The 57,671-nt window shown below is 40.0% G+C and carries 60 protein-coding genes (2 of these 60 cut by a window edge); 45 read left to right on the top strand and 15 right to left on the bottom strand.

Annotated elements, in window-relative coordinates; genetic code table 11:
• Positions 1-115: the 3' portion of an amino acid permease gene (locus tag LQ203_RS15910; protein ID WP_230159350.1), read on the top strand. Its footprint begins 1,259 nt before the window's first position; only the last 115 of its 1,374 coding nucleotides appear in the window; the start codon falls outside the window, past its left edge; it ends in the stop codon at positions 113-115.
• Positions 116-393: 278 nt separating this feature from the next.
• The gene (locus LQ203_RS15905; RefSeq protein ID WP_230159349.1) at positions 394-1,743 is read left to right on the top strand and encodes an FAD-binding oxidoreductase; all 1,350 of its coding nucleotides are present in this window, start codon (positions 394-396) and stop codon (positions 1,741-1,743) included.
• A gap of 111 nt (positions 1,744-1,854) precedes the next feature.
• On the opposite strand, the gene LQ203_RS15900 is transcribed toward LQ203_RS15905, so the two are convergent.
• The gene (locus LQ203_RS15900; RefSeq protein ID WP_230159348.1) at positions 1,855-2,067 is read right to left on the bottom strand and encodes a hypothetical protein; all 213 of its coding nucleotides are present in this window, start codon (positions 2,065-2,067) and stop codon (positions 1,855-1,857) included.
• A 385-nt stretch (positions 2,068-2,452) separates the two neighbouring features.
• Here LQ203_RS15900 and LQ203_RS15895 point away from each other — a divergent pair, with 385 nt between their 5' ends.
• The 16 genes from LQ203_RS15895 (at position 2,453) to LQ203_RS15820 (ending at position 17,483) form a co-directional block, all read left to right on the top strand.
• Positions 2,453-3,364 carry a LysR family transcriptional regulator gene (locus LQ203_RS15895; RefSeq protein ID WP_230159347.1) on the top strand — a complete coding sequence of 304 codons (912 nt, stop codon included), beginning with the start codon at positions 2,453-2,455 and terminating at the stop codon, positions 3,362-3,364.
• Positions 3,365-3,496: 132 nt separating this feature from the next.
• Positions 3,497-4,519, top strand: coding sequence for an LLM class flavin-dependent oxidoreductase (locus tag LQ203_RS15890; protein ID WP_230159346.1), 1,023 nt, complete (start codon positions 3,497-3,499; stop codon positions 4,517-4,519).
• 59 nt (positions 4,520-4,578) lie between these two features.
• Positions 4,579-5,913, top strand: coding sequence for an LLM class flavin-dependent oxidoreductase (locus LQ203_RS15885; RefSeq protein WP_230159345.1), 1,335 nt, complete (start codon positions 4,579-4,581; stop codon positions 5,911-5,913).
• Between the two features lie 37 nt (positions 5,914-5,950).
• The gene (locus LQ203_RS15880; protein ID WP_230159344.1) at positions 5,951-6,211 is read left to right on the top strand and encodes a glutaredoxin; all 261 of its coding nucleotides are present in this window, start codon (positions 5,951-5,953) and stop codon (positions 6,209-6,211) included.
• Positions 6,212-6,350: 139 nt separating this feature from the next.
• On the top strand, positions 6,351-6,884 hold the full coding sequence (locus tag LQ203_RS15875) for a GNAT family N-acetyltransferase (protein WP_230159343.1): 534 nt from the start codon (positions 6,351-6,353) through the stop codon (positions 6,882-6,884).
• A 20-nt stretch (positions 6,885-6,904) separates the two neighbouring features.
• Positions 6,905-7,729: an amino acid ABC transporter substrate-binding protein gene (locus LQ203_RS15870; protein ID WP_230159342.1), complete on the top strand. Its 825-nt coding sequence runs from the start codon at positions 6,905-6,907 to the stop codon at positions 7,727-7,729.
• Between the two features lie 32 nt (positions 7,730-7,761).
• On the top strand, positions 7,762-8,469 hold the full coding sequence (locus LQ203_RS15865; protein WP_230159341.1) for an amino acid ABC transporter permease: 708 nt from the start codon (positions 7,762-7,764) through the stop codon (positions 8,467-8,469).
• A 20-nt stretch (positions 8,470-8,489) separates the two neighbouring features.
• Positions 8,490-9,200 carry an amino acid ABC transporter permease gene (locus LQ203_RS15860; RefSeq protein WP_230159340.1) on the top strand — a complete coding sequence of 237 codons (711 nt, stop codon included), beginning with the start codon at positions 8,490-8,492 and terminating at the stop codon, positions 9,198-9,200.
• Entirely contained in the window at positions 9,197-9,967 is a 771-nt protein-coding gene (locus LQ203_RS15855) for an amino acid ABC transporter ATP-binding protein (RefSeq protein WP_148358890.1), read from the top strand. The genes LQ203_RS15860 and LQ203_RS15855 overlap by 4 nt, the downstream gene beginning before the upstream one ends.
• Before the next feature lie 23 nt (positions 9,968-9,990).
• Positions 9,991-10,500 (top strand): GNAT family N-acetyltransferase, encoded by a 510-nt coding sequence (locus LQ203_RS15850; RefSeq protein ID WP_230159339.1) that lies wholly within the window; start codon positions 9,991-9,993, stop codon positions 10,498-10,500.
• A 14-nt stretch (positions 10,501-10,514) separates the two neighbouring features.
• Complete coding sequence (locus tag LQ203_RS15845) at positions 10,515-11,657, top strand: amidohydrolase (RefSeq protein ID WP_230159338.1); 1,143 nt, start codon at positions 10,515-10,517, stop codon at positions 11,655-11,657.
• 316 nt (positions 11,658-11,973) lie between these two features.
• Complete coding sequence (locus LQ203_RS15840) at positions 11,974-12,177, top strand: hypothetical protein (protein ID WP_230159337.1); 204 nt, start codon at positions 11,974-11,976, stop codon at positions 12,175-12,177.
• Positions 12,178-12,300: 123 nt separating this feature from the next.
• A complete protein-coding gene (locus LQ203_RS15835) occupies positions 12,301-12,861 on the top strand; it encodes a thioredoxin family protein (RefSeq protein WP_230159336.1) in 561 nt (186 codons plus the stop codon).
• A 714-nt stretch (positions 12,862-13,575) separates the two neighbouring features.
• Positions 13,576-14,766, top strand: a complete 1,191-nt coding sequence (locus tag LQ203_RS15830) for a glycine C-acetyltransferase (RefSeq protein WP_230159335.1) — start codon at positions 13,576-13,578, stop codon at positions 14,764-14,766.
• A gap of 42 nt (positions 14,767-14,808) precedes the next feature.
• The gene (locus LQ203_RS15825; protein ID WP_230159334.1) at positions 14,809-15,768 is read left to right on the top strand and encodes an L-threonine 3-dehydrogenase; all 960 of its coding nucleotides are present in this window, start codon (positions 14,809-14,811) and stop codon (positions 15,766-15,768) included.
• A gap of 317 nt (positions 15,769-16,085) precedes the next feature.
• Positions 16,086-17,483 (top strand): amino acid permease, encoded by a 1,398-nt coding sequence (locus tag LQ203_RS15820; protein ID WP_230159333.1) that lies wholly within the window; start codon positions 16,086-16,088, stop codon positions 17,481-17,483.
• Positions 17,484-17,793: 310 nt separating this feature from the next.
• Here LQ203_RS15820 and LQ203_RS15815 read toward each other — a convergent pair whose 3' ends face one another.
• Positions 17,794-17,895, bottom strand: coding sequence for a substrate-binding domain-containing protein (locus tag LQ203_RS15815; protein ID WP_290370597.1), 102 nt, complete (start codon positions 17,893-17,895; stop codon positions 17,794-17,796).
• A gap of 200 nt (positions 17,896-18,095) precedes the next feature.
• Complete coding sequence (locus tag LQ203_RS15810; RefSeq protein ID WP_230159332.1) at positions 18,096-19,487, bottom strand: hypothetical protein; 1,392 nt, start codon at positions 19,485-19,487, stop codon at positions 18,096-18,098.
• Positions 19,488-19,642: 155 nt separating this feature from the next.
• Between LQ203_RS15810 and LQ203_RS15805 the strand changes: the two genes are divergently transcribed.
• The 10 genes from LQ203_RS15805 (at position 19,643) to LQ203_RS15760 (ending at position 30,309) form a co-directional block, all read left to right on the top strand.
• On the top strand, positions 19,643-20,707 hold the full coding sequence (locus LQ203_RS15805) for a C45 family peptidase (RefSeq protein ID WP_230159331.1): 1,065 nt from the start codon (positions 19,643-19,645) through the stop codon (positions 20,705-20,707).
• Between the two features lie 135 nt (positions 20,708-20,842).
• On the top strand, positions 20,843-21,607 hold the full coding sequence (locus LQ203_RS15800; protein ID WP_230159330.1) for an IclR family transcriptional regulator: 765 nt from the start codon (positions 20,843-20,845) through the stop codon (positions 21,605-21,607).
• Between the two features lie 251 nt (positions 21,608-21,858).
• Positions 21,859-23,067: a CoA transferase gene (locus LQ203_RS15795; RefSeq protein ID WP_230159329.1), complete on the top strand. Its 1,209-nt coding sequence runs from the start codon at positions 21,859-21,861 to the stop codon at positions 23,065-23,067.
• Between the two features lies 1 nt (position 23,068).
• The gene (locus tag LQ203_RS15790) at positions 23,069-24,022 is read left to right on the top strand and encodes a hydroxymethylglutaryl-CoA lyase (protein WP_230159328.1); all 954 of its coding nucleotides are present in this window, start codon (positions 23,069-23,071) and stop codon (positions 24,020-24,022) included.
• 127 nt (positions 24,023-24,149) lie between these two features.
• Positions 24,150-25,451, top strand: a complete 1,302-nt coding sequence (locus tag LQ203_RS15785) for a CitMHS family transporter (protein WP_230159327.1) — start codon at positions 24,150-24,152, stop codon at positions 25,449-25,451.
• Between the two features lie 66 nt (positions 25,452-25,517).
• Entirely contained in the window at positions 25,518-26,210 is a 693-nt protein-coding gene (locus tag LQ203_RS15780) for an RraA family protein (protein WP_230159326.1), read from the top strand.
• A 241-nt stretch (positions 26,211-26,451) separates the two neighbouring features.
• Positions 26,452-26,742: a DUF3817 domain-containing protein gene (locus LQ203_RS15775; RefSeq protein ID WP_230159325.1), complete on the top strand. Its 291-nt coding sequence runs from the start codon at positions 26,452-26,454 to the stop codon at positions 26,740-26,742.
• Between the two features lie 528 nt (positions 26,743-27,270).
• Positions 27,271-28,038, top strand: coding sequence for an ABC transporter ATP-binding protein (locus tag LQ203_RS15770; RefSeq protein ID WP_230159324.1), 768 nt, complete (start codon positions 27,271-27,273; stop codon positions 28,036-28,038).
• The gene (locus tag LQ203_RS15765; RefSeq protein ID WP_230159323.1) at positions 28,025-29,944 is read left to right on the top strand and encodes an ABC transporter permease; all 1,920 of its coding nucleotides are present in this window, start codon (positions 28,025-28,027) and stop codon (positions 29,942-29,944) included. The genes LQ203_RS15770 and LQ203_RS15765 overlap by 14 nt, the downstream gene beginning before the upstream one ends.
• A 5-nt stretch (positions 29,945-29,949) precedes the next feature.
• A complete protein-coding gene (locus LQ203_RS15760; RefSeq protein WP_230159322.1) occupies positions 29,950-30,309 on the top strand; it encodes a YxeA family protein in 360 nt (119 codons plus the stop codon).
• Between the two features lie 70 nt (positions 30,310-30,379).
• Here LQ203_RS15760 and LQ203_RS15755 read toward each other — a convergent pair whose 3' ends face one another.
• Both LQ203_RS15755 and LQ203_RS15750 read right to left on the bottom strand, forming a co-directional pair.
• Complete coding sequence (locus LQ203_RS15755) at positions 30,380-31,819, bottom strand: HAMP domain-containing sensor histidine kinase (RefSeq protein WP_230159321.1); 1,440 nt, start codon at positions 31,817-31,819, stop codon at positions 30,380-30,382.
• Positions 31,816-32,526 (bottom strand): response regulator transcription factor, encoded by a 711-nt coding sequence (locus tag LQ203_RS15750; RefSeq protein ID WP_230159320.1) that lies wholly within the window; start codon positions 32,524-32,526, stop codon positions 31,816-31,818. The genes LQ203_RS15755 and LQ203_RS15750 overlap by 4 nt, the downstream gene beginning before the upstream one ends.
• 250 nt (positions 32,527-32,776) lie before the next feature.
• Here LQ203_RS15750 and LQ203_RS15745 point away from each other — a divergent pair, with 250 nt between their 5' ends.
• Positions 32,777-33,949: an MFS transporter gene (locus LQ203_RS15745; RefSeq protein ID WP_230159319.1), complete on the top strand. Its 1,173-nt coding sequence runs from the start codon at positions 32,777-32,779 to the stop codon at positions 33,947-33,949.
• A 76-nt stretch (positions 33,950-34,025) separates the two neighbouring features.
• On the opposite strand, the gene LQ203_RS15740 is transcribed toward LQ203_RS15745, so the two are convergent.
• The 5 genes from LQ203_RS15740 to LQ203_RS15720 form a co-directional block, all read right to left on the bottom strand.
• The gene (locus LQ203_RS15740; RefSeq protein ID WP_230159318.1) at positions 34,026-34,763 is read right to left on the bottom strand and encodes an amino acid ABC transporter ATP-binding protein; all 738 of its coding nucleotides are present in this window, start codon (positions 34,761-34,763) and stop codon (positions 34,026-34,028) included.
• A gap of 29 nt (positions 34,764-34,792) precedes the next feature.
• Positions 34,793-35,497: an amino acid ABC transporter permease gene (locus LQ203_RS15735; protein ID WP_230159317.1), complete on the bottom strand. Its 705-nt coding sequence runs from the start codon at positions 35,495-35,497 to the stop codon at positions 34,793-34,795.
• Complete coding sequence (locus LQ203_RS15730) at positions 35,481-36,305, bottom strand: amino acid ABC transporter substrate-binding protein (protein ID WP_230159316.1); 825 nt, start codon at positions 36,303-36,305, stop codon at positions 35,481-35,483. Before LQ203_RS15730 ends, LQ203_RS15735 begins: the two co-directional genes overlap by 17 nt.
• A 298-nt stretch (positions 36,306-36,603) precedes the next feature.
• A complete protein-coding gene (locus LQ203_RS15725; protein WP_230159315.1) occupies positions 36,604-38,190 on the bottom strand; it encodes an S-layer protein in 1,587 nt (528 codons plus the stop codon).
• Between the two features lie 239 nt (positions 38,191-38,429).
• Entirely contained in the window at positions 38,430-39,014 is a 585-nt protein-coding gene (locus tag LQ203_RS15720; RefSeq protein ID WP_230159314.1) for a YjgB family protein, read from the bottom strand.
• A gap of 347 nt (positions 39,015-39,361) precedes the next feature.
• Here LQ203_RS15720 and LQ203_RS15715 point away from each other — a divergent pair, with 347 nt between their 5' ends.
• From LQ203_RS15715 to LQ203_RS15695, 5 genes are all read left to right on the top strand, one after another.
• Complete coding sequence (locus LQ203_RS15715) at positions 39,362-41,074, top strand: ABC transporter substrate-binding protein (RefSeq protein ID WP_230159313.1); 1,713 nt, start codon at positions 39,362-39,364, stop codon at positions 41,072-41,074.
• Positions 41,075-41,136: 62 nt separating this feature from the next.
• Positions 41,137-42,093: an ABC transporter permease gene (locus LQ203_RS15710; protein ID WP_230159312.1), complete on the top strand. Its 957-nt coding sequence runs from the start codon at positions 41,137-41,139 to the stop codon at positions 42,091-42,093.
• Positions 42,094-42,103: 10 nt separating this feature from the next.
• Positions 42,104-43,027, top strand: coding sequence for an oligopeptide ABC transporter permease (gene opp4C / locus LQ203_RS15705; protein ID WP_230159311.1), 924 nt, complete (start codon positions 42,104-42,106; stop codon positions 43,025-43,027).
• A gap of 9 nt (positions 43,028-43,036) precedes the next feature.
• Positions 43,037-44,017: an ABC transporter ATP-binding protein gene (locus tag LQ203_RS15700; protein WP_230159378.1), complete on the top strand. Its 981-nt coding sequence runs from the start codon at positions 43,037-43,039 to the stop codon at positions 44,015-44,017.
• On the top strand, positions 44,014-44,979 hold the full coding sequence (locus tag LQ203_RS15695) for an oligopeptide/dipeptide ABC transporter ATP-binding protein (protein WP_230159310.1): 966 nt from the start codon (positions 44,014-44,016) through the stop codon (positions 44,977-44,979). The genes LQ203_RS15700 and LQ203_RS15695 overlap by 4 nt, the downstream gene beginning before the upstream one ends.
• A 195-nt stretch (positions 44,980-45,174) precedes the next feature.
• Here the strand turns inward: LQ203_RS15695 and LQ203_RS15690 are convergent, their stop codons facing one another.
• From LQ203_RS15690 to LQ203_RS15680, 3 genes are all read right to left on the bottom strand, one after another.
• Entirely contained in the window at positions 45,175-45,645 is a 471-nt protein-coding gene (locus LQ203_RS15690; protein WP_230159309.1) for a DinB family protein, read from the bottom strand.
• 316 nt (positions 45,646-45,961) lie between these two features.
• Complete coding sequence (locus tag LQ203_RS15685) at positions 45,962-46,372, bottom strand: GNAT family N-acetyltransferase (protein ID WP_230159308.1); 411 nt, start codon at positions 46,370-46,372, stop codon at positions 45,962-45,964.
• A 120-nt stretch (positions 46,373-46,492) separates the two neighbouring features.
• Complete coding sequence (locus tag LQ203_RS15680; protein ID WP_230159307.1) at positions 46,493-46,681, bottom strand: hypothetical protein; 189 nt, start codon at positions 46,679-46,681, stop codon at positions 46,493-46,495.
• A gap of 218 nt (positions 46,682-46,899) precedes the next feature.
• Here LQ203_RS15680 and LQ203_RS15675 point away from each other — a divergent pair, with 218 nt between their 5' ends.
• From LQ203_RS15675 to LQ203_RS15655, 5 genes are all read left to right on the top strand, one after another.
• Positions 46,900-47,802 carry a TIGR01777 family oxidoreductase gene (locus tag LQ203_RS15675; protein ID WP_230159306.1) on the top strand — a complete coding sequence of 301 codons (903 nt, stop codon included), beginning with the start codon at positions 46,900-46,902 and terminating at the stop codon, positions 47,800-47,802.
• A 61-nt stretch (positions 47,803-47,863) separates the two neighbouring features.
• Positions 47,864-49,042, top strand: a complete 1,179-nt coding sequence (locus LQ203_RS15670; protein WP_230159305.1) for an LL-diaminopimelate aminotransferase — start codon at positions 47,864-47,866, stop codon at positions 49,040-49,042.
• A gap of 156 nt (positions 49,043-49,198) precedes the next feature.
• Positions 49,199-49,477: a hypothetical protein gene (locus tag LQ203_RS15665; protein ID WP_230159304.1), complete on the top strand. Its 279-nt coding sequence runs from the start codon at positions 49,199-49,201 to the stop codon at positions 49,475-49,477.
• Positions 49,478-49,681: 204 nt separating this feature from the next.
• The gene (locus LQ203_RS15660) at positions 49,682-49,954 is read left to right on the top strand and encodes a phage holin (RefSeq protein ID WP_230159303.1); all 273 of its coding nucleotides are present in this window, start codon (positions 49,682-49,684) and stop codon (positions 49,952-49,954) included.
• 200 nt (positions 49,955-50,154) lie between these two features.
• On the top strand, positions 50,155-50,634 hold the full coding sequence (locus tag LQ203_RS15655) for a C40 family peptidase (RefSeq protein WP_230159302.1): 480 nt from the start codon (positions 50,155-50,157) through the stop codon (positions 50,632-50,634).
• Positions 50,635-50,712: 78 nt separating this feature from the next.
• Here LQ203_RS15655 and LQ203_RS15650 read toward each other — a convergent pair whose 3' ends face one another.
• Complete coding sequence (locus LQ203_RS15650; RefSeq protein ID WP_230159301.1) at positions 50,713-51,249, bottom strand: GDYXXLXY domain-containing protein; 537 nt, start codon at positions 51,247-51,249, stop codon at positions 50,713-50,715.
• Positions 51,242-52,300, bottom strand: coding sequence for a DUF2157 domain-containing protein (locus tag LQ203_RS15645; protein WP_230159300.1), 1,059 nt, complete (start codon positions 52,298-52,300; stop codon positions 51,242-51,244). Before LQ203_RS15645 ends, LQ203_RS15650 begins: the two co-directional genes overlap by 8 nt.
• A gap of 236 nt (positions 52,301-52,536) precedes the next feature.
• Here LQ203_RS15645 and LQ203_RS15640 point away from each other — a divergent pair, with 236 nt between their 5' ends.
• From LQ203_RS15640 to LQ203_RS15615, 6 genes are all read left to right on the top strand, one after another.
• Positions 52,537-52,857 (top strand): PadR family transcriptional regulator, encoded by a 321-nt coding sequence (locus tag LQ203_RS15640; RefSeq protein WP_230159299.1) that lies wholly within the window; start codon positions 52,537-52,539, stop codon positions 52,855-52,857.
• Positions 52,854-53,408, top strand: a complete 555-nt coding sequence (locus LQ203_RS15635) for a DUF1700 domain-containing protein (RefSeq protein WP_230159298.1) — start codon at positions 52,854-52,856, stop codon at positions 53,406-53,408. Before LQ203_RS15640 ends, LQ203_RS15635 begins: the two co-directional genes overlap by 4 nt.
• Positions 53,401-54,195 carry a DUF4097 family beta strand repeat-containing protein gene (locus LQ203_RS15630; RefSeq protein WP_230159297.1) on the top strand — a complete coding sequence of 265 codons (795 nt, stop codon included), beginning with the start codon at positions 53,401-53,403 and terminating at the stop codon, positions 54,193-54,195. The genes LQ203_RS15635 and LQ203_RS15630 overlap by 8 nt, the downstream gene beginning before the upstream one ends.
• A 666-nt stretch (positions 54,196-54,861) precedes the next feature.
• Positions 54,862-55,824 (top strand): sensor domain-containing diguanylate cyclase, encoded by a 963-nt coding sequence (locus LQ203_RS15625; protein ID WP_230159296.1) that lies wholly within the window; start codon positions 54,862-54,864, stop codon positions 55,822-55,824.
• Positions 55,825-56,199: 375 nt separating this feature from the next.
• Positions 56,200-57,396, top strand: a complete 1,197-nt coding sequence (locus LQ203_RS15620; protein ID WP_230159295.1) for an MFS transporter — start codon at positions 56,200-56,202, stop codon at positions 57,394-57,396.
• 182 nt (positions 57,397-57,578) lie between these two features.
• Positions 57,579-57,671 carry the 5' end (the start) of a hypothetical protein gene (locus tag LQ203_RS15615; RefSeq protein WP_230159294.1) on the top strand. It continues 4,242 nt past the right edge of the window, so 93 of the gene's 4,335 nt are visible here — the first part of the coding sequence; the start codon lies at positions 57,579-57,581; the stop codon falls past the right edge of the window.

The following is a 57,671-nucleotide window of genomic DNA, read 5'->3' as shown; positions in this document are numbered from 1 at the left end:
TCCTAGTACCCGGATTTCCTTGGTTGTCGGGATCGTTTTCCTAGCATTAGTCGTAGCAAGTTATTACATCCTGAAAATGGATAAGCGAACACCATTGAAAGATGACGAAATGTAAGAAACATAAATGGATATTAAAAAACCCCTCTTCAAATCAAGAGGGGTTTTTTTGCTTTTATTAATCATTGAAATGGGAAATCACGAGTAAAGCGGCGGAAGTCACGAGTAAAGCGGTGGAAGTCACGAGTAAGCGGCGGAAATCACGAGTAAAGCGGTGGAAGTCACGAGTAAAGTGGCGGAAGTCACGAGTATAGCTGATTTGAGGTTATAGAAAGTGTCTTCATGCCGGATTTTTTCATAGTATGTAACATCTTTACCCGAGAAGGGGGTTATTTTTTGGAACGAACAAAGCTTACCGGGCGAATCGTAACACCAAATGATGCTGAGTACGATGAAGCCAGGATAAATAATAATTTGAGCTTTCCTAAATTCCCAAAGGTCATTGTGTTTTGTCAAAATTCCAAAGATGTGCTGAATGCATTAAAGTGGGCCCGGGAGAATCATACACCTTTTCGGGTGAGGAGCGGCAGGCATAGTTATGAAAATTTTTCATTAGTAAATGGCGGTCTAATCATTGATATCAGTGAAATGTACAAGATCAAGGTCAATCGTGAAAAAATGATCGCAAAAATTGAAGCCGGAGCTGATTTAGGGCAAGTATATAATATGTTATGGGAGTATGGCACGACGATTCCGGCTGGGACCGAGAGCAGTGTTGGTCTTGTCGGGCTTACGCTCGGCGGTGGAATCGGTATGTTAACGAGGCGATTTGGACTGACTTGTGACAATCTCCTTGAAATAGAAATGGTAAGGGCGTGTGGAAAGAGGGGCGCCAAACTCATTAAAGCGAATAGAAAAAATAATCATGATTTATTTTGGGCATGCTGCGGGGGCGGAGGTGGGAACTTTGGCATTGTCACTTCCCTTACTTTCAGGGTACATCCAGTATCAAGGGTTTCTGTATTCTCCGTCACATGGGGGTGGAAAGACTTCGAATCGGTGTTTAATGCCTGGCAGGACTGGGCCCCTCAAGCTGATGAATGCTTAACTTCAGAAATAGAATTCAAGGCAAAGGAAGCAAACGAAATTATTGCTAAAGGTGAATTTGTTGGAACTTCACATAGATTGAAGCAGCTTTTAAAGCCTTTGACAAAAACTGGTTCACCAATAAATGTCATGATTAAGGAAGTCCCATACATTGAAGCCGTAAGATTCTTTGATTATCCGAGTGGAAATCAACCGGCTCATCGAAAGAGGTCAGGATCTTTCATTGAAAAGGCTTTTCCACAGCAAGCAATCATGACCATGAAACATTTTTTAGGAAATGCTCCAAATGAAAATGCAGCCATTTGGCACCAATCTCTGGGAGGAGTGGCAGGCCTTAAAGACCCAAAGGAGACAGCTTTTTATTATCGCGATGCCATCATCGCCCAGGAGTATCAGGCTACATGGAAAAATCCAGAAGAAGAACGGCTAAACATTCGGTGGATCAAGGACCTGAAGCACGCTTTGTCACCTTTTACTACCGGGGATTACGTAAATTGGCCGGATACTCTCATTAAAGATTGGCCAATTGCTTATTATGGTGGAAATTTCAAACGGCTTCGAGAAGTGAAAACGACTTATGATCCGTACAATACGTTTAAATTCCCTCAAAGCATCCCCCCATTAAATAAGTGGGGTTGAAAAAGCTTGGATGGACCAAAAACATTCGTTATTAAAAGGCCTATTCCTCAATTAGGATATAGGCCTCTTTTATTCTTGGTATGCATCAATTAATCGAGGGAATCCCCAAAATCATTCTGCTTGCGGAGCTTGTACGGCATTGTATACCTGGTTTACGGAAGATTGGGCTTGTGCGATCTCTTGAGCAGCTTGTTTAATGGCTTCTTGTGCTAAAGTTGGATCAGAGGAAGATTTTTCAATTGCTTGTGAAAGTAAGGTTTGCGTAAGGGTAACGTTTGCTTTTGCTTGATTTAATTGATTGACATCAATTTGTTGTTGAGGCATGTAGTATCTCTCCTTATGTCATTATAGGAATTACTACATTAGGATGACCCTTCTTATCTTTTTTATAAGGAGAAAAAATATACAACGTAGACAGGATGTACCTCTTGGAAAAGATTTAACATGCCTAACTTTTGACCATTAATTTTCATTGAAATTTCATTTGCATAAATAGGATGAAGTTTCTTCAATACGATGTTGTATGGTGTCACAATGAATATATGATTGTTTACTTAATTAAATTACACTTTACTTATTGGTTTTATAAGATTAAAATCGGAGAAAGAATTATTATAAGAGGATGAGCTGATTGGACAACCAAAAGCTCCTGAACGCGATAAGCGAACAGGAGCTTTTTGTGTTCATTTTTGCAAAAGGAGTTGGGAAGATGAATATTGATCATATTGAAGCTTTTATGTATGTTGTTCACCTCAATAGTTTTCATAAAGCTGCAGAGGCAATGTTTTTATCACAGCCAACGGTCTCGGCAAGAATTAAGACGCTTGAGAGTGAACTCGATTCAGTACTATTTGAGAGACAAGGGAGAGGGATGATTTTAACCGAAAAAGGGAAGGCCTTCATTCCATTTGCGGAACAAATTATTCGGACTTTTCAACAGGGGAAAAAACAGTTGAAAACAGGAAGCGATCTGGAGGAAATAACGATAGGGGCTAATATAATTACATCGCAATACTTTATTCCATTTGCTCTTCCTTTATGGAAAAGGAAGAATCCTAATTTACGCTTTAAATTTATTTCAGCAACAAATGATGCATTAATGGATAAATTGCTTCAGAAAAAGGTTGATATAGCATTTATGAAGGATGTTTCACATAGTGGTCTGCAAAATTATAAGACCCTTGATAATTCGATTCGTTTAGTCGTGTATCCAGGACATCCATTTCAACTTGAAACTGAGCTAACAGTGCAAGTATTGGCAATGGAGCCGTTAGTCTTTTTTGAGTGCGGTGCGTTTGACTGGAACCACGTTCATAAAATTTTTGAAGTGTCTAATGTAGAGCCTCGTATTGAATTTCAGGTTGATCACTTGGAAGTGGCGAAATCGCTTATTCTTAGCAGAAGCTGTATCGGATTTTTACCGTATTTATGTATTAAAAATGAATTAGAACAGGGAACTTTGGTTGAAGTGGATGTGTCTCATTTAATCAAGATAAAGCAGCACATCTATCTAACGCACTTAAATCACGGGATGGAAGCTCCCTTACTATGGAATGATATTCTTTTCTCAATTCGGAAATTTGAAAAAGACTTGCATCAATTACAGATACAATCGAATTGATAGATATTTTCTATCAATGCAATATTTTTTTTTATTAGTTAAACCATTGCCATTTGCATGTTTTAGGTGATAGGATTAGTCAAAATAAATTAATCACATAGGTAAACTTTGAATTAAAGTGGAGGAGAGAATATGAGTTATAAGCTTGGCATTTTAGACCAGAGCCCGATATTTCCAGGAGCTTCAGCATTTGATGCACTCCAGCAAACCATTCATCTGGCTAGACATGCAGAAGAGTGGGGGTATACCCGTTTCTGGGTATCAGAACATCATCATGCCGAAAAGCTAGCGGGATCCTCCCCGGAAGTATTGATATCTTATTTATTAGCCCAAACAAAATCGATTCGGGTAGGGTCCGGAGGTGTTATGCTTCAGCATTATAGTCCATATAAAGTGGCGGAAAACTTTCACGTATTATCAAATCTTTCGCCAGGCAGAGTAGACCTTGGCATCGGAAAAGCACCAGGTGGTCTCCCCTTATCAACGAAGGCTCTGCAATTTGGTACTGTGAATGATGGTAAAGACTTCGAAGAGCGGCTATCTTTTTTGAAAAAAATAATCGAAAATTCTGTTAACGACACTCATCCGCTTGCAGGTATTCAAGCGACACCACTCCCTTCTGAAAAGCCGGAGATGTTTCTGCTTGGTGCAAGTGCTGACAGCGCCAGGCTAGCAGCAGAACTTGGGATAGATTATGTATTTGCTCGATTTATCAATAGTAATGAGACTGTACTCGAAGATGCTTCACGCATTTACCAAAGTATCTATCCAACTGGAAGCTTTAAGGTATCAGTTTCAGTGATTGCTGCTCCTACACAACAAGAAGCAGAACAGTTAACAGGTGATCAGAAGATTGTGAAAGTCCATCTCCAAAGCGGCCGTTCTGTTACGGTCCAAACACTAGAGCAAGCAGAGTTATTTGGGAATCAGACTGGCGAGTCTTACGAAATAGAAGAACAGGACTCCAATATTATTGCTGGAACTCCCTCATATGTAAAAGAAGTATTAACAAATTTACATGAAAAATATGGGGTAGATGAGTTCATCCTACATTCGCCGATTTTAAAAGAAGCAGAAAGGTTCCGATCTTTTCAATTGTTGAGTCCTCTTCAATTAGCTTTATCTGAAGAGAAACACTTTACGAGCCAAAATTAAAAAGTCCTGGTAGATGTAAGCAAAGCTAAAAACCGATATAAATTAAAGGAGGAGTATGGATGTCTGAGCAGAGAAAGTTGAAATTTGGAGCGCTTGTTCATGGAGTTGGTGGGAGTATATCTGGTTGGAGACATCCTGACATTCAAGCCGATGCCAGTGTTAGTCTTGAATTTTATAAGGAGCAGGCCCAGAAGGCTGAGGAGGGAAAGTTCGATTTACTTTTCATTGCTGATGGATTGTTTATCAATGAGAAATCAATTCCGCATTTTTTAAATCGATTTGAACCACTGACCATTTTATCCGCACTCGCTGCTTTCACATCAAGAATAGGGCTTGTCGGAACTGTTTCCACCTCATACAGTGAGCCATTTACTGTAGCCCGACAATTTGCTTCACTTGATCACATTAGTCAAGGTCGTGGCGGATGGAACCTTGTTACTACACCTCTTGAGAGTACTGCCTTGAATTATAACAAAACGATAGAAGAACACCCGGATCATGCCAAACGCTATCGAATAGCATCAGAATATATACAGGTCACCAAAGGACTTTGGGATTCATGGGAGGATGACGCGTTTACTCGGGATAAAGAGTCCGGTGAGTTTTTTGACCCTTCTAAAATGCATCAATTAAAACATAAAGGAGAATATTTCTCCGTGCAAGGACCACTCAATATTGCCAGATCTAAACAGGGGCGACCTGTTGTTTTTCAAGCTGGTTCATCAGAAGCCGGGAAAAATCTTGCGGCTAAAGAAGCGGATGCAATCTTTACAGGTCAACCCACTTTGGAAGATGCTAAGATTTTTTATCAAGATGTAAAAAACAGGGCTACTGGATTCGGGAGAAATCCAGATGAGATTCTTATTCTGCCAGGTATCGCTCCAATCATTGGTGCAACTGAGGAAGAGGCAGAGCACAAATATCAAGAACTCGCTAACTTAGTTTCTATAGATAAGGCGCTTGACTATTTGGGACGATACTTCGATCATCATGATTTTTCCCAATATGAACTGGATGCACCTTTCCCTGATCTCGGAGACATCGGAAAAAACAGTTTCCGAAGTACAACTGATCGAATTAAACAGGCAGCCAAGGAGAAACAGTTAACGCTCCGTCAAGTAGCACTTAAAGAGACTACACCCCGGACTTCTTTTATTGGAACGCCAGAGAAAGTGGCGGATTTGATTCAGCAATGGTTCGAAGAGAAGGGGGCGGACGGATTTATCTTTACTTCAAGTGTTCCCAATGCTTTAAGTGACTTTGTATCTTATGTGATTCCTATCCTGCAAAAAAGGGGAATATATCGTACTGAATATGAAGCAGAAACATTAAGAGGCAACTTGGGGCTTCCATTCCCGGAAAATCGTCATGCGAAAGTAAAGATTAACCAATAATAGAAGTATCATTTAAAAAATGAAGGAGGAATACGAAATGGGAGAAGCGTTAAATGTTGTCGTTTGGTCAAAACAAGGATGTCACTATTGTGAAGAGGTTAAACAATATTTAAAAGAAAAGGACATTGCTTATCAAACAGTGGATGTTACCGATCATGATGAACGGCGAGATATTTTAGAAATCAAATATGGTGTTCGGTATGTTCCTATTATTGAAATTGGGCGAGGTAACGTATATGAGAGTGTTACGGATATTGGCATACCCTCTCTTGAAAAAGCACTCGAACGCTTACAATAACAAAATTTAGCTGATTTAAGAAGTTGACTTATTATTAAATGGATATTAAATAATGAAATAGAGCGTAAAAGGAAAAATTGTTGATTTAAATCCGGCTATTCTTGTGTAAATAATATGTTATGGAAACGGGGAGTTAATCATGACACAGCTAATCCGTCTTGCCACTGTAAAGGATGCGCCCGAAGTGCTAAACGTTACACTTCGGGCTTATGAACCAATTAGAGAATTGAATATTAACTTTCTGGCTGCAACAGCTGATTTGCAGCTAGTGACAAATAATATTAGTCGGAATCTCACTTATGTTTTAGAACAGGACGGCCAAATTGTTTCCACTGTGACAGTTCGTCATCCATGGAATGATCCCGATCATTTCAGTCCGTACCCATTCATTTGGTGGTTTGCAGTCGACCCCCTATACAAACAAAAAGGTTTTGGCTCGACGTTGTTAACCTGGGTGGAAGAAAATGCACTTCGGAAACAGGTGAAAGCGCCGGCAGTCTATTTGGCGACAGCTGATCGTCATCCTTGGCTTGCTTCCATTTATGAAAGAAGAGGCTATGAGATTTTTGCTGAACGAGATCACGATGGAGAAAAAATTGTGTATCTTCGTAAAATTCTAGATGAAACGTTGTTTCGCATTATTGAAAATAAAGAACCAATTGTGAGTAATTAAAAACGTCGGGGGAATTTGAGATGAAAAAAACCTTATTAATTGTTATGGCACTGCTACTTACTTTTTTGGGAGCTTGTTCTTCGAAAGAAACAACGAGTACAGCAAAATCAAGTTCTGGAGAATCAAAAGATAAAAAAGTTCAGAAAATCATTGTCGGAACAGGGACGCAATTCCCTAATATTTGCTTTTTGGATAAGAATGGTAAGCTGACAGGATATGATGTCGAGTTGGTTCGTCAAATCGATGAAAAGCTGCCTGAATATGAATTTGAATTTAAAACGATGGAATTTTCTAATCTATTATTAAGTTTAGAAACGAACAAAATAGATTTTGTTGCTCACCAAATGGAGGTGAATGATGAACGAAAAGAAAAATTTCTATTTAATAAAGAACCATATAATGTCTTTCCGCTTCAAGTTACAGTTCATCAGGACAACAAGGATATTCATTCCATTAAAGATCTAAAAGGAAAAAAAGCGATAGTGAGTGCAACGAGCAATTCTGCTGTTTTTCTTGAAAAGTATAATAAAGAAAATAATGCCGGTATTGAAATTGTCTATTCTGGCCAAGGCGTAGATGATACGAAGAATCAAATCAAAACTGGTCGGGCGGATGCTACCATTACTACACCATTTGCAGTCGACTTCTTAAATAAACAAGCAGATGCACAGCAAAAGGTTGTGGGTGAGCCACTTCTTAATTCAAAAGTATACTTTTTGCTAAGAAAAGATGAAACTCCTTTACAGAAGAGAATTGATGAAGTACTTGTGGAGCTGAAAGAAGATGGGGTAGTTAGCGAACTAAGTAAAAAGTGGCTGGGCGCAGACTATTCAGTAGGGTTTTAATTAGATAGTAGTAAGCGCGGAGGTGCTAAAGCATGGGGAAAGCATTTGATCCTTCATTAATCGTCGATTTCATTCCGACATTAATTTATTATCTTGGAGTAACATTGCAAATTCTGGCAGCATCCGTTTTATTAGGAATGGTCATCGGGATAGCGGCAGCCATCCTGAGATTATTTCGTATCCCTGTTTTGAATCAATTAGTCATTTTGTATATTTCATTCATTCGGGGAACTCCTATTTTAATACAATTATTTCTAGTTTTTTATGGACTGCCTGCAATCCTTTTATTCATTAATATTGATATTTCAAGAATGGATGCTCTGTATTTTGTCATTATTACTTATGCATTAAGCAATGGGGCGCATTTCGCAGAAATATTCCGAGGAGCGATTAAGGCTGTCGATTATGGACAAACGGAAGCAGCCTATTCTGTTGGTATGAATAATAGTCAAAGTTTTTTTCGAATTGTACTTCCTCAGGCAATACGGATTGCTTTTCCGAATATCGCAAACTCTATTATCGGATCCTTGAAGGATACCTCACTTGCCTTTACCATCGGCGTAATGGATATGATGGGCAGGGGAGAGACATTAATTGCTGCAACTGCACATGCTCTCGAAGTCTATCTCTCATTAGCTGTTATCTATTATGCAGTCGTGCTAGTGTTTGAGAAAATATTCAGACTTTATGAAAACCGCATTAATCGGCATCAAACTGTTGATGTGTCTGTTACTGGATAACAAAGGGAGGAGAGAAGGACTTGACGATTGATATTCTATTCATTTGGACTGCTTTTAAGGAGATTATTAAAGCACTTCCGATCACACTTATCTTAACGATTCTTCCTCTTCTTGCAGGTTTTATTATCGGTCTCGCTGTTGCCTTGATTAGGATATATAAAGTGAAATTTCTATGTAGAGTTGCAAATGGATATGTTTCCTTCTTTAGAGGAACACCAATTATTATGCACATAATGCTCATTTATTTCGGTTTTCCATTATTAATCGATCAAATTTCAACAAAATTTGATTTGGGTATTCAATCTAATTCCATTCCGATCATTTTATTTGTCTTAACCGCCTTATCGTTGAGTGCGGGTGCCTATTTATCAGAAATATTCAGATCGGGAATTATCAGTGTCTCCAATGGCCAAATGGAGGCAGCCTATTCCGTGGGGATGAATTCGTTTCAAGCCATGACGCGAATTGTTTTGCCACAGGCCATTGCTCAGTCCATCCCGAATTTCACGAATATTTTCATTGGATTCTTGCATACGTCATCCATTGCTTTCATTGTATCGCAAAAAGAAATGACAGGAGCAGCCAATATAGTTGCATCCACCAATTTGAAATTTTTGGAGTCCTTTATCGCTGCTGGTTTAATTTATTGGGGCCTCACAATCATTGCAGAGGGGCTTTCGTTTTTAATTGAGAAAAAGGCCACTGCCTATAATCGAGGAGGAGTACAATGATTTATTTAAAAGATATTCAAAAATCATTTAACCAGCAGCCTGTTTTAAAAGGAATTAATTTGAAAATAGGCAAGGGAGAAGTAGTTACCATACTTGGACCAAGTGGATCAGGAAAAACGACCCTGCTTAGGTGCTTGAACTTTCTGGAGAAACCTGATGAGGGAATTGTTCAAGTGGGAGATATACAGGTGAAGTCTAAGAAGGCGACCAAAAGGGAAATCTTATCCCTTAGAAGACAATCGGCAATGGTTTTTCAGCATTATAATTTATTTGCTCATAAAACTGTTTTGGAGAATGTAATGGAAGGGTTAATTGTTACAAAAAAATATAAGAAAGCTGAAGCGAAACGGGAAAGCGAGCTGTTATTGGAAAAAGTAGGTTTGGGAGATAAGCATAACTATTTCCCCTCGCAATTGTCAGGAGGTCAACAGCAACGTGTTGGAATTGCTAGGGCACTTGCTTTAAATCCTGAGGTCATTCTATTTGACGAGCCAACGTCGGCACTCGACCCTGAGTTGGTTGGGGAGGTGCTTTCTGTCATAAAAGCAATTGCCCAGGAAGGTATCACGATGGTGATTGTAACCCATGAAATGAGTTTTGCTAAAGAGGTCTCGGATCGTGTTCTTTTCATGGATGGCGGGGTCATTGTAGAAGAAGGTTCACCATTGGAGATTTTCAATGCGCCGAAGGAAGAGCGAACACGACAATTTTTAAACCGGATATCAAGAGATTTTTCCGTATCGTTTTTAGAAGAAAGGGCCAATTAAAGGAAGTGGCAAAAGGAGGACGTATGATTAATACAATCGTGGTCGATGAATTGATTGAAGAAGATAAAGAGACAGTGCGCCGCTTATTGGTAGAAAGTTATCAACAATATGAACATGAATATTCGAACCCGGAAGCTTGGGAAGGCTATTTAAAAAATATTGAATCCTCGGTGGATAATCCACATGTTGATAAGGTGTTGGTTGCAAAGTGCAATCAGGATATCCTTGGTACATTGCAGCTTTTTCAGTCATCTGAAAAAGCATATGAGAAGCCTGAACTTGGAATTTTTTCACCAATCATTCGGTTGTTGGCCGTTCATCCCGAATCAAGGGGACGCGGGATCGCACAGGAATTATTAAAAGCTAGTGTAAATTATGCAAAATCGCAAGGTGCGTCCAGTTTATATCTACATTCTACTGATAAGATGCATAAAGCCATTAAACTATATGAATGGTTTGGCTTTAAACGGGATCGAACGAAAGAATTCCAAAATCATGATGTTTTAGTAAAATGCTATCGCTTAGATTTATAGAAGGAGGCGACTGTATGAGTCGAGAGCTGGAAAAGCGCTTAATATCGATACGGCGCCATTTACATCAATATCCGGAGTTATCAAATGAAGAATTTGATACGACAAAATCGATACAAACCTGGCTCGAGGAAGAGGGCATTGAGATCCGTCATACAGGATTGAAAACAGGTGTTTTTGCAGATATAAAGGGTGGCAAACCCGGACCGACAGTAGCCATAAGGGCGGATATCGATGCACTTCCGATTGAGGAACGAACCGGGCTTCCATTTGCTTCGAAAATAAAAGGAGTGATGCATGCTTGCGGCCATGATTTTCATACGGCAGCTGCCATAGGTGCTGCCTACCTTTTAAAAGAATATCAATCAGAGTTGTGCGGGACAGTGCGATTGCTTTTTCAACCCGCAGAAGAATTAGGTGGCGGAGCGGTGCATGTGATAAAAGATGGTCAAATTGACGATGTAGCGGCTGTAATTGGCCTGCACAATAAACCCAATTTGCCTGTCGGCACCATTGGGATAAAAGATGGTCCGTTAATGGCGGCAGTGGACCGTTTTCATATTGTTCTTCAAGGGAAGGGGAGCCACGCGGCCATCCCTCAAAACGGAAAAGATCCAATAGCGGCAGCGGCTCAGCTTATTACTGCTCTTCAAACTATCGTCAGCCGGAATGTATCCCCATTAGATAGTGCTGTGGTAAGTGTTACGAGAATAACAGGTGGAAACACTTGGAATGTAATTCCAGGTGACGTCATATTGGAAGGAACGATTCGAACCTTTAATTCAGAGATACGCGAAGAAGTAAAAGAAAAGTTTTATTCGATTGTGAATCATATTACAGCTGCTTTTTCACAGGAAGCTGCGATTGGTTGGTTTCCTGGGCCCCCTGCGCTTCTTAATCATCCGGCAGTCACAGAGATGGCCCGCTTGTCTGCTCGGAAACAATCATTGCATGTAATCAATCCAGAACCTTCAATGGGAGGTGAAGATTTCGCTTATTACCTTCAACATATCCCCGGTACCTTTGCCTTTTTTGGTACAAACGGAAACGAAGACTGGCATCATCCAGCTTTTACTGTTGATGAAAAAGCCATTATTAAAGCCGCTTATTTTTTATTTGAAAGTGCCAAGAATTTATTACATGACCAGGATAAGTGGTGAACAGACAGGACAAAGGTGCCAGACACGATTTCATGCCTAGCACCTTTGATGTTGTAATTCCAAAAATTTCGGTCCAGCTTGATTTCAAGCATAGTCATCCCCCATTTTACCTTCAATACATATCCACTCTTCGTTCATTCATTCCAGCTTTTCATAGACACCTCTCTCCATTTCTCTTCCTCTCATTGACGAATCTTATTCTGATAGGGTTTAGATGAATAGATCTCTATAAAAATATTAGGGGGAAGGAAACGATTCTTTAGAAAATAGTGGAATTATCAGCCAAACCTATCTCAGGAAGCTGGAGTGGATATGTTTGCCGTCTCTTCTGGTGGAGATGGTCAAATCGCTGCTTGGGGGAGAAAATATGTTATTAGAGGAAGGCTTCACGATGGTGATTGTAACCGATGATGGTCTAGGATTGGTTCTTTTCATGGGTCGCGGGGGCAATGTAGAAGAAGGGGCGCGCCAATGGAGATCTTCAAAGCTCCAAAGGAAGAGCGAACACGACCATTTTTAAACCGGATATCAAGAGCATCTTCCGTATAAAAGGCAGTCAGTTGATTTTTCAAGGTGTAAACAATGAAATAATAAGGGGTTTATGGTACTTTTAACTTAAAAATAGTTAGTTAGGAGCAATAAAATGACGACACTGAATGAATGGTTTGAAATGGGGATTCCCGCTAGAGAATTTGTTTCTTCAATGAAGGCTCATAAAGAAAACTTACAATCGATTCATGAGCGTTTTTCTATTTCTGCAGATGATCAGGATTTTTTTGATGAATTAAAAGCGAAAGAACTTCGGGCCATTGTCATTACTGAAGACTGGTGCGGAGATGCGATGATGAATATACCTATTTTATTGAATATAACGGAAGCGACAAATATGGAAACTCGCATGATTTTACGAGATCAAAATCTTGAGCTGATCGATCAATACTTAACGAATGGAACAGCGCGTTCGATTCCCATTTTTATATTCATTGATAAGAATGGCGAAGAAAGAGCCGTTTGGGGACCTCGTGCACCAAAGGTACAAGCGTTTGTAATGGAGTTGCGCTCAAATCTTCCAGCTAAGGATGATGAACGATTTGAGGCAGAGCAGAAAGAGGTCTTTAAAAAGATAACAGAGGCATTTTCTGAAGATAAACAGCTATGGGACGAAGTATACGATAGCATCAAGGAAGCATTGGGAAAAATTTAAAACGATCGTGCATGACTAAATCCTCGAAGCTACGAGGATTTTAGACTGTAGACAACCTCGATAATAATTTGGGGGTGTCTACAGTTTTTTTAGGTTGGTAAAAACTAATTTTTCCAAAATTCTCACCGTTTTTTTTTTTTTTTGATAAAAATTTCCAGTTGGTAAAACACGTAGGAAAAATATGCTTTATTTATGTCTTAATTTTCTTCGTGTACATTTTCCATACTTTGTTAGTTAGACCTAATTATGGGGTTGATGTATGAAAGATTAAACGTAACATATGGTGCTTTACTTCCTCTTCAGGAGCAGATCAACAGCTCCATTTTTTATGGAAGTAAGGAGGTGTAATTGTAATAATCTAGAAAAAATATCTAAAAAGTGCCTCATTTTCACCTCATTTATTTCGATGATTAACACGGAAATTTTATGGTTAAAATCTACGCGGAAATTCAATGTTTTCAACGAATTATTGAAAGATCTTTAAGGCGAAACTACAGCAATCTTAAATTTTTTTGTCCACACAATATGGACAACAATAAATTTATCTATTATTATGGTTGTTATAACTATTAATTTAAAAGGATTTACGTTACTTCCATGTGTTTTTTTGGGAAGGACACTTGTATTTTCTTAATAAGAGCAAAATTCATAATTCTTAAATGCAACATTTAAGAATAGGGTAGATCACCAACCATCAATTAGGGGGTATATGAGATGTCTAGTGAAATATTAAATCGATTTTTGAAAGAAAATTTAGATGATTTAAAAGATAAAGGACTTTATAACGTGATAGATCCGGTAGAAGGTCCGAACGGTCCGATGATCACCATTGCAGGAAGAGAGCTAATTAATTTATCATCCAATAATTATTTAGGTTTAGCAACTGATCGCCGATTAATCGACGCATGCATAGAAGCAACGAAAACATATGGTGTCGGAGCCGGTGCTGTCCGTACGATTAACGGGACGTTAGATATACATGTCAAATTGGAAGAAAAGCTTGCCGAGTTTAAACATACAGAAGCAGCCATTGCTTATCAATCTGGATTTAACTGTAATATGGCAGCGATTTCAGGAGTGATGGATAAACACGATGCCATCCTTTCAGATGAATTGAATCATGCTTCAATCATTGATGGATGCCGATTATCTAAAGCAAAAATCATTCCCTTTATCCATTCCGACATGGATGATTTACGAACAAAAGCACTTAAAGCAAAAGAGTCTGGATTGTATAACAAAATCATGATTATTACTGACGGAGTGTTCTCGATGGATGGGGATATTGCCAAGCTCCCTGAAATTGTGGATATTGCCGAAGAGTTAGATTTAATTACGTATGTTGATGATGCGCATGGATCAGGTGTACTAGGTAATGGTGCAGGAACGGTAAAACATTTTGGGTTATCGGATAGAGTGGATTTCCAAATTGGAACATTATCTAAGGCTATTGGTGTTGTAGGTGGCTATGTAGCAGGAAAGAAAGATTTAATTGATTGGCTAAAAGTGAGAAGTCGTCCATTTTTATTTTCAACGGCTGTCACACCGGGAGCAGTTGCATCCTGTATAGAAGCCATTGATATTTTGATGAATAGCTCAGATCTTCAAAATAAGCTGTGGGAAAACGGCGATTACTTGAAAAAAGGTCTAAAAGAATTAGGTTTTTATATAGGGGAGAGCGAGACACCGATTACCCCTTGCATTATAGGTGATGAAGCTAAAACACAGCAATTCAGTAAAAGGCTGATCGAAGAAGGTGTATATGCTAAATCCATCGTATTCCCTACAGTTCCGAAGGGAACAGGAAGGGTGAGGAATATGCCGACAGCTGCTCACACAAAAGAGATGCTGGATCGGGCTATAGACATTTATGAAAAAGTAGGAAAAGAGATGTCGATTATATAAAGGGTTTCTTACTGCAGAGTGTAAAAAAGGGAGGGATTTTTGATGAAAAAGGTCTTAGTAACGGGGGCTTTAGGTCAAATTGGTTCAGAACTGACGCTGAAAATGAGAGAGATATACGGCTTTGACAATATCATTGCAACAGATATTCGTAGAACGGAAAGTAATGTGGTCCAATCAGGTCCATTTGAGATATTGGATGTTACCGATGAAAAAGCGATGTTTGATATTGCCAAAAAACATGAAGTGGATACGATTATTCATTTAGCTGCTTTATTGTCGGCAACAGCTGAAAAGAAGCCGCTTTTAGCCTGGAATTTAAACATGGGCGGATTGGTAAATGCCTTGGAAACGGCACGAGAACTTAATTGCCGATTATTTACACCTAGCTCTATTGGTGCGTTTGGTCCAACGACTCCTAATGATTGGACACCGCAAGACACCATTCAACGACCGAATACAATGTACGGAGTGAATAAAGTATCGGGTGAGTTATTATGTGATTATTACAATCATAAATTTGGCGTTGATACGAGAGGTCTTCGATTCCCAGGGCTGATCTCGTATGTTACGCCTCCTGGCGGCGGAACAACCGATTATGCGGTCGAAATTTACTATGAAGCGATTAAAAATAAGAAATATACATCTTACATTGATAAGGGAACATACATGGATATGATGTATATGCCTGACGCTTTAGCTGCCATTACGACATTAATGGAGGCGGATGCCTCAAAGCTAAAACATCGGAATTCTTTTAATGTATCTGCCATGAGCTTTGCCCCAGAACAAATCGCAGCCGAGATCCAAAAGCATATTCCAGATTTTGTCATGGGTTATGACGTCGATCCTGGAAGACAATCTATTGCTGACAGTTGGCCAAATAGCATAGATTCAACTTGTGCAAAAGAAGAATGGGGATTTAAGGCGGAATATGATTTGGAGAAAATGACGAAGGATATGTTGGTAAAGCTTGGATTAAAGTCACTGTTAATTACCGCTTAATCAGCCTGAGCCGAATAAAAGGGTTGCAAGACTCTTTTATTCGGGTTATTTTATACAGGTCGTGATTTTTTTTACCGGTTTAATGAAGCACTTATTAGACCAATAAAAAGTAAGCGCTTTCCATTAACTTTATGTTCACATCTGGTATAACGTGAAAATTCATAAGAATCTTTCTAACTATCAGGAATGCTTAACCTAGAAGTGGAGAATGATTTTTGAAGGCTCATAAAGATGCCCGCTTAATCATTTCGATACCGAATGGAGAGTATTAGGATTTTGCAGCAAATATGACTTTTAGTAGAGTAGGGGGAAATGGAATGGCAAACCAAGATTTGAATAGGGACCTGAAGGGCCGTCATATTCAGATGATTGCTTTGGGCGGTACAATTGGTGTTGGTTTATTTATGGGTTCAGCCAGCGCGATTAAATGGACAGGTCCATCTGTCATGTTGGCTTATGCAATATCAGGGATTTTTATCTTTTTGATTATGCGGGCAATGGGGGAAATGTTGTATTTGGAGCCAAGTACAGGTTCATTTGCTACATTTGGTTATAAGTATATTCATCCATTGGCAGGGTATATGACTGCTTGGAGCAACTGGTTCCAATGGGTTATTGTCGGGATGGCCGAAATCATAGCTGTTGGGACATACATGCAGTATTGGTTCCCTGATCTTCCTGCTTGGATCCCAGGTTTGATTGCAATGGTGATCCTTGGGGCAGCGAACCTGATTTCCGTTAAATCCTTTGGTGAAATTGAATTTTGGTTTGCACTGGTTAAAATCGTAACGATTGTATTAATGATCGTTGCAGGAATTGGACTTATCTTCTTTGGATTTGGTAACGGCGGAGAGGCGATAGGATTATCTAATCTTTGGGAACATGGTGGATGGTTTACAGGTGGATGGAAAGGATTCTTCTTTGCTCTTTCATTAGTTGTTGCAGCGTATCAGGGTGTAGAACTGATCGGGATTACAGCTGGTGAAGCAAAAGATCCGCAAAACACAATAACTAAAGCGATTCAAAGTACCATTTGGCGTATCTTAATCTTCTATATTGGTGCAATTTTCATTATTGTAACCGTTTACCCTTGGGACCAACTAACTGCAATTGGCAGCCCATTTGTGGCAACCTTTGCGAAAGTTGGTATTACAGCAGCAGCTGGAATCATTAACTTTGTCGTAATCACAGCTGCAATGTCTGGCTGCAATAGTGGTATTTACAGTGCAGGACGCATGCTTTACACATTAGGAATGAATGGACAAGCGCCAAAATACTTTGCCAAAGTATCCAATAGTGGTGTCCCATTATTCGGTACGTTCGGTGTGATAGTGGGGTTAGCACTTGGTGTAGTTTTAAGTTATGTTGCACCAGAAAATTTATTTGTGCATGTTTATAGTGCAAGTGTACTTCCTGGTATGATTCCGTGGTTTGTCATTCTGATAAGTCAAATTCAATTCAGAAAAGCTAAAAAGGCTGAAATGGTCAATCATCCATTTAAAATGCCTTTTGCACCTGTAACAAACTACTTGACCATTGCTTTCTTGATAATGGTATTAGTCGGAATGTGGTTTAATGATGAAACACGCATTTCGTTAATTGTAGGAATTGGTTTTCTATGTATCGTTGTCATTAGTTATTACGCTTTTGGAATGGGCAAGCGTGTACCAGTAGATGCTCCGACAGAAATTGAAACTGAGCATAAAGTGGGTTAATCTATAACTTGCTTTGAATTCTTCTAAGTGAGACAGTTGTTTATTGTAGATTACTAATCTTTAAGGAAATAGTAGGGTGCTTTACTTCAAAACGAGGGTTGCTGCGGCAGCCCTTTTTCTATTGGAGCTAGATTTGCGGCGGTGCGGATCACATATATATAAATCTTGTAGATCCTCTCACTATTATCTCAATTGGAAGGTTCGTGTTTACTGGATCTGTTGTTTCTAGTTCAATCATATCAATGATTGTTTGAGCTGAAATGGTCCCCTTATTAAATACATCTTGCCGTATTGTCGTTAAACCTGGTCATTAATAACGACTAATCACAAGGTCATCAAATCCAACGACAGAATAGTCTTTGGGAACTCCTTTTCCATGTTCGTGCAATGCCTTAATAATGCCAACCGCCAAAATAGTTATTAGCCATAATAAAATCCCCTTCAGGTAGTAGTGTATCGTCCACGACTGTTTGTGTTTTTTTACACTATCTATCTTAAGGGGATAATATTACTTCTCAGTCCTTTTAAAAATGAGAGTAGGTATTGTTTTACACATTGTACAGGTGTCGTTTTCGTAACTTTAAAGTCCAAGCACAATACCGTTTAGAATTATTAAATAAGAAACATTGCAACGATTGTAGTGACGGCCAAACCAATGGTTACCGGCAGCAGATTCCGGCGCGCAAGTTCGAATGGGCTGACATTACATATGGCAGCGGCTGGGATGAGGGCCCATGGAATCAAGGTACCTCCGCCAACCCAAATCGCAGTTATTTGCCCAAGTGCAGTCAAGGTAGCGGTTCCGCTTCCGATTGCCGTTCCAAAAAGTTTGGCAACCGAACCTGCTAAAGAAATCCCTGAAAATCCCGACCCATCAAGGCCAGTGATGGCACCGATGCCCGTTAATGTGACAGAGGCAATTTCTTTCGTCAAAGGAACCGAGGCCGCCAAGGCGGCGCCAAGGTCATTGACAATGCCGAGGGAAGTTTTTGGTAAATAGTCACCGATGATTTGGGTGAATCCAGAATCTCCTAAATAGAAGAATGCGGCGATTGGAATGACGGGTCCGAATACTTTGAAGCCAAATTGAAATCCCTGAATTAAATAGGCCGTTGATTTTTCAAGTCCCTGTTGTTTATGTGCGACGAGGGATAAAATGAGCAAGATGAAAACGGCTGTTCCGCCAACCAACGCCGTTGCATCTCCGCCTTGCAACTTCAAAATCGACAAGGCCACAACATCCAATAGAAATGCGATCGGAATGAAGACTGCAAAAAACTTCTTTTGTGCCAGTGTGAGCAGATCTTCCCTGATTGTTTGATCTTGGCTGATTCCAACGTAATCAGCAGCCTTGATTCTTCCAAGTTTCATATCCCGCTTTAAAAGGATAAAGGCAGAGGTGGTGGTGACGACCCCCATTACAATGACAAGGGGAATGCTCGCAGCAATGACATCACCGACTGGTATCGAAGCTGCATCTGCCGTGAGTTTAGGGGCAGCTTGAATGATGAAATCCCCTGATAATGCTATTCCGTGGCCAAAAAGGTTCATTGCCATCGCCACGCCTAACGCAGGTAAACCAGCCCGTAATGCAAACGGGAGCAGAACCGCCCCAAGTAAGGCAACCGCTGGTGATGGCCAGAAAAACCAGGATATGATCATCATGACAATCCCGATTATCCAAAAGGCAAGTGTAGGATTTTTAATGAATTTGGCAAATGGTGCGATCATGACATCGTTAATACCAGACTTCGTTAAAACCGTGCTCATGGCGACTATGATTGAAATGATTAATATCGTGGACATTAATTCCGTGATGGCGAAGATGAAACTGTTGAATATCCCGCTTATGGATGAGGCAAAACTGCCAGTAGCAACTAAAGCCAAAAGGAAAATGCCAATTATGCAAATGATGGTCGTATCACGGCGTTTTACCATAAACCCGATTATCAATACAATAAATACAACATAAATCCAATGGAGTGCCGTTAATTCCATCTCCATAATCCGTCCCCCTCATAAATATGCCTAGTTACAGATTATGAGGGGGGTACGGGGTGGTGAGTTGTTTCATAAATTTAATGCTTATCTTCTTTATTTTCAACTGCACTTCAAGTATCCTTAATTGAACAGCCACTACTGTAAATGAGGGATAAGTTGTGAAGCAAGTATATAGTGATATCATACAATTTCGGGGTACACATTATGAGTTCGGGTACATGCAAGGTGAGGCATTAAAAGATTCACTAACCGTAAAAAATCGTGAAGATCAGTGGAAGATTAGACAGCCACGGTTTACGATTGAAGAAGAAGAGGTCAAGAAAGCGATTACACAATTCGCCCCTGGAGTATGGGAAGAATTACTGGGGTTGCAAGAAGCATTGAAATGGCCAATTGAACGCGTGCTGCAAGAGTTTGGAGGGTACCGATTGGATTATGTTCGGTCTGGATGCTCCATCATGACAGGGGATGATTATCTCATTCGCAATTATGATTACCATCCAAAGACATACGAAGGGCGCTATGTCTTATTCCAGCCAACTGATCAAGGGTATTCAAGCATTGGACCTAGTCAGCGAGGGACTGGACGGATGGATGGCATGAATGAAAAAGGGTTAGTGATCGGATATAACTTCATGAATCGAAAGAACCCGGGAGATGGATTCATTTGCTGCATGATTGGCAGACTGATTGTTGAATCTTGTGCGAACGTGGAGGAAGCGGTTTCGATGTTGAAGGAAATCCCACATCGTCATTCATTCACGTACGTCGTTTATGATAAAAGTGGCGGAACATATATTGTGGAAACCTCTCCGAGAAATGTAGAGGTGCGTAGGGCCAATGCATGTACCAATCACTTTGAAATCATGAAAAATGAAAATCGTAATCATCTTATAGATTCGAAACGCAGATTGGAAATCATACAAGAACATGAAGGGAAACTTTCATCTGCCTACGATGCTTATAGATTGTTTAATGACACCAACCAAGGTGTCTTTTCGGATTTATATAGCAGCTGGGCTGGAACGATTCATACCTCCGCTTATTTACCTAAGGAGATGAAAGCTTGGATTGCTTTGGGGGGGAATCAGGAACCCACATCAATTGATTTTGCGAAATGGCTCGAAGGGGAAGATATTGAATTAGATCGAATCAGAGGTGTAATTGATACGGATATTCCTTTTGTGCATATGGATGAGGGAGCGAATTGGTTTCGGAGTTGAGCGTATTATGAAATGCTCTTTTTTAGGGGTTATAATTGATTGGTAATACATAAGGCATATGAAATTGCAAAATGAAAACAACATTTAGAGAGCAAGGAATCAGTCGGTAAATAATTGTAAAGGGGGGCTTTTACAATGGATGAAAGTGAAGGCTTAAAAGGATCAAGGACTGTTCAACGGTCAATTAATATATTGAACTGCTTTACTTTAGAAGAGCCTGAATTATCCTTAACGGAAATCTCAAATAAAATTAGTTTGGCCAAATCAACAACTTCCAGGCTGTTAGATACATTAGTACAAAATGGTCTACTGCAAAAAAAATTCTCTAACTCAAAATATCAGTTTGGCTATAAAATGTATCAGTTTGGTCGTATTGCGGAAAGTACGATTTCATTCGAAATAACGGAACTTGCAAAACCATTCATGAAGAAACTAAGAAATGAAATTGGAGAATCAGTAAGTTTATATATGCTGGAGAATAAGAAACGAAGGTGTATTGCACGATACGGGAGCAATCAATCAATCCGCCATGTTGTAAGTATCGGAGAGACACTTCCATTGGAGAAAGGTTCTGGTGGGAAGGCCTTATTAGCTTTTCAGTCTTCGGCGTTTGTTGAATCTGTTCTAAAAACTTTAGATTCCGAAACAATACGCAATAATCTTTCAAACGAATTGACAATCATTCAAAAAGAATCCATTGCAATGAGTTTAGACGAAAGAGGGGCTGGAGTTAATTCACTTGCATCACCTATTTTTGGGCTCGATCAAGAAGTGAATTTTTGTTTATGCGTATCGGGTCCAAGTACACGATTTACGCAAATAGCGATGGATGCAATAAAAAATGAAGTGAAGATAAATGCCATAAAGATTTCGGAATGCTTTAATGCCCCAAAAGAATAGCTAATATTGTGGACAAGTTTAAAAACAGCGCCTTTTACTGGGCGCTGTTTTTTATTTTGGTTTTAGAAAAAACAGAATTTTTTAATTTTTATCGTGACAGATAAAAAGTGTTTTGCTATAATTCATTCATGAAGTTCCATCTAACGGAATGATAAGTTCCACTAGATGAAACATCAAAAGATTTCTATTTCTCATTCCTATCTTATTTAGCAAAATTACCAGACTCATAACATCAAGGAGGAAGTATTTTTATGGATAATCCAACAAATGGCCCTTTGACTGGAATTCGTGTTATCGATGCATCTACTGTGATTGCCGCTCCGTTTGCAGCTACCTTATTGGCGGACTTAGGAGCTGAAGTAATAAAAGTGGAACTCCCGGATAAAGGTGATCCGTTGAGAGGCCTTGGACCGTGGAATGGTTCTGAACCATTAAGGTGGCCAGGTCTTGCACGTAATAAACAGTCTGTAACTTTGGACATTCGCACTATTGAGGGTAAAGAGTTATTTAAAAAAATGATTAGCACCGCCGATGTCCTAATAGAAAATTTCAGGCCTGGAACCATGGAAAAATGGGGACTAGGATATGATGTGCTGAGGGAAGTGAACCCCCGTCTCATTATGACTAGACAATCTGGTTATGGACAGACAGGGCCATATGCAGAAAAGGCAGGATTCGGAACGCCTAGTACTGCATTTTCGGGATATACATACCTACAGGGATTTGAGGACCGCCACCCAGTAAGCCCTTCATTTTCATTACTCGATTATATATCTGGCATATATATTGCTTTTGGAACTGTAAGCGCTCTCCTACATCGTGAAACTTCCAGTACAGAAAAAGGTCAAATCGTTGAGATGGGACTATACGAAGGGATGTTCAGGATGATGGATTTCTTAATTGCTGAACATGATCAGCTCGGAAAAGTACGAGAGAGAGCACCTATGCTTCACGGTCATTCAAGCCCTTCGGGTACTTACCAAACAAAAGACGGACATTGGGTTGTCATGGTATGCAGTACACAAAAAACATGGGAACGTTTGGCTGTAGCTATGGATCGGCCGGATTTGATAGGAAATCCTGATTATTTAACAAACCAAGCACGAATGAATAACAATGACATCCTTCAAGAACTTGTTATGACTTTTATGAAATCTCTAAATAAACAAGAACTTTTGAAGACAATGGATGAGTTTGGTGTTCCCATTTCTCCTATATTAAGCATAAAAGATATCTTCGAAGATCCTCATTATCAAGCGAGGGAAAATATTTTGGAAGTGGATCATCCTCGATTAGGCAAAGTTAAAGTTCCTGGCATTGTACCTAAGTTTTCAGAAACCCCGGGGCGCATCCGTCATCGTGCACCAGAGCTTGGAGAGCATAACAAACAAGTGTATTGTAAAGAGCTTGGATTATCGGAAGAGGAATTAATGAATTTAAAGGAAAAGGGGGTCATCTAACATGGAAAATGAAAAAATGATTTTACCCGACAAAGTGAATATTTGGGAAGTACTCCCGCGAGATGGTTTTCAAATGGAAGATAAATGGATACCTACACAAGAAAAGATTCGCATTATCCGTGGTCTGACAAGTACAGGAATCAAACGCATCGAAGTTACATCCTTCGTGCATCCTCGAGCAATACCTCAATTAAAAGATGCGGAAGAGGTGGTAAAGCAGGTTCAGGACTTAGATGGAATAAAGTTCCGTGCACTGGTTCCCAACTTGCGCGGGGCAGAACGGGCCATTAATGCAGGAATGAAAAAAATCAAGATCTTACTATCGGCTACTGATTCACATAGCTTATCCAATTCCAACTGTTTAGTTAGAGAAGCACAAATGGAGCACCTGCCGATTGTAGAACTTGCCGGAAAATATGGTGTGGAAGTGGGAGGTTCCATTGCGGTAGCATTTGGTTGTCCATATGAAGGAGAGGTACCTTTGGAAAAAATCGTATCGATTCTTGAAAGATATCAAGATATGGGGGTTAACGAAGTTTCATTGGCGGATACCGTTGGAATGGGAAATCCTAAACAAGTATCTGAAATGTTAAGGATTATTAAAAAATTATTCCCTAGTTTCAAGTTCACCTTACATTTACACAATACAAGAGGGATGGCATTCGCTAATGCAGTCGCAGCATTGCAACAAGGGGTTACGGATTTCGATAGCTCTACCACGGGACTGGGGGGCTGCCCTTATGCCCCTAACGCTGCAGGGAATTTACCCACAGAAGATCTCGTACATGGCTTACATGAAATGGGAATTCGAACAGGCATCAATCTTGATTCATTACTCGAAATCGCTAGAGATATCAAACATACAATTGGGCATGATGGTGGAAGCTTTATTCTAAAGGCGGGCCCGAACAGCAGGCTACATACAAAACCCAAAAGTCAAAAAAAGCTTGGATGAATACAAATGGGGATTCAACTGAATCCCTTTAAAGAAACATGAGTGTAATTTGGTGTTAGCCTGATTCACTCCAATCACTCTATTGTAAATTCGAAATGAAAACGGATACAAATTAAGGGGGGTATATATGTTATCGATTTTAGGATTCATGATGATTGTTGTTTTTATGTATTTAATTATGAGTAAGCGATTAAGCGCTCTCAATGCCCTGATCATCATTCCGGTCATTTTTGCCTTAATAGGTGGATTCACTGATTTAGGACCTATGATGATGAAGGGGATTGAAACAATTACACCAACCGCAATAATGGTGATATTCGCCATTTTATATTTTGGGATACTAATAGATGCAGGGATGTTTGATCCTTTGGTGACCAGAATGGTGAAAATATCAAAAGGCGATCCGTTAAAGATCTCCGTTACTACTGCAGTATTGTCTTTATTGGTAGGGTTAGACGGGGATGGAACGATCACGTACCTAATTGTCGTTACAGCACTATTGCCATTATACGAGAGGTTAGGAATGAATAAGTTAATACTGGCTTGTCTTCCTGCCATGTCGATGGGCATTATGAATGTACTTCCTTGGGGGGGACCGACGGCTAGGGTAATGTCGATATTTGGTTATGACGCTATGGAACTCTTGGGGCCAATTATCCCATCCATCATTGCGGGGGCATTATATGTCATTGGACTAGGCGTGTTTTTTGGTTTAAGAGAACGCAAAAGATTAGGTGTTTTTGGTCATTATACAGAAACAGAAGGAGAAATAGCCGTATCAATGGAGGACATTGCAGCAGATCAATCATTAAAAAGACCCAAATTGTATTGGTTCAACATCATTCTTACTCTAGTATTGATTTTTGCCTTGGTTAAAGCAGTTTTGCCATTACCTGCATTATTTATGATCGGTTTTGTCATAGTCATAGTTGTAAACTACCCGAATTTAAAAGAGCAACAGAGTAGAGTTGAAGCGCATGCTGGAAATATTCTAACTGTTACTTCCTTGATCTTTGCTGCCGGTATTTTCGCAGGTATCTTGGAGGGAACGGAAATGGTTGATGCCATGGCTTCTTCTTTAGTGCATATTATACCGGACTTTCTTGGTCCACAATTGCCTGCAATTGTAGGATTGACCAGTATGCCATTTACGTTTGTAATGGCAAATGACCCTTATTATTTTGGTATCATTCCAATTATTGCTGAGACTGCTTCGGGATTTGGAATCGATAAACTTGAAATTGCACAAGCATCACTATTAGGCCAGCCACTACATTTATTAAGTCCATTGGTTGGGTCGGTATACGTATTGCTTGGACTTGTCGGTGTAGAGTTTAGGGAGCATATAAAATTTTCACTAAAATATGCCGTCGGAACAGCTTTGGTAATGATTATAACTGCTTTCCTTTTCGGTGCATTATCAATATAGCCATGTTTTCGTTTACTGAATCGAAAGAAGCTTTCAATTTTTCACGGAGAAATGAGGAGTAAACATATGAATGAATTGAACTCAATTCCTGCTCTTTTACCTGTAGAAATCATAGAGAGAGCCAAAGCTTTAAATACGACCCTTATAGCGGATGCGATGGATTGTAATGGTGTAATGGATTATAAGATAAAGCCTGTGGCATCTGGGATGAAAGTGGTGGCGACAGCTATGACTGTTAATATGAGAGCAGGAGATAATTTAATTCTTCATCAAGCCATATATTCTGGAAGAGAAGGCTATGTATTAGTCGCAGATGGTAAAGACCACAAAGCAAATGCCTATCTAGGAGAGTTAATGGCTGGAGCTGCAAATGCAGTTGGACTTGATGGTATTGTAATTGATGGATTAGTTCGTGATAAAGAGGCTCTTTGTGAATTGGGACTTCCAGTTTTTGCAAAGGGATTCACCCCTAGTGGACCATTTAAAGATGGACCTGGGGAATGTAATACTACTATCTCATGTGGAGGTGTAACTGTTCACCCCGGTGATTTAATCATTGGAGATGAGGATGGTGTAGTTGTTGTTTCACTGGATAAAATAGAAGAGGTGTTTACCAAGGCAGAGAAAAAGTTAGTTTATGAACAAAAACGACTCGAAGAAATTGCAGAATATCGAAGAAAGCGAAAACAAGGAGACCAAGAAGGAAGTATTGAACCTTCTTGGTTGAAAAGTAAAAAGGGAATATCAAATCTGATGTAAGATGCTACGGTGCTAATACTAGCTATTACCGCTTTTAAGTGTAGATAAATACTCGGGCCCAATCCTTGGATTGGGCTTTTACCGTTTTCATTTCAGGCAAACGAATCCTGGGTACTATTTAGTAGTGGATATTCCAGTAATATAATATGATAGAGTAGCAGATTTTGGATGAGAAACGAGTCTGTTTGTGTGCCGTTTTGGAATGAAGTCGTACTTGTACAATGAATAAGGGGATGAGCGAATGTATTCTACTGTTCTTGGATGGTTTAGGTTTATTACAATAATTGAGGGAATCTCATATGTTCTATTGCTGGGTATTGGTATGCCCATTAAGTACATATTGGATATTGGGGAAGCGACACTCATTTTAGGCAGCATTCATGGGTTTCTATTTGTCGTATTCGTCCTGTTACTTCTTTACGTAAGCATTCAATCAAAATGGTCCTTTTTAAAAATGGCCATGATCTTCATCGTTTCTTTCATTCCATTTGGGAATTTTGTAATCGATCGAAAGCTATTGAAGCATAATTAAATGATAAAGAAACATGCTCTTTGACGTCTTCTAAATAGAAGACGTTTAGACGGTAGACAAACTCAATAATAATTGATTTTGTCTACCGTTTTTGTTTGAGTGTTTGTGAAATTCGAACGGAGGATTTCCACTGCAGGTACTCGTTTTCCGCGGGCGGTCCGCCCTCGGCGCTTTGCGCCTGCGGTGTCTCCCTTGGACGCGTTTCCCGCAGGAGTCTCGTACACCCGTTCCATTCAATTTAGTTTTAGAAATTTAGATAAAACCCCTTTTGTCTAAAAACTGTCTTAATTCGAACGTAGGATTTCCACTCCAGGTAATCGCTTTCCGCGGGCGGTTGCCCTCGTACCTCCCGTTCCAATCAACTTTAGAAATTTAGATAAAACCCTTTTTGTCTACAAAACCAACGTCTTCTATTCAATAGAAGGCGTTTTTTTTATGAATGTAAGCTTGCTGTAAGGTTGGTATAAACATGCTGTAAGGATGAGCTTTTATAGTATAAGTATCAACAAAATTGATGAGGTGAAACAAATGGAGCCATTATTGAAAGTAGAAAATATCAAAAAGACATATGGCAAATCAAATGCTGCCTATACAGCGTTGGAAAATATATCTTTTGACATAAATGAAGGAGAGTTTGTGGGGATCATGGGACCCTCTGGAGCGGGGAAATCGACGTTGCTCAATATGTTAGCAACAATTGACTCACCAACAGCAGGGAAGATTTATATGAGAGATACGAGTATTCACGATATGAGTGGTGCTGATTTAACGGATTTCAGACGTGACAATCTTGGTTTCATCTTCCAAGATTACAATTTGCTGGATTCATTGACCGTGAAGGAAAATATATTGTTGCCACTGGCGATTGCAAAAGTTCCAGTGAAAGAAATCAATAGCCTAGTGAATCGTATTGCTAAAGTATTTGGTATTGAAGATTTACTAGCAAAATACCCATACCAAATCTCCGGTGGCCAAAAGCAAAGAACAGCCGCAGCAAGAGCGCTAGTGACAGAGCCTGCATTAATACTTGCTGATGAACCAACAGGTGCACTTGATTCAAAATCAGCGACAAACCTACTGGAAAGCTTAAGTGAATTAAATGAAAATAATCATTCAACCATCATGTTGGTGACGCATGATGCATACGCAGCGAGCTTCTGCCGTCGTATTATTTTCATCAAGGATGGTACTCTTTCAACAGAAATTTACCGTCGTGATCAAACACGTAAAGCTTTCTTCCAAGAGATTTTGGATGTTCTTGCGACAATTGGAGGTGAGGTAGATGACGCTATTTAGTTTAGCGAGAAAGAATATTGCACGAAACCTCACTCAATATTTTTTATACATCGCATCCATGGTTTTTAGCATCATCATCTACTTCACATTCGTGACATTAAAATATAGCGGTACGATTGCAGAACAAACGGCTTCATCACAAAAATTAGATTCACTAATGAGTGGTGCGGCAGTCATCCTCATATTCTTTGTTGTCGTATTTATTGCCTATTCGAATTCATTCTTTATGAAAAAACGTAAAAAAGAAGTGGCCTTATATGCATTGCTTGGCGTACGAAATCGTCAAATTGGCTTTATGCTCTTCTTTGAAAACTTACTATTAGGTTTGGTTTCATTAGTTGTCGGGATCATACTAGGGTTCCTTTGTTCAAAAGGCTTCATGACGCTATTGATTTATTTAATGGGCTATGATGTCATCGCACCATTTACATTTTCGGGATCAGCAGCTTTGAACACAGCAATCGTATTTCTTCTTATTTTTTTAGTGACATCATTTCAGGGCTATCGTTTAATTTATCAATTCAAATTAATTGATCTATTCCACGCATCGAAAAAAGGGGAAGCGGCACCGAAGTCATCCATGATTGTAGCCATTCTTGGAGTTTTACTAATTATCATGGGCTATTGGTTGGCGATGCAAGATCTTTTTACTTCTAAAGTGTGGGAAAAGCTCGGCTTTTTAATGACAGCACTCATTATTTTGGCGACAGTTATTGTCGGTACGTTTTTATTGTTTCACAGTGTAACAGGGTTTGTGTTAGCCATGATTAAGAAAAATGAAAAATGGCTGTGGAAAGGTCTTCATCTAATGACGATCTCGCAACTGCTGTATCGTATAAGGGGCAATGCACGTACATTGACCGTGATTGCGGTGTTAAGTGCTACAACGGTAACAGCTGGCGGTGCGGTTTATGGTCTTTATTACAATACAAATGATCAAGTCATGACAGCCGATCCGAATACCTTCATGTATCAGCAAACGGATGAAAAAGGCGAACAACAAGTCAGCGCTGTATTGCCAAATACAAAGTACGATGAGTATATTGAAGCACGATCTGTCACATTTAATACGAAAGAATTAAACGCGGCATCAGCATTCGATAGCTCGGATAAAAGAATTTATACGGTTATCAGCGAAAAAACATATAACAAATTAGCAGCAGTACAAGACAAGGAATCACTGCATGTGAGCGCTGACAATGCAGTCATTTTAGATATTGGATATGACAAAAGATTCTCACCTAAATACGAGGATAAGACCATCACGACAGAAAATGGCACGGCAATCACATTCCAAAGCTTTAAAACACAAACCGTTTTAAATGCCGGCACGGCAGGTATTGCAGTAGTGGTATCAAATGATCAATTTATAGCATTACAAAAAGAAGGGAAGGCACTTAAATATCGTGTCATAGGTGTGGACAAAGCTTCTACGGATTTATCTGAAGAAATTGCAAAACAAATGCCTGAAGATGCGCTATTTTCTAGTGCCCCTCAAGATTTACAAACAAGTATGGAAAGCGTAGGCTCATTGCTCTTTATCGGAAGCTTCCTTGGTCTGGTTTTCTTAGCTGCGACAGGCAGTATCATTTACTTTAAGGTTTTAACGGAAGCAGAGGAAGATAAATCACAATACAATATGCTTCATAAAATGGGTGTCAGCGCAAAAGAAATGCGGAAATCCATTGCATCACAAGTATTCATCATCTTCTTCGTACCACTGGCAGCAGGGTTATTTCACAGTGCTGTGGCGTTGAAAGCCTTCTCTAGCATATTGATGATGGACCTGGCAAAACCTGTGTTGATCTGGATGATTGCTTATACGGTTATCTACGGTCTGTATTATCTTTTAACGGTAGTGTCTTACAATCGTATAATCACACAAAATAATAAAACAGAAGGGTGATCGAGATGAAAAAATTTCTAATGGTAGTGGGCATTTTGTTTTTACTTGGAGCAATAGGAGTTTTCGCGCTAAGTAAAATGGACTTCAACCGCATGAATGCGAGCAATTATTATTTGCAAATTACAGAGGATGGGGTACAACATGAAACCAAACTGGATGATGGTTCAGTGATGAACTCCTATTCTTATAAACTGGACGCCACAAATGCTGATGGAGAAACATTACTACTTGAATTCACGGCACAAAAAAATCTTCGGAAAGATGCCTACTTGAAAATGTACGTGAAAAATGGAGATGAAGTATCTTCATATGATGAAGTGAAACTTGAGGAAATACCAGAGAAGGCACAAAAAAAATTAAAATAAGAAAGCAGGGCTGTCCCCAATAAATTAGTGGGGAACAGCCCTTTTCTCTGCCTGTTAAGAAATACTCGGCTCATAATAGTATAGTAATGGTGGTTCCTTTATTTTCAAGGCTGGTCAAATCAAGTTTCCCATTATGGGCTGAAATAATATCTCTTGCAATAGCCATTCCTAAACCAGTCCCATGTGCACTGGCTGTATTCGTACCTCGATAGTAGCGCTCAAAAACCTGTTCGATGTCTTTTGAGGGAATACCGCGGCCATTATCGGCAATGGTAATTTGGGTATGAAGCTCCGAGGCTTTGGAAATGTTGCATGGCGGTTGCTCTTGTAAACATAGCGGATAAATACGATCAATTTGTATTTTTACAACGACATTATCATCGTTATGAACAAGTGCATTGTAGATAAAGTTAAGGATTGCCCGTTTCAGTAACTTTTTATCCACTTTATGTGTTACTTTATCCACATTTGTCTCAAATTCAACCTTTCGATCACCAAATTGTGCATCATTTAAAAGCTCAATCGTCATTTCGCGTATGAAGCCAACGATATCCACTTCTTCAAACTGCAAAGGGAGTCGTTGATGGCGCAAACGCATCGTTAAATTGAGGTCTTCTAGCAATTCCTTCATATAAATGGACTGTCTATGAATAATGGATGTATACTCATACATTTCTTGCGGTGTTAAATCTGCCGCATTATCTTTCATCAATTCTGTATAACCATGGATGGAAGCAAGCGGTGTTTTCATGTCATGCGAGACATTGCTAATCCATTCCTCGCGCGTTTGGTCGAGAAGATCACGTTCTTTCTCATATTGATCTAACTTTACCGATAGTTCATTCATATTGCGAAATACATCTTCATAAACGCCTTTTGGTATACTCATCTTCTTAAAGCGTCTTTCCCGCAGCTGCTGAATTCCTTCTATTAATATGTTAAGTGGATTGGTTAACCTTTTCCCAAATAAAAATCCAATGACTAATGCAATAATAATATCCACGATTAAAAATAGTAAAAGTAAGATGTTAAAGTTTTTAAAAACCTTTGCATAATCATAGGTCAGTACATAACGACCTATTTTCTGTTCCTTAACACCTAGAAAATAGCTGAATTCTTGGGCTTCGCCGACAAAAACAGTCGTCTCTGCATCAATTTCTTTATACTTATACATTTGCACGATTTCAATAGGGGAGTACACGGTTTGCAAATTATCAGGCGTATAAAAGGACGCCACTTGCTCACCCTTAGTATTCAAAAATTGTATCCAGGCCTTATTTTTCCGTAGTTTTTCCAGTCCTTCTTCATTTACCATCGGTTTATTATCCTGCAATTTTACATATTGTGAAAATGTTCGGCTGAAGTTTTCTGCAGATACTTCATCTGTCCCAAAATTATGCATGGCCCGATAAAAGAGTAAGCTGAGGAGTAAAATTGTATTTACAATCCCTACGATTACAACAATTGTCACAACGGATCCTAAAAAGCGCCGTGTCAATTTCCACTTCATCTTGTTTCACCCTTGGTTAGTAATTTATAACCAAGCCCTTTAACGGTAATTAAAAAAGAAGGCTTTGAAGGATCTGCCTCGATTTTTTCGCGTAAACGGCGAATATGTACCATCACTGTATTATCAGAGCCAAAGAAATCATCGCCCCATACATGTTCGAACAAGGTTTCCTTGCTCAAGATCTGATTCGGGTGATGCATAAAACAGCTCATCAGTCCGATTTCTTTAGCTGTGAGCTCAATCGATTCTCCATCCTTTTTCACTTCTGTTTCATTTGCACTAAGCTTAAAAGGACCCACTTGCAAATTTTTCGGAGCCGCTTTTTCCTCTGAAAAGCCAGCACGTCTTAGTTGTGCCTTTACTCGATAAGCCACTTCTTTCGGACTGAATGGTTTGGTAATATAATCATCGCCGCCTATCGCCAACCCTAAAAGCTTGTCAATTTCCTCATCCTTTGCAGACAAAAATAAAATGGGCACATTCGACACTTCACGAATTTGCTTGCATAAATCATAGCCTTCGCCATCAGGCAGCATAATATCTAGCAAGACAAGTGCAGGATTAATCTCCTGAAACTTTGCCCAACCATCCGCAATCGTCCCAGCCTTTACAATATTTGCAATGCCTTCCTTATGTAAAACGGTCTCCATGAGACGCGCCAAATCTTCTTCATCGTCAATAATTAAAATCCACTGATCATTCGCCATTTCTCTACCTCCCAAACATCCATTTTACCCTATAGTATAGTGTACCCCATAGCAAAAAATAAGGGGAGGGGACAGCGATCTTTGGGATAAGTGGTGTCTTAGGGAGAAAGAAGATCGTGCTTCTACTGATTTGGTAATGGTTGTATGATAAACTGTTTAAAGTATTGCTAGGCAGATCATGCTGAGTATTATGGTTTTTTAACCAAAATCTTTTTTTATTGAATGTGGAAGTATAAAGGAGAAAAAAATAATGGAAACAAAAAAGGTGTTACCCGTTCTGTTTTTAGTGATGTTTTTAGTCATGGTCGGGTTTGGGATCATCATTCCCGTCATTCCTTTCCTCGCTGAAAAGGTTGGGGGCAGTCCAACTGAGCTTGGTCTTTTAATGGCTGTTTATTCGTTAATGCAATTATTTTTTGCCCCGATGTGGGGAAGGATCTCTGACCGGATAGGGCGTAAGCCTGTCATGGTAATCGGCATTGCTGGATTGGCCGTTTCGTTTTTCATCATGGCTTCGGCAGACTCTTTATTGGTGTTATTTGTAGCTAGGATTATTGGCGGGATTTTATCATCGGCAAACATGCCGACCGCAATGGCGTATGTGGCTGATATCACGACGCCGGAAGATAGGGGAAAAGGGATGGGGATCATCGGGGCTGCTACAGGGCTTGGATTCATTTTCGGTCCGGCGATTGGAGGGGTTTTCTCCAAAACAAGTTTGAATTTACCTTTTTACATTGCCGGGATTACCTCTCTGATTACGTTAATTTTAGTGATTGCCATCCTGAAGGAATCACATACAGTTGAAAAGAGAGCCAATCAGACTAAAAATAAAGAGTCCATGTGGAAAGCCTTCAAAGGACCTCTTACGATCATGTTCATACTACAATTGATCGTCACGCTTTCAATGGCAGGACTTGAAACGACTTTTGCTTATTTCGCCGCCAAAAAAGCTGATATAAGTCTTGTTCAATTAGGATATATCTTTATGATCATGGGATTTGGCAGTGCGATCGTTCAAGGTGGGTTAGTGGGAAGGATGACAAAGAAATATGGGGAAGGTGCGGTCATACGAATCGGCATCATCATTTCGGCAGTTGGTTTTATTCTCATCCTGTTTTCTTCAGGCTTCTGGACATCAGCGGTCTTCCTTACGATTTTCGGAGTGGGTAACGGATTCATCCGGCCGGCAATTTCAGCACTGCTGACCAAAAGGTCTTCGACAGGGCATGGCAGTGTAACCGGCCTGCTTTCTTCCTTTGACTCATTCGGCAGGATAGCGGGGCCACCAATCGGCGGTTGGTTATTTTCGATTTCGATAGGTTTACCTTTCATATCAGGCGCAATCCTTTCCGTTTTTGCATTGATTCTTTTCCAGATTTACCACGCACGGACTAAAAAACAAGTACAAGCATCTCATTAATTTGATGATAGCAAAAAACCCCATTTCTAAAAATAGGGTTTGTCTTGGGCGGTGCTTATGACAAGCACCGTTTTCTTTATTGAATCATGTTCAGGAATTTGCGTGTGCGTTCTTCTTTCGGATTCGTGAAAATTTGTTCGGGTGTTCCTCGTTCCATTATTATTCCTTCATCCATGAAAATGACCTCGTCGGCGACCTCGCGAGCGAAACGCATTTCATGAGTGACAACGATCATTGTCATGCCTTCTTCTTTTGCCAGATCTTTCATGACCCGTAACACGTCTCCAACAAGTTCAGGGTCAAGAGCAGAGGTGGGTTCATCGAATAGCATGACCTTTGGCTCCATTGCCAGAGCCCTTGCAATACCGACACGTTGCTGCTGACCGCCGGACAACTGAAAAGGATAAAAATCAACTTTGTCACCTAAGCCCACTTTTGTAAGCAGGGCAGCAGCCGTTTCTTTCGCTTGATGTTTGGCTATGTTTTTTACAATGATGGGGCCTTCCATTACATTTTCCACAGCCGTTTTATGGGGGAAGAGGTTATAGCTTTGGAACACCATCCCTGTCAAACTGCGAAAAGATGTAATTGATTTTTTTTTAACGGGTTTTTTGAAGTCCATGACGATTTCATCAATTTCGATCGTTCCGTCCGTTGGCACCTCAAGGAGATTCAAACACCGAAGAAAGGTTGTTTTACCTGAACCCGAAGGACCGATCAATACGATGACTTTACCTTGCTCCACTTCCAAATCGATGCCCCTTAATACTTCAAGGTCACCAAACGATTTATGAAGATTCTTAATGTTGATCATTTTAAAATCCCCTTTAATTACTGCGGTTCTTATTTTGCTACATAACGATTAAGTCTGTCCTCTAAACTTCCTTGAATGAAAGATAGAATGGTACACAAAATCCAATATAAAGCAGCTGCTTCCATGTATAATAGTAGAAATTCATAGTTTTTTGCAGCAATTTCTTGAGCTTTACGGAATAATTCCGTTACAAGAATGAGTGATGCAAGCGATGTATCTTTTAAAAGGCTAATGAACGTGTTGGATAATGGGGGAATGGATACACGCGCTGCTTGCGGCAAAATGATGCGCTTTAAAGCTTGGGTATATGTCATCCCGATTGAATAGCCTGCTTCCCATTGTCCTTTTGGTATGGATAAAATGGCTGCTCGTATAATTTCCGAAGCGTATGCTCCCACATTTAAAGAGAATCCTATAATAGCCGATATGAAAGGATTAATGGTTAAACCTAAATTTGGAAGTCCATAGAAAATGATAAATAATTGCACAAGTAAAGGTGTCCCGCGGATGATTGACACATATACACGCGCAATTATTTGAAAGATTTTAATGGAAGATAGTCTAGCCAATGCTGTAAGTACAGCGAGAATAAGTCCGAGAACGAATGTGATCAATGTTAGTGGAATCGTATATTTAATAGCTCCCTCTATCATCGGATAGAGGGAGGTTTGAGCGATGGAAACAAGCTGGTTCATACGCTCAGGGTCACTGAAAATATTACTTAGGAGAAACATCTTCACCAAACCATTTATCTGAGATTTTTGCGTACGTGCCGTCGTCTTTCATGGCTTTAAATGCTTTGTTTACTTCTTCCACTAATTTGTCGCTGTCTTTTCTGAACATTAAACCACTGGCAACTCCGCTTTCTTCCTCATCTGCCACTTTGATAGGTGCATCCGGGTGTTGCTTTTTATAATCAAGGTACGACAATTTGTCATTGATAGTAGCATCTACACGTTTAGAGCCGATAAGCTGTACAGACTGGGAAAATCCTTCTATACCGGTAACTTCAGCACCATGTGATTTGGCTATTTCATTGTAGTTACTCGTTAAAGATTGAGCAGAAGTCTTACCTTTCAAGTCATCGAATGATTTAATATCCGAATTATCTTTGTGAACAAGTAAAACGGCTCCTGATTGGATATATGGATCAGAGAAATCATATTTCTTTTGACGGTCTTTATCGATGCCCACTTGGTTTGCGATCATATCAAAACGTTTCGCATCCAATCCTGCAAACATGCCGTCCCATTGTGTTTCCTTGAATTCAGCTTTCACTCCAAGGCGTTTTGCCACTTCTTTAGCTATTTCTACATCAAACCCTGTTAGTTTGTCCGAATCATCGTGGAATGTGAAAGGAGGGTATGTACCTTCTGTTCCGACTGTTAATACGCCATCTTTTTTAACTTTATCATATAGATTTTCTTTTGAAGAGGATTTATTGCCGGTATCATTTGCCTCATCTTTTGTACTTGTACCACAAGCGGCAAGTACAACCGTGAATGCTAACAATAGCGATAAAAGTGTAACCATTTTTTTCATTTCGGTAAACCTCCTAGTAATCTGATAGGGATTGATACTCTGTGATACTATACAAGAAAAGGTGAAAAGTCAATGAAAATAACTTGTATCTTTAGTGTTATGAAATCTTGGTGAATTATACGGATTTTATGGATTGAAGTGAATTAAAAACTCAAGTTTTGCCTTCCGGAATTCCAAGGAAGTCCTCCATAAAAATGAAATGTTCATTAAGACTTTCTACATATAGCAAAAACTCTCATCCACGTAGATTAGCAGGCGGATGAGAGTCTATTTTGGACCGTCGGAACATTTTTATTACTTAATGTATGACATGCTTTCTATCCTCAACGCTAACGAAAATAGGATTCGAATAGAACCAAAGGTCTTTATAGTTACGTTTGTTGATTTCGGTAAAACGTGTTTCGTTATCCTCAATGTCTGTCTTTGTATCGATCAGCGGTTCACCGTCAATCGTTTCTCCAGAGACATTTTCCGCTAAATTCGTGCCTCGCAAACGGAAATATTGATCCTTGCTCGCTTTGACTTTGTAAGTGATGGAATGGTAGCCTTCGTTATCAATTTTCCAGTCTTTACTTGTAAAGCGTTTAACCACTTTGGTCGTATCATTGGTGGCTTTATTATAAGCAGGTGTACCTGGCACAGCTTTTCCGGTTACTTCCCCCGAAATTAAATCCACATGATCCACCTTGACAGCGTCCCCGTTGTTGTTCTTTTCGGGGCTCTTAAATCGGATGGTGATCTTGACCAATTGTCCTTCCTTCACTTTAAGGTCCCCACCCATATCCACCTTGTTATGTCCGGTTTTAGCTTGGAAATCAAGGGCGTTGATCAAGTCACCGAAAACGGAGAAGGATTTCCCTGATCGCATGCCGTCAAGGACGGATTGCATCGTTGAACCTTTCACCCAAGTATAATTCTTGGAATATTCGCCAGGCCAGTATCCGCTGGAGTAAAGTCGGTTTTGACTGATTTCGAAATGAGAGTCCGAATTGGAAAAGGTCCAGAACTGACGACCTTCACCAAGCAGCGCATCCCATGCACCACCTACCTTAGCAAGCATGTAATCGGAACCGCCATAGGTCCTGTTTTCGGGCGTTGTCAGGTTTAAGCCACCTCTGTCTGGCTCCATCTGGTTTCCCGGCATCCCTTCAAATCCGAACATGACATCCGGCGCGATATTGTTAAAGTCGCGGAAATCAGATATGTTGTACACCCTTTTTCTTGATGGATGGTTCAAAATGGCATAACTTGTATGCTTATAATTCTTCTCAAGCCATGCCAAAGCTGTTCGAGCATCCTCTGGTGTCTTATTGGCCCTTTGATCTTGGGCTTTCCAAACGGCTACATCCGCAGGATCAAACATCTTTTCATTTTGGTTGGTGAACAAATACTCGAACTGATTGCCGGCTTTCAGACTTTTCGATGATCCTGACTGATTTCCCAAAATTCCTATGCCGACATGTTCATAGGTGGGCATGTCCCATTCGAAGCCCGAAAAGATGACTTTATTTTTATATTTGCCCTCTTTTTGCAGTTGTTCCATTTTCGGGGCTTGATATTGAATGATTCCCTGAGAAAGCGGAATCGGTCCGCCTGGTATCAGATGTCCCTCATCATCCCTTGAAGACATTCTCAAGTGGTCGGAAATTCCCATCCAATCCATCTCATACTTGTGAAATGCGTTATTTAGGACGCTCTCGAGGGTTTGAGATTCTTCGGCATCGTCGGACTGCGTGGTATGGACATGATATTCCCCTTTTAACCATCTGCCTCCAGGATTTAACTTGTTGTTTTCTTCTGCATCTTTTGCAGCGACCGGAAGACCTTGAGAAAGGATGGCCATGCTAAGAACCAATCCTGTGAATGATTTGAACTTACTTATCATTTTTCCGCACCTCCAAATAATGAAATAATATGGAACAAGCTAATTTTATTGTAAAAATATTAATAATCTGTTTGGGAAGAGTATGGTTTTTGTAAATGGATGAACGGTTAAGGTTCCATTGAAGACTATCAAAAAAACCTGGAAAATTAATTGTGAGTTTGATAGAGAATGAGGGAGGGAGCTAGAAAAAAAGGTTGCAGAGAAAAATCTCTACAACCTGCGAAGAAGAATATTGAAGTTTATTTAGCCTCAAGTAAATTGATATGATTTACGGTTTGATCTTCACCTACGATGAATTGAAGTTCATAATCACCTGTCTTGTAGATATAGTTGATTTCATTCGTACTGTATATATGGCGTATTTGGTCCGCTCTACCGAGTTGTTTCCCTAAAACTTTAGGAGTGATGCCTCCTAGGTTATGGTCCCGTTCTACATTTGTCCCAAAATACCGGATTTGAGAGATGACCTTGTCTTCATTATAAGCAAAGGCAAATCCTGGATGTCCCATTTCTGCATGGTAATAGTCAAAAGCTTCATCGGCATTCCCTGGTTCAGGGGGAGAACCGAATGTAGCATATACTTCTTGTTGGGTATTTTCTTTAATTTTCAAACCCGTTGCCGTATAAGGCATTTCCCCTGAAAAGGCTTTATTGTAGATTTCATGTAAGGTGGTAACGGCGTGTTCCTTTGCTGTGCTAGAAGTGGAATCTATTTTGGATGCAGCTTCAACCGGTTCTGTTGAAAATGATGCTCCTGCCCCTAAAAGAGAACCGGTTAGAATGGCGGCGCTAATCATTCTTGATGCTGGTTTTTTAGATAACATTACGTATCCCTCCCATATTATTGGTTTTCCACAAATTTCTACTCTTGAAACATTTTCGTCGTGACGTTCCCATCGCGTAGTAATCCGAGATTTCTATGATGCCTTTAATAGGCATTTATTTTTTATAAACCGTGTTTTAAAAAAGATGCTAGCCGTCACTCATATAAAGTCCTTTATTTTCCCTGGTTGTAATCAAAAGTATTTATTGACAAAATTATCTAGTTTAAGTAAGCTTACAAGATAAATCACACAAAACCTGTCAGAATAATAAGCTTTAAATTCATTTGCCGATTTCGCATGGTAATACATAGTGGCAGGGAGTGTGAAAAATGAATGGGGGTTTGGGAATGAAAAAAGGAATCAGTGGTCTTATTCTTTTAATTGGTTTGTTATTGCTTTTATCAGCATGTGCATTAAGCAGTTCAGGGGATGAAGAGACAAAGGATAGCGAGCAAAAAAAAGACGATGTCACTGTAGAAAAGGCAGAGGAAAAAAGCTATAAAGCAACAGACTTGTCTGTTTTGCCTGATAAAACCAAAGCAAGAAAAGATACGTTTGTTGCAGGCATATCAGCTCCAGGAGGGGTGTTCCTTCCTTATTTTTATGAAAATGGATGGGATGGCAACGTAACGACGCCAATTTTCTCACCGCTTGTGGACCTTGATAAAGATGGAAAACCGGTTCCGATTCTGGCAGAGAGCTGGGATACTTCTAAAGATCAATTGACCTATACGTTTCATCTGAGGAAAAACGCCAAATTCAGCGATGGCTCCCCGGTTACGGCAGATGATGTTGCGTTTACGCTTACTCTTCTTCATGATCCTGCTTACACTGGATATCAGGACATTTCTTTAGCAGAAATCAAAGGAGGTAAAGAGTATAAAGAAGGCAAAGCAAAATCGATAGAAGGCATTAAAGTATTGGATGACCAAAGGATTGAAATTACGACTGAAAAAGTAAATGCGAAGGCATTATTAATTCTTGGAGGCCAGGTGCTTTCCAAGGCATATTACGGAAAAGACTATGAATATGGTAAATTGGATTACTTAAAAGAGCTGTATTCAAAACCACTTGGTGCGGGACCATATGTGTTCTCTAAATATGTACCTGGTCAGGAAATTCGCTATACGGCGAACGGTAAGTATTACAACGGGAAACCTAAAACGGAAAACCTGATTTATAAAATCATCGATAAAGCCACTTCTCTTCAGCAGTTCGAAACGGGTGAGCTTGATTATGCAAGCTTTCCGGCTGATGATGACACAGTAGGGCAATTGGAAAGCTTGAAATTTGCCAATGTGCAAGTGGCCCCAGTGAATGATTACGGGTTGATTTATGTAAATAATACGCGACCGCAATTTAAGGATAAAGAAGTACGCCAGGCACTGCTATATGGAATGGACCGCCAGAAAATTGTCGACGTACGATTTAAAGGCTTTGGGCAGGTAGCAGACGTTCCGGTTTCTCCAGTTTCATGGGCCTACGACAATGAAGGCGTCACACAATATGAATTTGATGCAAAGAAAGCAAAAGAACTTCTGGATAAAGCTGGCTGGAAGATCGGGGAAAATGGGATCCGTGAAAAAGACGGCGTACAACTGAAAATCCGCTATCTGACTGCAGATGCTGAAGATGCCGTGATTCCAATCGCTAAAGAAAATTACTCTGACATTGGCATTCAATTCGAACCGGAAATAACGGACTTCAATGCCCTTGTATCCAAGCTATCCGCAAAAGAGTATGATTTTGCAGCGGTATCCACATCACAAATCCTTGACCCGAGCGATACAGTGGAAGACCTTTCGACCGATAACCCTAATAACTATGTGGGTTATTCCAATCCTAAAGTTGATAAATTGATTCAAGAAGGATTAGGCACTCTTGATATCGAAAAACGTAAAGGATTATATCATGAACTCTATAAGGAATTTACACAGGATCCGCCATATATCCTCATTCATTACCGCCAGAGTGCAAGAGCGATCAGCGGACAAATCGAAGGATTGGTTCCTGACAACTATACAGGCATAGGCTCTAGCTTACCGAATATTTCAATTTAAAAGTAAGATGTAAAATGCCTGGCGCATAGCTGGGCATTTTATCTGCAAAGGGGAATTACCAGGTGAAACAATATGTGCTGCAACGATTTATACAAATGATCATTATTTTGTTTGGAACGTCATTTATCATTTTCTTTTTATTTGCCATGCTTCCTGGTGATTATATCGATTCCAACTTAAGTCTCACACCCGAAAGGGCTCAGGAGCTGAAGGCGTTATACGGACTTGACCAGCCCATGCTGCAGCGCTATTTCACATGGCTAGGGAATGTGTTTCAAGGGAATCTCGGTTACTCCTTAAAACATCAGGAAAGTGTAACTTCGCTGCTAAATAAATATGTGTGGAACTCATTTATAGTGGCGTTGCTCGCGTTGTTCCTGACGTGGACCATCGCCCTTTTGACCGGTGTTCTTTCTGCCATTAAGCAATACTCATTGTTGGATGGGATCGTTACATTTTTCGTATTTGCCGCCATGTCGTTCCCTTCCTTTTTCATCAGTCTGCTATTCATAAAATGGTTTGGTGTGGATCTGAAAATCCTGCCGGTCGGCGGCATGATTGATACGGGGAGTAACAGCACTGGGTTTGCCTATATTCTCGAGGTTGGCAAGCATATGATATTACCGGTAACCATTTTAACGCTGCTAAGCATCGGGTCCCTTACCCGTTATTTTCGGACCGGAATGCTTGAGGTGATCCGCCAGGATTATATCCGTACGGCAAGGGCAAAAGGGTTAAAGGAAAGTGTGGTTATCTTTAAGCATGCTCTTAAAAATGCCATTCTTCCAGTCATTACGCTGCTTGCCTTTGAATTGCCTGGGCTTTTTTCCGGGGCGATCATCATGGAACAGATCTTCAATTGGCCTGGAGTAGGGAGAATTCAACTTGAATCAGTCAGTTTCCGGGATTACCCTGTCCTGATGGCATTCACTCTGTTTCTTTCCTGCCTTACCATCATCGGTAATTTTCTTGCTGATGTGACGTACGCAGCGGTCGATCCGAGAATCAGGCTGAAATAGGGGGATGAAAATGGAGACTGTCAAACAATTAATCTATAAGGAGAAGAAACCGGTGAAGGTTAAATCCCCTTCATTATGGAAACAGACCTATCGTCGCCTAAAAAAGAACAAATTGGCGATGATCAGTTTATTTTTTCTCATATTCATGTTTTTGCTTAGTTTTGTCGGGCCGTATTTTTCGCCCTATATTCTTGATAGGACAGATATTGCCTATGCCAATCGGCCGCCAAGTGCCTCCCATTGGCTTGGGACGGACAATTATGGCCGAGATGTCCTGACAAGGCTGATGATGGCAGGACAGATCTCGTTAACGATAGGTCTTGCTTCCATGTTCCTATCCATTGTAATCGGAGCATTTCTTGGTGCCGTTTCTGGCTTTTATCGCGGAGTCGTTGATTTGGTCATCATGCGTCTCGCGGATATATTAATGTCCATTCCGGGATTGCCGCTGCTGCTGATCATGGGAGCCATCCTTTCCGAGTGGAAGGTCCCATCCGAATACAGGCTGTACATCATCATGATCATGCTAAGCGTTGTCGGCTGGCCGGCGCTTGCAAGACTTGTGCGGGGGCAGATTTTATCCTTAAGGGAGCAGCCCTTCATGCAAGCAACGGAAGTTCTTGGATTAAGCGACAGACGAAAGATATTCCATCATCTGATTCCGAATACTCTGCCATTGTTGCTTGTTGTGGCAACCTTAAATGTGGCGGGTTCGATACTCAGTGAATCGGCGTTGAGCTTTCTTGGGCTGGGAGTCGTTCCTCCTACACCTTCTTGGGGGAATATGATGGACGCCGCCAATAATTATATGGACTTCCGAAAGCGACCATGGCTATGGATTCCACCTGGATTAACGATCTTTTTAACAGTGGTGTCCATTAATTTATTGGGAGACGGATTGAGGGATGCGCTGGATCCGAAAATGAAAAGGTAGGTGTGGATGTTGAGTGAAGCTCTATTGGAAGTGAAAAATCTTGAAACGAATTTTTATACAGAAGAAGGCGTTGTAAAAGCAGTGAACAACGTGAGCTTTTCAATTGGCGAACAGGAAACGGTTTGCATCGTTGGGGAGTCGGGCTGCGGAAAAAGCATAACTTCGCTATCCATCATGCAGTTGATTCCTGAGTCCGGCAAAATTGAAAACGGCGAGGTGAATTTTGCCGGACGTAATCTGTTGGAAATGAGCAAAAAAGAAATAAACCGCCTTCGCGGAAATGATATCGGCATGATCTTTCAGGAGCCGATGACGTCGTTAAATCCGGTTTACACGATTGGCCAGCAGATGATTGAACCTCTGCAGGAACACTTGCTTCTAAGCCGAAAGGATGCTTATAAGAAGGCACAGGAACTCATTACGTTGCTTGGGATACCAAACTCCGAGAAGATAATCAACATGTATCCCCACGAACTAAGCGGGGGGATGCTTCAACGTATAATGATCGGCATTGCCATTAGCTGCAATCCAAGGCTCATTATCGCAGATGAACCGACGACTGCTCTTGATGTAACCATCCAGGCCCAAATCCTTGATATATTGCGGGATATAAAAAAGGAACTCAATACATCCATTTTGCTTATTACGCATGATCTTGGAGTGGTAGCGGAAATGGCAGATTATGTGATTGTCATGTATGCTGGAAAAATCGTGGAGCGAGGACCAGTCATGGAGATGTATACAAATCCCCAGCATCCCTATACAAAGGGACTATTGAAGGCAAAGCCACTTATTGGGGAACGCAAGGAATCACTATTTACGATCGCAGGGCAGGTTCCGAATCTGGCTGAGCTGTCGGACTCCTGCTATTTTGCTGACCGTTGCGAACATCGTATGGATATTTGCTTGAAAAAGCACCCTGAACTGAAAGAAACATCTGCCAATCATAGTGTGAGCTGCTATCTATATGAGGGGGAGGCCGTTCGATGAGTGAAACATTATTGGAAGTGAAAAACTTAAAAAAATATTACTCAAGTTCAAAAGGGATTTTCAGTAAAAAGAATGAATCGGTAAAGGCGGTCGATGGTGTCTCGTTTACCATTGAAAAAGGAGATGTGTTTGGTTTAGTCGGTGAATCGGGAAGCGGAAAATCAACGATTGGAAAAACGATTTTACGCCTTCATGACAAAACGGAAGGGGAAGTGCGATTTAAAGGGGAAGATGTATTTAGCCTTATCAAAAAAGACTTGCGTCGCCTCAGGGTTCAAACGCAGCTTGTTTTTCAGGACCCTTTCAGTTCTTTAAATCCCCGTATACGTGTTGGGGATGCAATCGGCGAAGCCATGGTCCAGCACGGGCTAGCCACAAATAAGGACGTCAGGGAAAAGGTGCTTCAGGTCATGGAAACTTGCGGACTGTCTCCGTATCATGCGGATCGCTATCCGCACGAATTTTCGGGAGGACAAAGGCAGAGAATTGTCATTGCCAGGGCTATGGCCCTTAATCCCGAATTTCTTGTCATGGATGAACCTGTTGCCGCTCTTGACGTATCCATCCAAGCTCAAATCATTAATCTTTTTAGTGAACTGCGTAAGAAAAATGGGCTTTCCTATTTGTTCATTTCCCATGATTTGAGTGTGGTGGAGCATTTGTGCACAAAAATAGCCATCATGTATCTTGGGAATATTGTTGAGATGGCAACTAAAGAGGAACTTTTTGATAATCCTTTGCACCCATATACGAAAGCGCTATTGTCTGCCGTTCCCATCCCCGATCCACGTGTAAAACGGGAACGAATCATTTTAAAAGGCGACATTCCAAGTCCGGTAAACCCTCCATCAGGCTGTAAGTTCCGGACTCGTTGTCCGATTGCAACAGAGCTATGTGCCGAAAAGGTTCCGGAGTTCAGGGATGTAGGAAATGAACATTTCACGGCCTGTCATTATGTATGAAAATTGTGGAGCTGCCGGACGTTTACCGATGAACATAGATTGGATTAACATGAAATCATTCTTACTACCCGACAGTGAAGACCATAGATTGGATTAACATGAAATCATTCTTACTACCCGACAGTGAAGACCATTGAGGGACCTACATGCCAATTAGACATGACCTCCACAATGAAACCCATTGAAAAGATGCAATTAATCCCAAACACTGATTCTAGGAACTCCAGCAGTTCTTAAGTAGTCCAATAACTGACCAGTATGTACAGACTCATGATAGGCAATCCTTAACAACATGTCTCCTAAATCTCTAGTATATCTAATATTCGACCGATCAATTTTAATAGTGGATAAGTCGTCTTCGTTGAAGGATATTATTGTTTCCAAAAAATCACGCCTGTAAGGTTCGGCAAATTTTAATTCCGCTTCGACAGAGATAAGTGGCTGTTTTTCAAATGGTGATTCATAAACTGGTAAGCTACCTTGATTTTTAATAGATAAAGGATAGTAGTGCTCACTATCAAGGACATGCCTAACCATTTCTAAACAACTCATTGCAACGTCGTCCGGTTTCCAATGGAGTTTGTCTTTAGGTATTGAAGTCCATAGTTTAATATTTCTTCTTCTTACTTCTTCCAGGTTTAAGATAATTAGATCGATTGATATCATAATTTTCTCTCCTTTTAAGGAAGTATACATTCACTATACACGAATGGACGTTGAAGTTTTGGTATTATTTTGATTAAATGGAAAAGTTAACAACAGATTCGAGGTCTGTTCAAAAGAGAGTAAAGGGAAAAAAGCCTATGAATTCGTTTAGAATTCATAGGCTTTTTTCCCTTGTTTTGTATGGAGGAACACATGATTTATAAATTGATCCTGAGATTACGTATTTGTAACAGACAGAGCTATGGAAGGGTAAAACAGATTGTATTTTTCTTAATATTTCTTCTTAATTACGCTAATAGCGGGCAGGAGGACCTTTTTAAATTAGTGATTGAATTAGAATGTCATCATGAATGGTTAAAATCGGTTTAAATCCAAAGTCTTTAAATTTTTGCAATGCTTCAGGATTATTTTTGTTAACAAAACCGGACACTACAAGAATCCCTTTTTGCCTCACATAAGCTACTAATTCTGGTAAAAGGGATTGTAGAATTCCCTTTCCTCTATATTTCTGGTCAAGGACTACATAATTAATATGAGCTACTTTAGTTAAATAAAGATTATAACAAAGAAAACCGACTACTTTACCTTTATCATTACAAATCACAAGTACCTTATGTGACTTTTGTAAAATTTCAAGCACTGTATCAGACGAAACCCGAAAATTACTCACTGTAATATCCGTTAATTTCTTGATATCTTTTTTAGGTTTCCAGTCTCGAAAATACATCATAAATTCTCCTTTTACTCTATTAAACGAAAATGCGGAAATCATATTATTGTTTATTAATATGGAAACCCTTTAGAATAATCCAAAGGGTTTCCATGTTAATCTCATAAGAGAAATCTCTTAATCCCTTCTGAATTCCTTGATTGAAGTAGGTTCCTTGATTGAAGTAGGTTCCTTAATTGAAGTATTTCTATTATTGTTTAATAAATCATTCAAGATTTTTTTCAAGGCAGTCCTGCCTTTGCTATTTTCACTTCCGGAATTGCCAGTATTGGATCCGCTAGTTCTTCTTAGTTTTTTGTTTGACACTGCAATCATCCCTTTGTTTTATAAATTTCCACATTACTAATTTATGTGTAATATCCCTTTTTGCTTGGACAAGTTCACCAATTATTGCACGTCGTATGTTATGTATTCGTGATACCACTTAATGTAATAAGATGGTATAATTGTGAATTAAATCACAAAAAGGTTAAAAATAGTTATCATTCGACCTATTCACTCATAAAAGAAAGCGGGTTGGTTATATGCTGAAGAAAGTGGTTTTAGCTGGCGGGACTGGTTTTGTCGGTCAATACTTTGAACGGCATTTCAAGAACTTGGGGTATGAGGTGAGGATCATCTCCAGGCAAACCCCGCATATCGGCTGGGAAGATAAAGTAGGAATAAGGGAGACGATCGATAATTCGGATATGTTGATCAACCTCGCAGGAAAAACAGTCAATTGCCGCTATAATGCCAAGAATAAGAAAGAAATTTTAGATTCACGAACCGAAACGACTGAAGTGCTCGGACAAGCGATTGAACATTGTGAAAATCCTCCTTCATTATGGATAAACTCAAGTACGGCAACGATATACAGGCACGCTGAAGATAAACCAATGACAGAGGAGGAGGGGGTAATCGGTTCAGGCTTTTCCGTTGATGTAGCGAAAGCATGGGAGCGCTCATTTTTTGATTTCCAGTTACCCAAGACGAGACAAATTGCTTTGAGGATCGCCATTGTTTTGGGCGATGGGGGAGTGATGACCCCATTTAGGAATTTGGTTAAATTTGGACTGGGTGGCCACCAAGGTTCGGGAAATCAAAAATTCAGTTGGATACATATTGATGATTTATTTAACATTGTCCTATTCCTGAGAAAAAATGAAGAGTTGAGCGGGGTATTCAATTGTTCTTCTCCGCACCCAGTTACAAATCGTGAGCTGATGGCCCATTTGAGAAAGGCCATGAATAAAACGATAGGAATGCCCTGCCCATCACCCATGCTTGAAATGGGGGCCTTCTTTATGGGGACGGAAACTGAATTGATTTTAAAAAGTCGCTGGGTCTTACCTGAAAGATTGGAAAAGGAAGGGTATACATTTAAATTCAATCATCTTGATGAAGCATTTGAACAGATACTCAACAGTTCTAATAAAGGGATATAAACTGCTAGAGATTGATTGCTATAATGATAGAAAAAGATTATTAATGGAGGGGAATCACATAATGAATATGACTCCATCTGAAAAAGTCGGAAGATTCACAACAGGAATATTTTCAGAGCTGGCGACCCGCAAGCAGGATGCAATGAAACGAGGGTTGGATGTTATCGACCTGAGTGTTGGAAGTCCTGATTTACCACCGCCTGAATTTGTAATAGATACGCTTGTGAAGTATGCGCAGGATACTAGTTCCTATGGGTATACGTTAAAAGGTACGCCTGAATTCCATAAAGCAGTCCGTCATTTTTATCAGCAGCGTTACGGAGTTGAACTGGATGAAGAAAAGGAAGTCCTCCAACTGATGGGATCCCAGGATGGCCTTGCACACTTGGCAATGGCGATGATAAATCCGGGAGATCATGTGCTGGTGCCAGACCCGGGATATCCAATTTACGAAGCGAGTGTAGAGCTTGCTGGCGGAATCATACATCCGATGCCGCTTACTGCCGAGAATCGTTTCCTGCCGCAGCTTAACCGAATTCCGGATGAAATAGTGAAAAAAACGAAAATGATGATCATCAGTTATCCAGGAAATCCAGTCACCGCCCTTGCGGATGAAGCATTCTTTTTAGAAGTCATCGCGTTTGCAAAAAAGAATGAGATCCTGGTGGTTCATGATTTTGCTTATTCAGAGTTGATATTTGATAATCATCCCCAAATTAGTTTTATGTCCATCCCGGGTGCCAAGGAAGTGGGGATTGAATTTAATTCACTTTCGAAAACATTTAACATGGCCGGCTGCCGTATTGGGTATGTCGTTGGCAATCGCGATGCATTGAACATACTGGGAACTTTAAAATCACACATCGATTATGGGGTTTTTTATCCCATCCAAAAAGCTGCTGAAATGGCGCTCACTTCAAACCTTTCGCTGCTATCCGATCAGGTGAAGGAATATGAGTCACGTCGTGATGCCTTGATATCAGGCCTTGCAAAAGGAGGATGGCATGTGCCGAAAACAGCTGCTACCATGTTCATTTGGGCCCAAATTCCTGCTGGCTGGAATTCACGCGATTTTTCCTATGCCTTGATTGAAAAAGCAGGGGTTACAGTGGTACCTGGCGATGCTTTTGGGAAGCAGGGTGAAGGGTATGTCCGGATGGCCTTGGTCCAACCGGCTGAGAGATTGACGGAAGCAGCTGAACGGATTCGAGTGTTTTTGGAGGAGAAAATTGGAGTGTGAAAAATCCAGCATTCAATATATTCAGGTTAAAGGAACGCTCGATCTCGGATCGAACGTTCTTTCTTTTTGTTTTCTCCCGCTTATTTACTTTTCGTGAATTTATTTAGAAAGAAACAGGACAGACAATGCAGCAAGTATCATTAAGGCATTTGTGAAATGGAGGATATTCGCAGGCTTGCCGATTACCTGATATTTATAAACCGGGGGCAAATGGTAGGAGAGTTCGAAAAAGACAAATTGGCTCAGCAGTATAAACGGTTTTGGATGGCTGAGGACTTGTCGGCAGCGGCCATTCCGGGGGAGATTGAGAGAAAGGGTTTGCGGACTACCAATTTACCAATGGAGGCAGAAGATTATTTTCAAAAGGAAGATATCAACTGGCACGCTGAGGAATTTATAGAGCTTGAGGAAGTTGTTACTTACTTGTTAAAGTAAGGCAAACTCTAGCGTTTTTTTGAAATCTATTTTGTAGTCTAAGAAGGTCCATCCCCAGGTGGACCTTTTTTTAGTATGGAAACTAGATTGATATATTATTTCATGGAATCTCCGAACGTAAAAAGGACAAGCAGCATAATATATAGCAAGTCCGAAACTTTCTTCAATGAAGCGGACATAATATGATAGATAGGGGGCATAGCAATGATCAACTGGAAAGTGCGCCTTAAGAATCCGACGTTTATATTCACTGTACTCCTTCCTGGGCTTTTAATATTGGCACAGATGGTTGCGGCGTTCATAAACAATTTCATCACTCCAATAGGCTTCACCATTTCTGATGATGCATTGAGCGGGGCTCTGGGCATCATTAACTTTATAGCGCTTACATTCTTTGGTGTCGGAGGTGTGGTCGATCATACCACGAAAGGCATAAGAGACAGCGAGAATGCTCGAACATACCAGGAACCTAAATAATTGGCCTTGATCTCTTTTAATCTACAGAAGATGTAGGGGAAACCAGATAACACCGTCTAGTTACACAACGGTATTATCTGGTTATTTTTTTGGGGCAGAGAAGAAGATGGATGAGTAAAAAAGATGCTTTTTGGCATGAAAACCGAAAGGCAACATACATTTAAAATTGTGGTTCATTTTCAGTTTGGGGAGGAAAAAGGATGAGTTATCGTTTACCAGTTTCAAAGTGGCTTGCAGCCATAGTTTTACTTATGGCATTGTTGGCCGCATTCATATTCAGTCCGGCTAATGCTTCAGCGTCCATCAATTATGGTGAAGAAGTGGCCGCTTTGGCAAAGAAGCAGGTGGGAAGCTCTTATAAATACGGAGGGACGACACCTAAAGGGTTCGATGCAAGCGGTCTGACCCAGTATGTATATAAAAGTGCAGCGACAGAAATGAAAATTCCGAGAACAAGTGCCGACCAATATAAAATAGGCAAGACCGTGAAACAAAAAGACTTAATAGCTGGAGATTTGGTCTTCTATGCTACAGGCATTAAGGGGAAGGTCTCCTTTGTAGGAATCTATTATGGAAATGGGACATTTATCGGGACCACCACCAAAGGTGTCAAGGTTGTCAAAATGAGTGATAAGTATTGGAAAGATAAATATATCGGAGCAAAACGGGTCATTAAGTAACACTACCATATTAAAAAGTCCAACAAAAAAAGAGCATCGAAAATCCGATGCTCTTTTTGCCAGTTTACGGGGATGCATTCATTCAATGACAATGTCCGTTAATACAACATTGCCATTACGAACCTTTACTACCGCCACTGAAGGATTGGCCAATGCATCGGTCTCCATTTCCTTTGCCTTTTCCTCGGATGCGAAATAATTGTCCAGACCGTATCTGATATGAACAGTTGTAACATTTTGCAGGTCATAAGGGATTTCCAATTCCCCTTTAAGGTAAATGCCTTTGCTGGGTTTGTCTTTCGTCACGGAATCGACAGCATAAAGTCCATCAGTGTTTTGTTTCAAACGTACATATACCTTTTTATAATCACCCATATTTCTTGTTTTGAACTCGGATTTAATCGAGTCTTCGAGTTGTGAAGGCTTAACGGATTCAATTTCGTAATTCAAGGCCACATAGCTGCCACGAAACAAGTCAGTCGGGTCGACCGGAGCGGTTTTGATCTTGATTTCATCTCCTGTCATTGTTGTCCAGACTGGAGGAATCGCCAAGACTAAAAGAATCAAGACAGGAATGGTGAATACGATGAGTGGTCGGAACGATGACTTATTCATTGAGAGCTCCTCCTTTTTTTCGTCGATTTTCAAAGAAGAAACCAAAACCGATAAGCATGATGCCGCCGATGATGAATGTAAGTGATTTTGGCAGGAAGTCAAAGGAATCGAGATAATATCTGAAAATCAGTGCACATATGATCACGATGCTGGTCAAACTGCCTTTGAGAATGAGATATAGTAGAAATACGAAATATGCTAAAGGGAACCAGATTGAAAAATCAAAAGTAAGGAAGAGTGCTGAAATACCATGTAAGATATGCCCTTGTATGTGGGTGATGTTTTGTAATTTATTTCTGACTGGAATATAGGCCAGCAGGATTCCCAACACAAATAGAATGGAAAGGACAATCGTATTCGAATTATCAAAATCCAACTTCGGCACGAATTCCATTAAAAATAAAGTGATTGTATTGATGGCTAAAGCGTTAAGGGAAAAGGCCAGATATTTAGGGTAATCGAACTTCTTTAATGTGATGTATAAAACTGGTAAAAACACAAGAATCGCTAGCGGATAAGACGTTTCATCAAGGAATATACTTCCGTTAATATAAATGAAAAGCAGGAATGATGTAAAAAGGAGAATGAAGACATCCTTTAAATAGTAACCGATGAATACCGTTCCGATGGCCCATAATAAAAATGAACTATTGAAATTGATGCTTATGTTAAACATCTGCTCAATTAAAAAAATCCCTGCACCAAAAATCAGAATACCTGCATAATGCAGACTTCGTGACGTTTTGGGAAAGCGTACCTGCCACCTTACACCAGCAAAGTTCACTCCGATGAGGCATGCAATGATAAGTAGGAATTTAACGGCTTTATTCAAATAGATCCAGTTGCTGGCAACGAAGGTCAATACGCCTAAACCTAAAAGAAGTGCCCCAATGGATAATAGTATAGTAATGAAGCTCAAATTTCCTTTTACATTATAGGAAGCTAACATCCTCTCTTTTTCTTGCTGGGAAATGACTCCTCCTTTTTCAAGGTAATTAAATTCATGTTCGAGAAACTCGAATCGTTTTTTCGTTATTTGTTTTTTGGCCAAAACAATTCCCCCTTTCCATATTTTACTATTATACAACGTATTCTCTCTCAGCTTTGAATATATCTTAATTTTCTTCTACCCTCATTGGAGGGCATGTATGACAAAAAAATAAATATTTTCAGTACCTTGCAATAAACAATACCGTGTGGTAAATTATTTGCATAGGATGTATTATTCGATGTTCAGTACTGTTTATTGAACTATACTGAAAAATTTTTGGAAGGAGTGATGGCGCCATGAATGTACAATTTAAGAAAGGTGTCTTGGAACTGTGTGTCCTTGTCTTATTGGATAAGCAGGATCGCTATGGCTATGAACTTGTACAGAAGATTTCAAATCAGATTGAGATATCAGAAGGGTCCGTATATCCACTTTTACGACGATTGACGAAGGAAGAATATTTTACGACTTATTTGCAAGAATCTACAGAAGGGCCGCCGCGTAAGTATTATAAGTTAACAGACAAGGGCCGGAAATACCTTCAAGAGTTGCTGACGGAATGGAATGAGTTTTCCAAAGGGGTCAATCAATTAATTGAGGAAGGTGTGAACCAATGAATAAAGAACAGTTTATAAAACAGTTGAACGCCTCTTTAAGCAGGCTTTCCTTAGAGGAACGGCAGGATATCCTGCAAGATTACGAAGAGTATTTCGCAATTGGAATGGAAAAAGGGAAGACAGAGCAGGAAATTTCCACATCACTTGGGAATCCTAAACAGATCTCAAAGGAACTATTGGCCTCCTACCATCTTGGTCAAGTCGAACAAACGACTTCTGCCGGTAATGTAATGCGGGCCGTTTGGGCAGTCATTGGTTTGGGATTTTTTAATTTAGTCATCGTTTTGGGACCTTTTATAGCATTGGTTGGAGTTGTTATTGCAGGATGGGCAGCGGCGATATCATTCATTCTTGCTCCGTTTGGTGTACTTTTTAACCTTATAGTGGGCAGCTTTCAATTGTTTGATCTGTTCTTTGCCTTGGGACTATGCGGGATTGGGATTTTCATTGCCATGGGAATGTTTGTCGCTACGAGTGCTTTAACTAAAGGATTCATTCGCTATTTGAAATTTAACGCTTCCCTTGTGAAAGGCGGTTTGAAAAATGATTAATGTTAAAAAATTATCGATCATTGCACTTGTATTGTTATTGATTGGAGTAATTGGAAGTATGTTTACGTTTTCCCAAGTGACGAATCAGAAAGCGACTACAGAGAAGAAGACGATTTCGGATATCGTTACGGACGTGCAAATCGACACTGACAATGCAACTGTCGAAATCATTCCAACGAAGGATAAGGACACCACGATAGAGTTGGTTTCAAAAGGGGTGGATGTTTCCAAGTTAGATTTCACTGCAGCTGTAGAAGGGAAGAAGCTATCAGTAAAATTAAAAGATCAACGTACCTTTAGCTTTGGCTTTCATATTCAACCCTTACATTTAAAGGTGTATGTGCCTGATAAATCTTATAAATCATTTGTCGTCGAATCCGATAATGGTAGAGTGCAAATGTCAGAACTGAAAATTGGAAATCTATATGTGGAATCTCAAAATGGCCGGGTGGAATTAAATGAAATAATAACCGAAAAAGTCGAAGTGAAATCCGCTAATGGAAGAGTCGATCTTAATCATGTAGAGGGTAATCTGGTGGGGTCATCGAATAATGGTATAATCAGATTGGCCACGAAAGACCTGGATAGGATGATTGACCTCGAAAGTGATAACGGTAAAATCATGATCAAAACAGAGAATGAACCGACAAATACGACCTTTGATGTTCATGTAGACAATGGGAAAATAGATATCCTTGGTAAGTATGATGGCAATACTGTCATTGGCAAGGGTGAAAACTTAGTGAAATTGGAAACGAATAATGGAAAGATAGAAGTAACGAAATAGCCTTGAAACATGAAAAAGCAGACAAAAAGGTTTCGGAATGGTCCCATCCCGAAGCCTTTTTGATTTTTTATTTAATTTGAACCAAATGGTTAGGTGGTACCAGTTGATCTAAAGTAATCATTTCAAGTTAATCTCGCTGAATAAAATTATGTTTAGAAAGCATCCATATCACCTAAAGTTTTAATACTTCTATTTTAAAACAAAAAGACTGTAGGCAAATGAGTTCTATCTAACTGTTAAAACAAAGTTGATTGGAACAGGTGTACGAGACTCCTGCGGGAAAAACGAGTCCAAGGGAGACCCCACAGGCGCAAAAGCGCGGAAAGCGAGTGCCTGGAGGGGAAATCAACGGTCAAATTTTAAAAATCTAAAAAAACTGCAGACCCATTAGGGTCTGCTTTTTTCAGTGAAGCGGCCAGTTTATTTTCATGAACGGACTTTGGCTTATGGTAATACAGGTTTAGGAATGAATCATAAACGGAAGCCAAAACAGCTGTCTCCTTTCATAAGGAAATACATTTAATGTTTTTCCTTTTAGATGTTTTTGGAATTATAATATAGAAAGGATAATTATGTTAAAAGTCGTGAATGAACCGTGTAAGTCCGCCATCAAACCCAAGGGAAAAATTTTAATGAAAATGACTTCAAAAGTATGGGGGCTGTAGAATGAAATTCAATAAATTGTCATTAGATATATTTAAACGTACGATCTTCACTCGCAAGAAAAGGGAAAAGGATTATCTGAAGAAAGGATTCGAAGAGCAAAAAAAGGTTTTTAATATAGTGGAAAGTTCTAAGGATATTATCTACTGTTACGAATCAAATCCAAGTTCCAAGTTTAGGTATCTAAGTCCATCCATCAATACATTTTTAGGTCAGGGTGTCTTGGAAGAAGCTTACAATGACCCTTCCTTGCCTTTTGAAAGAATTCATCCTGATGACTTTGAAATCCTAAATGAAAAGGTATACGTTGGGATTGATTATACTAAGCCGGTCATTCAACGATGGAGAGATAACGAGGGGAACTATTTGTGGTTCGAGGAATATGCTACACCTATATATGAAGAAGAGCAATTGGTAGCCGTTCAAGGAATCATTCGGAATATCGATGAAAGAGTGAGATTCATACAGGATATGGAGTATCAAATGTCCCATGACCCATTAACGAATATCCATAATCGACAGTTTTTCGATAATATATCTGCCAAATCCAATCTAGATTTTGACACTCAGGTTGCGATGATATTGTGTGATTTAGATGAACTGAAATTTATGAATGATACGTATGGCCATAAGAGAGGGGATGAATTGATTAAAGAAGCGGCAAATCTATTGAAAGGAATTTTTTCGGACATCGCTGTTGTATCAAGAGTGGGAGGAGATGAGTTTGCCATTCTATTGATTGATAGAAGTAAGCGAGAAGTGGAATCTCTTTGTAAATTATTAAATGAAGAAATCCTTTTACATAATTCTGTTAACAAAGGCCTTCACATCAGTATGTCATTCGGGCATGCTTACCGTTCGCATTCCAAAGGGAATATGGATAGCTTATTCATGGAAGCAGATCAAAAAATGTTTCAAGATAAACGGCGAAGAAAAGAACAGAAACTCGTTCGGTCGGTTAGATGAAGGATATGGGGGACAATAAGATAGGGCGATACTACCATTCCTCACTAGCAGTATGGTTGATTCCTGGGCATTAGATTGGCGGGATTCGTTTCAACTAAAAGGATTCCGAGTCGTTCCGCTGTATGAATGATGAATAGGGGCAATGGTAGTATGTATGACAGCATGGCGAAACTAAATTGTTAGTTTGCATACGGAAGGTAAGTAGACGAAAAGGGTTATGTCAGCTTTTCATTATGAATGTTAAAGGAGGAGCCCAGTGTCATAGTGGGCTTTTATTTATATATATATATTTAGGTACACGAAATAAATCATTCGCTTATTTTAACCGATTTTAGTAAACTGGCAATGACTATATTTATTAGAAGGTGAAGGGATATGAGGGAAACCTTAGTGGATGAACGGGTAAGAGGTACTGACAAAATCTGGACGCATGACTTTATCATGATCTGTTTGGCCAATCTGTGCATCTTCATGGGGTTTCAAATGACGATGCCAACCCTCCCATTGTTTGTTGAGCAGCTTGGAGGTGACGATCGCCTGGTGGGGGCTGTCCTTGGGATCTTCACCTTTTCGGCTTTGCTTGTTCGGCCAATTGCCGGCAGATTATTGGAGACGAAGGGAAGGCGCATCGTTTTTCTTGCCGGGTTAGCCATTTTTGCATTGTCGGTGGGCTCCTTCGGTTTTATGGGGAGCATCGGCTTGTTATTCATGATGCGGATTGTACAGGGCGTCGGCTGGGGATTTTCTTCAACGGCTTCAGGCACGATTGCTTCCGATATAATCCCTGCGAAACGGCGTGGTGAGGGGATGGGATATTACGGATTATCGGGTAACTTAGCACTGGCATTCGGGCCAGCATTGGGTCTTTTTCTAGTTACTATCCTTCCGTTTCAAGAGTTGTTTTTAATCTGCTCATTATTAGGCTTGTTTGCCATCATTACGGCATCACTTATTCGATATCAAAAAGTGGGAACTGATCCATCAACGTCAGTGGTAGCCAAAAGGTTTGATGTTTATGAAAAAAGTGCCCTCCAGCCATCTTTGCTCATTTTCTTCATTTCCGTTACATTTGGTGGAATTGCGACTTTCCTTCCCCTTTATACAGCAGAAAAAGGCGTGGAAGGAATTCAGTGGTACTTTTTGGTTTATGCAATGGCCCTCATGGTCACAAGGTTATTCTCAGGCAGATTATATGATCGAAGGGGCCATCGGGCAATCTTTCTGCCTTCGACAGTACTCATAATGGCAGGGATGCTGCTGCTAGCTTGGATGCCAAGTGAAGTGGTCCTTTTCATTGCGGCAGTGCTTTATGGATTTGGGTTCGGCTCCGTTCAGCCGGCGTTGCAGGCATGGTCCATTGAAAAAACGGCACCAAATCGGAAGGCGATGGCGAATGCAACGTACTTTTCCTTTTTTGACCTTGGAGTGGGCATAGGTGCCATCATGTTCGGGCAAATTGGCTTTCTCTTTGGTTATAGGAGTATCTATATCACCGCAGCCATCTCGATTTTTATTTCGATGCTCGTTTATTTATGGATTATCAGAAGTGAGGATAAGCTAAAATCCATGTAAGGACATTGGATGACTTCAGGAGAAGTCATTCTTTTTTTTATTGCTGGAATGTCGCTGGTGTCATTTGTTTTTCTGATGGAATCATCCTTAATATTTAAAAAATGGTAAAACTTTGTTATTATCGAAAAGTGAATATACATACGATGATATAAGGTCCATGTGAAGGAAGGGGAATCTTGGGGATGAATGATTCTTCAAATGAAGAAATGACATTAGAAAAAAGGAAGCGTATTTTCCAGGAAGAACTGGACGCTTTATGGGAAAGGCGGCTGATC

The sequence above is a fragment of the Peribacillus sp. Bi96 genome, assembly GCF_918698115.1.
GTDB lineage: Bacteria > Bacillota > Bacilli > Bacillales > DSM-1321 > Peribacillus.
This window is presented reverse-complemented; position numbering and strand designations above follow the sequence as displayed.

Excerpts from the sequence above, each read along its gene's own strand:
- LQ203_RS15900 (WP_230159348.1), bottom strand. The coding sequence starts at position 2,067 with ATGCCTCAACAACAAATTGATGTCAATCAATTAAATCAAGCAAAAGCA.
- LQ203_RS15895 (WP_230159347.1), top strand. The coding sequence starts at position 2,453 with ATGAATATTGATCATATTGAAGCTTTTATGTATGTTGTTCACCTCAAT.
- LQ203_RS15890 (WP_230159346.1), top strand. The coding sequence starts at position 3,497 with ATGAGTTATAAGCTTGGCATTTTAGACCAGAGCCCGATATTTCCAGGA.
- LQ203_RS15885 (WP_230159345.1), top strand. The coding sequence starts at position 4,579 with ATGTCTGAGCAGAGAAAGTTGAAATTTGGAGCGCTTGTTCATGGAGTT.
- LQ203_RS15880 (WP_230159344.1), top strand. The coding sequence starts at position 5,951 with ATGGGAGAAGCGTTAAATGTTGTCGTTTGGTCAAAACAAGGATGTCAC.
- LQ203_RS15875 (WP_230159343.1), top strand. The coding sequence starts at position 6,351 with ATGACACAGCTAATCCGTCTTGCCACTGTAAAGGATGCGCCCGAAGTG.
- LQ203_RS15870 (WP_230159342.1), top strand. The coding sequence starts at position 6,905 with ATGAAAAAAACCTTATTAATTGTTATGGCACTGCTACTTACTTTTTTG.
- LQ203_RS15865 (WP_230159341.1), top strand. The coding sequence starts at position 7,762 with ATGGGGAAAGCATTTGATCCTTCATTAATCGTCGATTTCATTCCGACA.
- LQ203_RS15855 (WP_148358890.1), top strand. The coding sequence starts at position 9,197 with ATGATTTATTTAAAAGATATTCAAAAATCATTTAACCAGCAGCCTGTT.
- LQ203_RS15850 (WP_230159339.1), top strand. The coding sequence starts at position 9,991 with ATGATTAATACAATCGTGGTCGATGAATTGATTGAAGAAGATAAAGAG.
- LQ203_RS15845 (WP_230159338.1), top strand. The coding sequence starts at position 10,515 with ATGAGTCGAGAGCTGGAAAAGCGCTTAATATCGATACGGCGCCATTTA.
- LQ203_RS15835 (WP_230159336.1), top strand. The coding sequence starts at position 12,301 with ATGACGACACTGAATGAATGGTTTGAAATGGGGATTCCCGCTAGAGAA.
- LQ203_RS15830 (WP_230159335.1), top strand. The coding sequence starts at position 13,576 with ATGTCTAGTGAAATATTAAATCGATTTTTGAAAGAAAATTTAGATGAT.
- LQ203_RS15825 (WP_230159334.1), top strand. The coding sequence starts at position 14,809 with ATGAAAAAGGTCTTAGTAACGGGGGCTTTAGGTCAAATTGGTTCAGAA.
- LQ203_RS15820 (WP_230159333.1), top strand. The coding sequence starts at position 16,086 with ATGGCAAACCAAGATTTGAATAGGGACCTGAAGGGCCGTCATATTCAG.
- LQ203_RS15810 (WP_230159332.1), bottom strand. The coding sequence starts at position 19,487 with ATGGAGATGGAATTAACGGCACTCCATTGGATTTATGTTGTATTTATT.
- LQ203_RS15800 (WP_230159330.1), top strand. The coding sequence starts at position 20,843 with ATGGATGAAAGTGAAGGCTTAAAAGGATCAAGGACTGTTCAACGGTCA.
- LQ203_RS15795 (WP_230159329.1), top strand. The coding sequence starts at position 21,859 with ATGGATAATCCAACAAATGGCCCTTTGACTGGAATTCGTGTTATCGAT.
- LQ203_RS15790 (WP_230159328.1), top strand. The coding sequence starts at position 23,069 with ATGGAAAATGAAAAAATGATTTTACCCGACAAAGTGAATATTTGGGAA.
- LQ203_RS15785 (WP_230159327.1), top strand. The coding sequence starts at position 24,150 with ATGTTATCGATTTTAGGATTCATGATGATTGTTGTTTTTATGTATTTA.
- LQ203_RS15780 (WP_230159326.1), top strand. The coding sequence starts at position 25,518 with ATGAATGAATTGAACTCAATTCCTGCTCTTTTACCTGTAGAAATCATA.
- LQ203_RS15775 (WP_230159325.1), top strand. The coding sequence starts at position 26,452 with ATGTATTCTACTGTTCTTGGATGGTTTAGGTTTATTACAATAATTGAG.
- LQ203_RS15770 (WP_230159324.1), top strand. The coding sequence starts at position 27,271 with ATGGAGCCATTATTGAAAGTAGAAAATATCAAAAAGACATATGGCAAA.
- LQ203_RS15765 (WP_230159323.1), top strand. The coding sequence starts at position 28,025 with ATGACGCTATTTAGTTTAGCGAGAAAGAATATTGCACGAAACCTCACT.
- LQ203_RS15760 (WP_230159322.1), top strand. The coding sequence starts at position 29,950 with ATGAAAAAATTTCTAATGGTAGTGGGCATTTTGTTTTTACTTGGAGCA.
- LQ203_RS15755 (WP_230159321.1), bottom strand. The coding sequence starts at position 31,819 with ATGAAGTGGAAATTGACACGGCGCTTTTTAGGATCCGTTGTGACAATT.
- LQ203_RS15750 (WP_230159320.1), bottom strand. The coding sequence starts at position 32,526 with ATGGCGAATGATCAGTGGATTTTAATTATTGACGATGAAGAAGATTTG.
- LQ203_RS15745 (WP_230159319.1), top strand. The coding sequence starts at position 32,777 with ATGGAAACAAAAAAGGTGTTACCCGTTCTGTTTTTAGTGATGTTTTTA.
- LQ203_RS15740 (WP_230159318.1), bottom strand. The coding sequence starts at position 34,763 with ATGATCAACATTAAGAATCTTCATAAATCGTTTGGTGACCTTGAAGTA.
- LQ203_RS15735 (WP_230159317.1), bottom strand. The coding sequence starts at position 35,497 with ATGTTTCTCCTAAGTAATATTTTCAGTGACCCTGAGCGTATGAACCAG.
- LQ203_RS15730 (WP_230159316.1), bottom strand. The coding sequence starts at position 36,305 with ATGAAAAAAATGGTTACACTTTTATCGCTATTGTTAGCATTCACGGTT.
- LQ203_RS15725 (WP_230159315.1), bottom strand. The coding sequence starts at position 38,190 with ATGATAAGTAAGTTCAAATCATTCACAGGATTGGTTCTTAGCATGGCC.
- LQ203_RS15720 (WP_230159314.1), bottom strand. The coding sequence starts at position 39,014 with ATGTTATCTAAAAAACCAGCATCAAGAATGATTAGCGCCGCCATTCTA.
- LQ203_RS15715 (WP_230159313.1), top strand. The coding sequence starts at position 39,362 with ATGAAAAAAGGAATCAGTGGTCTTATTCTTTTAATTGGTTTGTTATTG.
- opp4C (WP_230159311.1), top strand. The coding sequence starts at position 42,104 with ATGGAGACTGTCAAACAATTAATCTATAAGGAGAAGAAACCGGTGAAG.
- LQ203_RS15695 (WP_230159310.1), top strand. The coding sequence starts at position 44,014 with ATGAGTGAAACATTATTGGAAGTGAAAAACTTAAAAAAATATTACTCA.
- LQ203_RS15690 (WP_230159309.1), bottom strand. The coding sequence starts at position 45,645 with ATGATATCAATCGATCTAATTATCTTAAACCTGGAAGAAGTAAGAAGA.
- LQ203_RS15685 (WP_230159308.1), bottom strand. The coding sequence starts at position 46,372 with ATGTATTTTCGAGACTGGAAACCTAAAAAAGATATCAAGAAATTAACG.
- LQ203_RS15675 (WP_230159306.1), top strand. The coding sequence starts at position 46,900 with ATGCTGAAGAAAGTGGTTTTAGCTGGCGGGACTGGTTTTGTCGGTCAA.
- LQ203_RS15670 (WP_230159305.1), top strand. The coding sequence starts at position 47,864 with ATGAATATGACTCCATCTGAAAAAGTCGGAAGATTCACAACAGGAATA.
- LQ203_RS15665 (WP_230159304.1), top strand. The coding sequence starts at position 49,199 with ATGGAGGATATTCGCAGGCTTGCCGATTACCTGATATTTATAAACCGG.
- LQ203_RS15660 (WP_230159303.1), top strand. The coding sequence starts at position 49,682 with ATGATCAACTGGAAAGTGCGCCTTAAGAATCCGACGTTTATATTCACT.
- LQ203_RS15655 (WP_230159302.1), top strand. The coding sequence starts at position 50,155 with ATGAGTTATCGTTTACCAGTTTCAAAGTGGCTTGCAGCCATAGTTTTA.
- LQ203_RS15650 (WP_230159301.1), bottom strand. The coding sequence starts at position 51,249 with ATGAATAAGTCATCGTTCCGACCACTCATCGTATTCACCATTCCTGTC.
- LQ203_RS15640 (WP_230159299.1), top strand. The coding sequence starts at position 52,537 with ATGAATGTACAATTTAAGAAAGGTGTCTTGGAACTGTGTGTCCTTGTC.
- LQ203_RS15635 (WP_230159298.1), top strand. The coding sequence starts at position 52,854 with ATGAATAAAGAACAGTTTATAAAACAGTTGAACGCCTCTTTAAGCAGG.
- LQ203_RS15630 (WP_230159297.1), top strand. The coding sequence starts at position 53,401 with ATGATTAATGTTAAAAAATTATCGATCATTGCACTTGTATTGTTATTG.
- LQ203_RS15625 (WP_230159296.1), top strand. The coding sequence starts at position 54,862 with ATGAAATTCAATAAATTGTCATTAGATATATTTAAACGTACGATCTTC.
- LQ203_RS15620 (WP_230159295.1), top strand. The coding sequence starts at position 56,200 with ATGAGGGAAACCTTAGTGGATGAACGGGTAAGAGGTACTGACAAAATC.